The organism is Streptomyces sp. NPDC007875 (assembly GCF_042868035.1).
Classification (GTDB): Bacteria; Actinomycetota; Actinomycetes; order Streptomycetales; family Streptomycetaceae; genus Streptomyces; species Streptomyces antimycoticus.
The window spans coordinates 227,978-283,921 of the sequence record NZ_JBIADZ010000006.1; the positions used below are offsets into that span (position 1 = coordinate 227,978).

Below are 55,944 nucleotides of genomic sequence, written 5' to 3' on the forward strand. Positions count from 1 at the left end.
TCTCGTCACAGGTGCCCTCCACCAGCAGCCCGCCGGGCGCCAGCCGTGCGCACAGCCGCCGCCATACGGCGGCGACCTCGCCCTCCTCGTACTGCCGCAGCACATTGGCCGCCCGGATGAGCGCCGGGCGGGCCCCGCCGGGCAGCGGCACCTCGAAGCCGCCGTGCGCGAAGGTGAGCCCCTCGCGCTCGTACGGCCGCGCGGCGGCCACCCGTCCGGGGTCGATCTCGACCCCCACGACGCGGGCCCCGGCCCGTACGGTCCGTAGCCGGTCCAGCAGCTCGAGCGCGGTCCACGGGGCAGCCCCGTACCCCAGATCCACCGCCACCGGTGCCTCCCCGGCCCGCCGCAGCGCGGCCCCGTGCGCCGCCGCGATCCACCGGTCCATCCGGCGCAGCCGATTGGGATTGGTCGTCCCGCGGGTCGCCGAACCGATCGGACGGGACGGCGGGGGAACGCGGGCGGGCATGGCGCAGAGCCTATGCGGGGGCGGACGGGGCGTGGCCGACGGGTATCGGAACGTCACGCTTTGGCAAAGCGGAAATGGGAACCATGAGTTCCGGTGTTAACGCCGAAGGAGGGAGCCCGCCCCGTCAAGGAGGTAACGCTCGGTGAGCCAGCACGCGTCCCGGCTCGGCGGTCTGCGAGGCCGGTCCCATATACCGTTCGGCGCCCCGTCCCACCAGCGGCTTCGCCGCATTCCACGGCGGCCGCGGCGGATCGCGATGCTCAGTGTGCACACCTCGCCGCTGCATCAGCCCGGCACCGGCGACGCCGGGGGGATGAACGTCTACATCGTCGAGCTGGCCAAGCGTCTGGCCGCCATCGACATCGAGGTGGAGATCTTCACCCGGGCCACCACCGCCGCGCTGCCCCCATCCGTCGAGCTCGCCCCCGGTGTGCTCGTCCGGCATGTGGACGCGGGGCCCTACGAGGGGCTGGCGAAGGAGGATCTGCCGGCCCAGCTGTGCGCGTTCACCCACGGGGTCATGCGGGCGTGGGCCGGGCACCGGCCGGGCCATTACGATCTCGTCCACTCCCACTACTGGCTCTCCGGCCACGTCGGCTGGCTGGCCGCCGAGCGCTGGGGAGTGCCGCTGGTGCACGCCATGCACACCATGGCCAAGGTCAAGAACGCCGCGCTGGCGGCGGGCGACACCCCCGAGCCCGCGGCCCGCGTGATCGGCGAGCAGCAGATCGTCCGCGCCGCCGACCGGCTGATCGCCAACACCGGCGGGGAGGCCGACGAGCTGGTGCACCACTACGAGGCGGCGCGCGAGCTGGTCGCGGTCGTTCACCCCGGGGTGAACCTCGACCGCTTCCGGCCCGCCGACGGCCGGGCCGCCGCCCGGGCCCGGCTGGGGCTGCCGGCCGACGCGCTCATACCCCTGTTCGCCGGGCGCATACAGCCGCTCAAGGCCCCCGACATCCTGCTGCACGCGGTCGCCCACCTCCTGGAGGAGGACCCCTCGCTGCGCGAGCGCATGGTCGTGCCCGTGGTGGGCGGCCCCAGCGGCAGCGGCCTGGCCAAGCCCGAGGGGCTGCACAAGCTGGCGGCGCGGCTGGGGATCTGCGATGTGGTCCGGTTCCGGCCGCCCTGTGCGCAGGACGAGCTCGCGGACTGGTACCGGGCGGCGTCCGTGCTGGTCATGCCCTCGTACAGCGAGTCGTTCGGGCTGGTGGCCATCGAGGCCCAGGCATGCGGCACGCCGGTCGTGGCGGCCTCGGTGGGCGGTCTGCCGGTGGCCGTACGGGACGGGGTCAGCGGCACGCTGATCCAGGGCCACGACCCCGCCGACTACGCCCGCGCCCTGCGCCCCTTCGCGAGCGACCCGGGGAGGGCGGAACGCATGGGCGCGGCGGCGGCCCGGCACGCGGAGTCCTTCGGGTGGGACACGGCCGCCGCGGCGACGGCGGAGGTCTACGCGGAGGCGATGCGTGAGCGGCGTCGCCTACGATCGGCCCATGGCTGACCCCAAGGCTGATCCCCAGGCGGACACCGCCCCCGAGGCCGACCCCCGGGCCGTCATCGAGCGGACGCTGAACGACGCCGAGCTGGAGTGGGAGAGCCCGGAGGACGGCACCTACGTCGTCACGCTCCCGGGCACCCGCAAGCTGTCGACCACCTGCTCGCTGCGGGTCGGCCGGCACTCCCTCTCGGTCAACGCCTTCGTCGTCCGCCATCCCGATGAGAACCACGAGGCCGTCCACCGCTGGCTGCTGGAGCGCAACACCCGGCTCTACGGGGTGAGCTACGCGATCGACCAGCTCGGCGACATCTATCTGGTGGGCAAGCTGCCGCTCGCCGCGGTCATCCCGGAGGAAGTGGACCGGCTGCTCGGCACGGTGCTGGAGAACGCGGACGGCAGTTTCAACACCCTGCTGGAGATGGGGTTCGCCACCGCCATCCGCAAGGAGTACGCCTGGCGCACGGCGCGCGGCGAATCCACGCGCAATCTTGAGGCGTTCAGCAATCTGACCCGGGACGCGGCGAAGTGAACGTGGGCGGAATGCGTTCCGCCCGCGCTCGATGTACGGCCCTGACGCGCCTCCTTGCCATGCCTGACGCGCGTCCATCCTGACGCGACCCCTTCCGCGCACCCCTGCCCCATGGCATTCTCACGCCGTCTCTCACCTGAACTGCGTTCACATCCATGGAAGGCGGGGCTGGTTCATGGGCACGGAGATCAACAGAAGGCGGCTGCTCGGCGGCGCGATGGGCGTGGCGGCGGGCGCCACGTTCCTGGGGACGGGCGCACCGTTCCTGACCGCCACGGACGCGGCGGCCGCATCGCGGACCACCGCCGGACCGGGCGCCTCGGGCGCGGCGCCCACCTCCGGCGGGGCGCGTACGTCCCCCCTCTGGCGTGAGTTCCGCGCCCGGCCGTACACCCATCCGCAGATCCCGTACGTCGCCCGCGCCGGATTCCTCGGCGGGCGTACGCACTTCCCCCGCCTGCCCGTCGTCGCGAACGTCCGCGACTACGGCGCCCGGCCCGACGGCTCCACGGACGCCGCCCCCGCGATCAACCGCGCCATCGCCGCGGCCGGCCGCCGTGGCGGCGGCACGGTCCTGGTGCCGCCCGGGACCTATCGCGTGGACGACGTCATCCGCCTCGGCTACGACAACGTCGTGCTGCGCGGCGCGGGCAGCGGCCGCACCACCCTCCACGCGACCCGCAGCCTCACCGAGCTGATCGGCCCGTACGGCAGCCGCTACGGTGGGGACAAGTCGTCCTGGTCCTGGGCCGGCGGGCTCATCTGGATCTGCCCGGACGCACGCTGGAGCTCCCTGACCGACGCGATCCGGGCCCAGGCGTGGCCGTTCGAGGGCTGGACGGGCAACAAGCGCGACGAGTGGCACACCCTCACCGATCTCGCCGCCCCCGCCCGCCGCGGGGACTGGACGGTGACCGTCGAGGATCCGTCCGCCCTGCGCCGCGACGACCGCGTGCTGTTCCAGCTCGCCGACGACGACACCCACTCCCTCCTGCGCCATATGGCCGGTGACGTCGAGGGTGCCGCCGACTACGTCTGGGCCGACAAGACCAAGCTCACCTCGTACGTCCCCTACGAATGGCCGTGCCGCGTCGTCTCCGTCGACCGGTGGCGCCGCCGGGTGACCCTCGACCGTCCGCTGCCGCTGGATGCCAGGGCCGCCTGGAAGCCCCGGTTCACCACGCTCGTACGCCCGGTCACCGGCTCCGGGGTCGAGGGCATCACCCTCGACGTCGTCGAGACCCCGCAGTCGCAGCATCTGCTGGACAAGGGGTACAACGGCGTCGCGCTGCAGTGCGCGTGGGACTGCTGGGTGGACGACGTGACCGTCAACAACGTCGACAACGGCTTCCTGCTCGTCGCAGCCAAGGCGTGCACCCTGCGCCGCACCCGGGTGACGGGGCGCGGCAGCCATCATCCCTACTGCTGCCGCGAGGGCTCGCACGACAACCTGGTGGAGGACTTCGTGCTGGCTCAGCGCACCGTCCCGGCCCCGGCGGGGACGTCACTGCACGGCATCAACGTGGAGGGGCTGTCCAGCTACAACGTCTGGTCGCGCGGCCGGATGGAGATGGGCACCTTCGACACCCACCGCGGGATGCCCTTCGCCAACGTCCGTACCGAGATCACCGTGGACAACACGGGGGCGCACGGTGGCGACGCGAGCGCGGGCCCGCTTTACGGTGCGCGGTTCACCCACTGGAACGTCACGGTCAGCAATCAGCGGGCCGGGTGCGTCAAGGTCGACGACATCGCGCCGTACAGCGCGACGGTCGGGATCAGCGAGGTCCGGCAGTTCGGCCAGATCGACGTCCCGGACTTCACCGGTCCGCTGCACTCCCGTATCGAGTCCTATGGCCACCCTGAGGCCGTCCACCCCCGCAATCTGTACGAGGCACAGCGCGCGATCGGCTGACATCTCCCGGAAAACACGGTGAGAAACGCGGTGAAGAAATACGGTCCATGACGCCTCTTCATGGTGAACCGGCGCCGGCCGGGAACCATGAAGAGGAGACACAACGGTGCTCATGGACAATCCGTGGCTCACGGTGGCAACGGTCGTGACGGTGGGGGTGCTACGGCTGATGGGGGACGTCATCCGCTGGCTGGCGGCGCGCTCGGGCGAACGGCTCCGGGCGCGCACGCTGGCCGAGTTGGTGAGCAGAACGGCACCGGGCACGGTGCTCACCGACCGCCGCCCCGACGGCGCGGCGCTGACCATAAGGCGGCGGGCCGAGGAGCGGGACGGGGGCGATCGGGGTGAGTGACACGGTGGGGGAGACCGCGATCGGCGGCGAGTCCGAGGAGGAGTTCGACGCCTTCTACGCCCGCACCTACCCCTGGCTGGCCGCCCGCGCGGTGATGCTCAGCGGCAACCGGCAGAACGCCGAGGACGCCGTGCAGGAGGCGTACATCGAGGCGATGCGCCGCTGGCCCAAGGTCAGGGCCTACGCCTCACCCGAGGCATGGGTGACCACCACCATGCGGCGCAAGCTCTCGAAGGACGGGCGGCGCTGGTGGTTCCGCTGGAAGCCGGTCGAGATGGCCGAGACGACCGTCCCGGCCGCCACGACCGCCACCGTGGAGGAGACCGCCGAGGCACTGGCCGCGCTGCGCGCCCTCGGCACGCTGCCGCCGCGCCAGCGTCAGGTGGTCGTCATGCATTCGCTCGAGGGCATGAGCTATCGGGCGATCTCCGACGAGCTGGGGATCTCGGTCGGCAGCGTCGGCAGCAACCTCAACAAGGCCCGCGCCCGGCTGAGCCTGATGCTGGACATCTCCCCGGAGCTCGGCCGCCCGACCGAGCGCCTGCTGACCCGCACGCCTCAGGACCCGCTGACGGCGGCGCTGTACGGGGCCGCGGAGTGGCTGTCGGACGGTTTCCGGGGCGATGCCCGGAACGGCTTCCGGCCCGACGCCCCCGACGGCGTTCGGGAGGGCCGGTGATCGCCGCCGCCCGCGCCCTCCTCGCCCTCGCCCTGCTCGCCGTCTTCTACGCGCTGGTCGCGGCCATGGTGCTGCTCTGGGGCGCCTTTCTCGCGGCGGCCTTATGGACCGCCGCAGAGCCGGGGGTCCAGACGCCGCCCATGAGCGTCATCACCGCCTGCGCGGCGTTCGCCCCGATCGTCTTCGGCATGGTGTGGGCGGTGATCCGCACCGCCCGCCCCGCCGTATCGCGTGAGGACGCGGTGACGGTGACCCGGCGCGGGGCGCCGGAGTTATGGCGCACGGTCGAGGAGCTGGCCCTCGCCGTCGGCACCCGGCCGCCCGCCCGTATCCGGCTGACCGCCGAGGTCAACGCCTCCGTCACCGAGGACGCACCGCTCCTCGGGCTCGCCCCCGGCCGACGCGTCCTCTACCTCGGAATGCCCCTGCCGGCCTGTCTGCCACCCGCCGAACTGCGCGCCGTCCTCGCCCATGAGCTGGGCCACTTCTCCCGCCGCCACAGCCGTTTCGGCGCGGTCGCCCACCGGGGCGCGGCGGGGCTGGTCGCCGCCCGGCAGGCGATCCAGGAGGCGTCGGCCGCCAACCACCTGGTGCGGCTGTACGCGGGCTGGCCCCTGCTGCTGCTCGGCCTCTACACCCACGTCTTCCGGTGGCTCACCCGCCCGGTCCGGCGGCGGCAGGAGCTGGAGGCCGATCGCGAGGCCGCCCGGGTGGCCGGTCCGGGCGCCATGGCCGACGCGCTGCGTTCGACGGCGGCGCTGGAGGCGGCGTGGCAGGAGTTCCTGGCGGACTTCCTCGCCCCGATGCGCCGGGCGACGGGCCGGATCCCCGACGATCCGTTCCGCGCCTTCGCCCATATGGTCGAGGCCCCCGAAGTGCGGGAGCCGCTGGCCGCGTTACGCGCCCGGGCCGTAGAGCGGCCCGCCGACCCCGACGACGCGCATCCGGCGCTGGCCACCCGGCTGGAACGGCTGGCGCGCCTGCCCGCCCCGGAGCCCGGCGCCGAACACCTTTTCCCGGACGCCCTGTCCCCGGATCCCCTCGCCCCGGACCCCCTCTCCCTGCAGCCGCGGTACGCGGTCGCGCTGGGCCGCGTCATGCTGTCCGGCCCGGACGCGGGGAAGCGGGTGCCGTGGCGGGACTGGCTCACCGAGCTGGCCGAGTACCGCGCGACGCGCATCCTGACCCCGCTGGCCGAGGCGGTGCGCGGGGTCGAGGAGACCGAGGGGGTGGGACGCCAGAAGGCGGGGCCGGTCACGGTGCCGGAAGCGGAGCCGATCGGGGAGCCGGACGCGAGATGGGCCGGGCCGGAAGCGGGACCAGCCGCTCAGCCAGACGCGCTGACGATCCAGCGAGTGCTGCGGCTGCTGGACAGCGGCCGCCGTATGCCCCTCGCCCGCGCCCTCAACTCCCGTCTGCCGCACGGTGAGCGGACGCCCCACCCCGAGCAGACCGAACGCGACGATCCGCTCAGCTCCCTGGCCGACGCCCTGTCCGTGCTGATCGGAGCGCAGCTGGTCGCGCGGGGGACCGCGTACTGGGCCATGAACTGGACCGGCCCCAGCATCCTCGTACCGCCCGACGGCATCGCCCCCGAAACCATCCGCACCTGGGCCGACACCGCCGTGCGGCTGCCCGGCCAGACCCAGCGGCTCGGGCTGCACCTGGCCGCCCTGGGCGTGGACGAACGCGCACCCCTGCCCACCACCGCCTCCACCGGTCCGGCCGGGGCCGGAGGTACGGCGGACGGGCCGAGGCCAGGGGAGAAGGCGCGGCGGATCAGCATCGCGCCCGAGGTCACCGGCCCCGCGCGCCGGCGCATCATGGCCGTAGGGGCGCTGGCGCTCACCGTGCTGGTGGGGATGACCGGGGTGACGTTCGCGCTGTGGGCGCACAAGGACGAGCCGAGCTACCCGCGGATCCCGGTGACCCGGTGGAACGACCGCTACCAGCCGGGTGGCGGCACCGGTACGGATCCCGCTCCGTACCCGACCTACGGGACGCGGCCGACGTACCAGCTGCCAGTGCCCTCGCTGCCGCCCATCCACATCGAGCCCGTCATCCCCAGGTCTGCGCCGTAAGCGCGCCGGGCCGCGCCCCTAGCCACCGCCACCCTCGCCCACCCCAGCCCGGACGCCGCCCCCGGCACCCACCACCCCCTCAGCACCCACCTCAGCATTCACATCGCCCTCAGACCCCACGCCCTCAGGCCCCCTGCTCCCAGGCTGCTCCCGCATCGCACGCCCCAGCGCCGCGTACCCCCCGGCCGCCACGAGCCCCACCACGGCGCTGCTCGCCCACAGGGCGTCCGCCCCGAAGCGGTCCATGACCGCGCCACCCACCAGCGGCGCGGTGAGCGAGGCGAGGGACCACGACAGGCTGTACATCCCCTGGTAGCGGCCGCGCCCGTGAGTCGGGGAGAGCCGGGCCACGAGCCCCATCTGCGTGGGGGAGTTGATGATCTCACCGAGCGTCCAGACGGTGACGGCCACCGTGTACATCCCGACCGACCCGGCGAAGGCGGTCAGCCCGAAGCCCCCTCCGGTCAGCAGCGCGGAGGCCATCAGCAGCGGCGCCGGATCGCGATGTTCGAGGAACCGCGTCACCGGGATCTGTACGGCCACGATCAGCACGCCGTTGGTCGCGATCGCGATGCCGTAGTCCGTGCTGGACAGCCCCTGTGCCCCCATCGCCACGGGCAGCGCCACGAACGCCTGCTGGATGAGGGTCGCGACCAGATACGACAGCCCGACCACGGCCATGAACCGCCGGTCCCGCAGCACCGAGCCCAGCCCGACCTCCGGCTCAACCACTGCCCCGTCCCCGCCGCCGCTTCCGGCACTGCCACCCCGCTCCGGACGGGACTCCGGCACCTTGGCGAAGACGATGAACGCGCACAGCAGCGTCATCCCGGCGTCGCCCAGGAAGAGCGTGAGATAGCCGTGGCTCGCGATCAGCCCGGCCGCCGCCGCGGAGACGGCGAAGCCGAGGTTGATGGCCCAGTAGTTGAGCGCGAAGGCCCGCACCCGGTCCTCGGGGCGGACAATGTCGGCGATCATCGCTTGCACCGCGGGCCGCGAGGCGTTGCTGGTCATCCCCACCAGACAGGTCACGACGGCGATGGCGACCGGGTCCTGGACGAAGCCCAGCACGGCGACCGTGACCGCCGTCGACACCTGCGAGACCAGCAACGTGGGCCGCCGCCCCAGCCGGTCGGTCAGCACCCCGGCGACCACCGCCGACACCGCCCCGCCCAGCCCGTGCAGTGCCCCGACCAGCCCGGCGAACATCGCCGAATAGCCCCGGTCCACGGTCAGGTACATGGCAAGGAACGTGGCCACGAACCCGCCCAGCCGATTGACCAGCGTGGAGGTCCACAGCCACCAGAACTCCCGGGGCAACCCCGAGACGCTCTCCTTCGCGGCCTGTCTCAGTCGAGCGACGGACACCGGACGACTCCCCCCTTGTGCGCGGCACAAGCAACACCCGTAAGCGACACAAGCCGCATCTGTAAGTGGCACCACCAGCATCCGCAACTTACCGACGCCGCCTCCGCGCCGCCAGCGAATTGACGGGGTCCGTCAACCGACCCCCTCAGACCGGTCCAGTAGGCTCGGCAGCATGGCCGACGCACCGTACAAGCTGATCCTCCTCCGCCATGGCGAGAGCGAGTGGAACGCGAAGAACCTGTTCACCGGCTGGGTGGACGTCAATCTGAACGAGAAGGGCGAGAAGGAGGCTGTCCGCGGCGGTGAGCTGCTGAAGGACGCCGGCCTGCTCCCTGACGTGGTCCACACGTCCGTCCAGAAGCGCGCCATCCGCACCGCCCAGCTCGCCCTCGAGGCCGCCGACCGCCTCTGGATCCCGGTCCGCCGCTCCTGGCGCCTCAACGAGCGCCACTACGGCGCGCTGCAGGGCAAGGACAAGGCCCAGACCCTCGCCGAGTTCGGCGAGGAGCAGTTCATGCTGTGGCGCCGCTCGTACGACACCCCGCCGCCCCCGCTCGAGGACGGCGCCGAGTGGTCCCAGAGTGACGACCCGCGCTACGCGACCATCCCGCCGGAGCTGCGCCCGCGCACCGAGTGCCTCAAGGACGTCGTCCAGCGCATGCTGCCGTACTGGTACGACAGCATCGTCCCGGACCTGCTCACCGGCCGCACCGTCCTGGTCGCCGCCCACGGCAACTCCCTCCGCGCCCTGGTCAAGCACCTCGACGGCATCTCCGACGCCGACATCGCGGGCCTGAACATCCCCACCGGCATCCCGCTCTCCTACGACCTGGACACCGACTTCCGCCCCGTCAACCCGGGCGGCACCTACCTCGACCCGGAGGCCGCGAAGGCCGCCATCGAGGCGGTCAAGAACCAGGGCAAGAAGAAGTAGCGCGACGCGATCAAGCCCCCTACCTGCGGCCCCGGGCCGCGAGTAGGGGGCTTTTCGCTGCCCTGGGCCCACCTCAGGACCCTCACCAGCAAAAACACCGAGGCGGCCTACCATCCGAGCATCCTCAGGCGGGCGCTGCGGCCGAGCGCGTCAGCATGTCGGAACATGACTCCCAAGCTGGCGCGAGGGATTCTTCCCTGCGGAATGATCGAGGCATGGCGTCAAAGCCCAGCGTCTCCGAGCTCCGCCGCGCCAAGTTCGCTCGGCGGCTCCTGGCTCCCAACGTGACGGCTGTGGAGTTGCGCCAAATCGGCGGCGCCGACGCCATCATCAGCAACGCAGAGCACGCACGCACGAAGCGCCAGCGGTGAGTTGCACCCATCCCCACGCGTTCAAGGAGCCGCAGCATCGGCGCGGCGCTACAACTGCTCCACGTCAACGGCGGCGGGCGGCCAGCAAGAAGGTGACATCTATCGAAGCGATCGCGCCCCAGATCCAACACACCACCGTGACGTCCGTCGGGGCCAGGGCTGTCGCCAGTACGCCCAGCCCGATCGTGCCCACCACCACCTTGGCGTTGCGCTTCGTTGCGAGGGCGGCGCGTAGCGGCCCCGGTTCCGCGATCCGGTCCGCCAGATAGGCATCGAACGCTTCCGCGACTTGGTCGTCGATCTCGTCCCGTATCCGAGCATCCAGTGAGTCAGACATGGACAACCCCCTATGTCAGGCAAGCGGCACCCCAGCCCGTGCCTCTGGCCCGCCTGTCCGCACCGTTGTCCTCACGCTAGCCATTGCAGAGAAGTTCTGCAAATATTCTCTGCATAACTGCAGAGACCCTCTGCAGTAGGGTTGCCGCATGGCTGAGCGTCCTGAGACAAGGGTTCTCACCGGTCCAGACCTCAAGGCCTTCTACAAGGCGTTGTCCAACCCGGTGCGCCGAGACATCCTGAGCTACCTCGGCGAGCACGGCGAGGCGAACTCGACCAGCGTCGCCAAGGCACTCGGCGAGAGCACCGGCACTACCAGCTATCACCTGCGCAAGCTCGCCGATCTCAACCTGATCGCCGAGATCGAAGAGAAGTCCACCGGCCGTGAACGCTGGTGGAAGTCGCTTATGGCGGACATCTTCACGCCTCCAGGGCTCGTCATGACGGCCGACGAACGGGAGGCGGCGGTGAAGATCGGTGCGCTCAAGATGACGCAAGATCTGAGTCTCGTCGTGAGTGCGTACACGGGGTACGACAGCTCGGCAGGTTGGAACCAGATTCAGCGCTCTGGCCTGTGGATGACCAAGGATCAGGTGGCAGCATTTGTCGAGGAGTACCAGACACTGCTGCGCAAGTACGCGACCGATCCGGAGGATCCTCCTCCCGGCGCGCGCCGCATGGCTGTCCGTCTTGTTGTGTTGCCCGACCAAGAGCGCCCCCAGCTCACGCTGCCTACCGAAGCGGATCACGACTAGCGCCGTATGTGCTGAGAGCCGCTAGCCGTCATCGTCTCCCATCCGTGCCCGATCGGGCCGTCTCTGGGCCGTGAGCTGCTCGATCGGGCTGTCAGGCGGCAGGACCGGGAGGCCGCCGGCGTAGGCCCAGTGGGTGAGGGCGAGCGTGGTCTCGACCAGGTGGTCTTGCTGGCGGACGCGGGCAAGTTCCCCGGCACCGGCACGGCACGGGTGTGCGGGTGGCGGGACCTCGACGTCGTGGTGACCTGACGCACCGGTGGACGAGACGACCGTGCCTCGCTGCGGGTGGAAGTGGTCGAGATGTGAGACGCATGGACGGCGCGAGGCGGGTCGTACTGCCCTTGCCTCTGACCTGCCCGATGCGCTGAGCCCACCGTTCGGGTGATTGCTCGGGCGACGGGTATCACCGGATATCCGGCCCGTCGGACAAACCGACATACTGTGCGAATGACGGCACAGAAGGCAATTCCTCCCTTGATTCACCAGACATGGAAAGACGCCGACCTCCCTCCGGCATGGCAGAAGTGGGCCGAGTCCTGGCGGCTGAACCACCCCGGCTGGGGTTACCGGTTGTGGACGGACGCGGACAATCGCGCCTTTCTCCAGGAGCACTATCCGTGGTTCCTGCCGGTCTACGACGGCTATCCCGAACCGATCATGCGGGCCGACGCGATCCGCTATTTCCTGCTCGACCATTTCGGTGGCCTCTACGTGGATCTGGATTTCGAGTGCCTGAAGCCGGTCTCCGACCTCCTCGACGGGCGCGAACTCGTGCTCGGCTGCGAACCCGAGGCACACACCCGCTTGTTGCTGGCCCGGCAGCGCGGATTCACCCGCATCGTCGGCAACGCGTTCATCGCGTCACGGCCGGGCCACCCCTTCTGGGCGGCCCATGTGCACCGGCGACTGGTCGGCGCCCACAAGCTGCCGCACACGCTCGATGCGACCGGCCCGTTCTTCCTCACCAGAGCGGTCGACAGTGCCCCGGAGCCGGACTCGATCACGGTGGTCGGCCCGGAGGTTCTGTACCCGGAGGTGAGCCCGTACGCGACAGAGCTGTTCGGCCCGCAGGAGGCCGATTACGACCGTGCCCACGCCGTGCACCACTGGTCGGGCAGCTGGGCCTGCGACACCGCGACCGCGCCGAGGGTCTCGGCGGGCAGGCGGTTCCCGTTCTGGGCGAGCCAGGAGCGGCAACCGGTCGCCGACGGCCTGCTCAACCTGGAGGCGCAGCGCCGCCGTTGGGCCTCGGGCGCGCCGGCGCCGACCGTGTCCTGTCTGATGGTGACCAAGGACCGCTCGGCGACGGCACGCCGCGCGATCCGGTGCTTCACTGCTCAGACCTACCCGAACCTGGAGCTGGTGGTGCTGGAGGACGGCACCGATGACGCGCTCGAGCAGCACATCCGTGACCTGGACGACCCGCGGATCCGCCATCACCGGCTCCCCCCGGAGCGACGGACCTTGGGGGAACTGCGCAATGAGGCGGTGGACCGGGCCACCGGGCCGTACGTGTGCCAGTGGGACGACGACGACCTGTACGACCCGGAGCGGGTGGAGGCCCAGATGGCGGCGATTCTCGCGCTCGGTGCCGACGCGTGCTTCCTCGCCCGTGAGCGGCTGTGGTGGCCCGCCCGGCGCAAGCTCGCCATCTCCTGCGCGCGGGTCTGGGAAGGGTCGATGGTGTGCGCGAAGGACCGGCTCCCGCGCTATCCGGCCGAGCGCCGTGGCGAGGACACCCCGGTGGCCGAGGAAATGGTCCGAAGCTGCCGGGTCGTCTCGGTGGACGCGTCCGACCTGTACACCTACGTATGCCACGGGAACAACACCTTCGACGAGTCGCATTTCGCGGAGCACTTCGAGGTGGCGACCCACGTGTGGGCCGAACCCGGCGCCTACGCGGAGCAGTTGCTCGCCATGGCGGCCCGGCTGCCGCTCGAGCCGGGGGACATCGCGCACGCCGAGACCGCCGCGGGCGCCGCGAGCACATGCGAGCGGAAGCCGCAGCCGGTCCCCGAGCCGGCACCGGCGAGCGAGCGGCCCCCGGTGCTGGTGCTCACGCCCCTCAAGGACGCGGCCGCGTTCCTGCCCGGCTATCTGGACCGCCTGCGCACGCTGGACTACCCCCGTGAGGCGATCTCGCTGGGCCTGCTGGAGGGCGACAGCAGGGACTCGACCCCGGAACTGCTCCGGCAGGTCCTGCCCGGCATCGAGGCGGAGTTCCGGCGGGTGACCCTCGTCCACCATGACGTCGGCCTCCAGTTGGCCGGAGCCCGCTGGGAGCCGGGCATCCAGCGTCGGCGCCGGTCGGCTCTGGCCAAGGTGCGCAACCATCTCCTCGCGCGGGCCCTGGCCGACGAGGAGTGGGTGCTGTGGCTCGACGTCGATGTCACCGGCTACCCGGCGGACCTCGTCCAGCGTCTGCTCGGCGCGCGCAAGAACATCGTCGTCCCGCACTGCGCCACCGCACCCGGCGGGCCGACGTACGACCTCAACACCTTCGTCCGCAAGCCCGGAGCCGGCACGCTCAACTGGGCCCAGTGGGTGCGCGACGGCATCCTTCAGCCTCCCCGGGGTTTCGGCCGGACGTATCTCGACGAGTTGCGTGGACGCGGGCTCGTCCGCGTCGACTCGGTCGGCGGAACCGCGTTGCTGGTCCGTGCGGAGTTGCACCGCGACGGCCTCAATTTCCCCTCCTTCCCCTACCGGCAGTTCATCGAGACCGAGGGGCTGGCGGCGATGGCCCTGGACATGGGAACCGCCTGCTGGGCGCTGCCCGATCTGGAAGTGGTGCATCCGCCGCACCACGGCACACCGCAGCCGGAGCCCGTGATCCTGACCGCCGCACACAGTAGGTAGTCATTTTGACACATGGAGTGACAAAACTTACGGTGGCTTTACTGCCCATGCCGCGACGTACAGCGGCATTCCGGGGCAGATCCCCCGCACCCGAAGGAAAGGCGCCACCGTGAAATCCCGTGTCATGACCTCACTGGCCCTGCCTGCCGCGCTGGCCACGGCCGGACTGCTCAGCACCGCGGAGGCGGCCTACGCCGCCATCGCTCAGGACACGCAGACGGGGACGGCGACGTACGGGTACTCAGGGCAGCCGATGAGCGGCGACATCACCCTTACGCCCGGGACCAGTCACCCCTGCGAGCCCATAGGCAACGTCACGATCACCGACTACGGGCACTGCTGCCCGCCCGTGAACAACGTCACGATCACCGACTACGGGCACTGCTGCCCGCCCGTGAACAACGTGACCATCACCGACTACGGGCACTGCTGCCCGCCCGTGAACAACATGACGATCACCGACTACGGGCACTGCTGCAACGTCGGCAACGTCACCATCCCCGACTACGGGTGGTTCTGCAGGGTCGACGACGACGACCTCCGACCCGAGGGCGGGTTCGGCCGGCACCACGAGTCGGCAGCCGACGCCTACGACCCCCAGCGTGCGGAGCGCGCGCACAGCTAGCCCAGGATCCGCCGCTGTGCCCGGCCGTGGGCCCGCAGACGTGGCCCGGGGGGACGGCCGGCGCTCGGAACACCGGCTTCCGGTCCGCCCGATTCCCATCCCGTTCCCGTCCCGAACCGAAAGACCGCGCATGCCCCACAATCCCGACCCCGTGGTCTCGGTGGTCATCCCCTGCCATGACTACGCCCGCTATCTTCCCGAGGCCGTGTCCAGCATCCTTGCCCAGACCTTCCAGGACTGGGAGCTCCTCATCGTCGACGACGGCAGCACCGACAACACCGCCGAGGTGGCCCGGTCCCTGATCACCCGCCACCCCGACCGGCGCATCAGGCTCGTCCAGCGGGCGAACGGCGGCGTCTCGGCCGCCCGCAACACCGGGATCGAGGTGGCCACCGGCCGCTACGTCCTTCCGCTGGACGCCGACGACGTGATCGCTCCCACGATGCTCGAGAAGACCGTCGCGGTCCTGGACGGCAACCCCGGCATCGCGATCGCCTCCACTGATGTGTTCACCTTCACCGACGACGATCTGCCCCCGCAGACGATGTCCCTCCCCGCCTACAGCCGGGAACTGATGCTCCAGCGGCTGATCATGTTCTACTGCTCGCTGTACCGCCGAGAGGTGTGGCAGGCCGTGGGCGGCTACGACGAGAGCATGCGGGCCGGAGAGGACTGGGACTTCTGGGTCGGCTGCGTCGAGCACGGCTTCGATGCCCACCACCTCCATGAGCCGCTGTTCGGGGCGCGCAACAAGGACACCGGACTCCACGTGGAGGCCGCCGAGAACGACCTGGCCATCCGGGCGCGGATCGTGGCCAACCACCCGAGCCTGTTCAAGCCGATCACCCGCGGCTGGGCGCAGGCCGTGCTCGGCCAGGACGCGGAAGCCTGCCTGCGGGACGACCACGTGCCCGACGACATCCTCACCCGGGCCGCCGAGATGGATCACTTTCTCACCGCGGTGATGGCCCTGCAGCGCACGGCGCGGGTTCAGCACTACCACATCCAGCGGCTGGAGAAGGAGCTGGCGGCTCACCGCCACGCGGCCGGCTCTCCCGCCCAGGAGAAGGACCCGACCACATCGGCGGTTTCCACCGTCTAGCGTTGTGATCAGGCCCTCGACCTGCGCTTATGGCGCGGATCAGGGGGCCTTTCACGGCCTGGGCCCACGGTGGGTCCTCAGCGTCAAGGATCTTGAGGCATCAGGCGGTCGGCGGGCCGTCGGCGAGGCCGACGTGGGAGCCGACGTCGTCGCGGTGGGCGGCGTCGAGAACGGCGTTCAGCAGCCCTGGGAAGCGGGCGTTGAGGTCGTCGCTGCGTAGCGTGACGAAGCAGCGGGTGCCTTGCTGCCGGGTGCGGGTGACGCCTGCGTCTCGGAGCACGCGCAGGTGATGGCTGAGGGTGGACTTGGCCACGGGCGCACGCAGTTCGCCCCATCCGTGTTCGCGGTCGTCGGCGAGTACACGTATCAGGCCGACCCGGATGGGGTCGTTGAGCGCCCCCATCACGTCGATGAGGGTGATCTCGTCCGGAGTGGGATGTCGCGCCTGTTTCACGGAGACCATGTTACGTTATTCGATGTTCCATGAATGACGAACATTGAGGTGTCATGAACGCCAAGCCCCCCGCAGACCTCGCCGAACGCGTTGTCATCGTCACCGGCGCCGGATCCGGCATCGGCCGGGCCGCTGCGCGCGCCTTCGCCCAAGCCGGTGCCCGGGTACTGGGAGTCGGTCGCCGAATCGACGCTCTTGAGGAGACCGCCGCCGGACATCCCGCGATCGCCGCCCATTCGGCCGACCTGAGCGGCCCAGGAGCACCGGAGGAAGTGGTCAACGCCGCAGTTGACCGCTGGGGGCAGGTGGACGTGCTGGTCAACAACGCCGGAGCCACCAAGATCATGCCGCTGGCCGACACCACCGACGGGGGCATCACCGACCTGTTCGGCCTCAACGTCGTCGCCCCCAGCCTGCTGGCCCGTGAGGCGCTGCCGCACCTGCGCCGGAGCCGGGGCTCGATAGTCAACATCTCCAGCACCTATGGCCACCGGCCGCTGCCGGGCGGCGCCCACTACGCGGCGTCCAAGGCCGCCCTCGAACAGCTCACCCGCAGTTGGGCAGTGGAACTCGCCGCCGACGGCATCCGCGTCAATGCCCTCGCCCCCGGCCCGACGGAAAGCCAGGCCCTGGCCGCCGCCGGACTCCCCGCGGAGACCATCGAACAAATCAAGCACGAAGAAACCTCGCGCATCCCCCTCGGCCGCCGCGGCGACCCCGACGAGGTCGCCGCCTGGATCCTGCGCCTGGCCGATCCAGCCACTACCTGGCTCACCGGGCAGATCCTCACCGTCGACGGGGGCCTGGAACTGACCTGACGGCCCCGGGCTTCGTGGAGCATGCCCGCAGCGTGGCCACGGCGGCCAGGCGGCCAGACGAGGTGTGCGGCCCGCCCTCCGTACCTTGATCAGCCGCGATCTCCGCCACACCTGGGAAACCACCTTCACCGAGCCGGCTCCCAACGCGACGGCTGTCGCGTGAACCTCGCGGACGTGCTCGCCGTCGGAGGCGACCCCCGAATCTCCCGCGGTCAGGAGGGAGTGAACTCGTACTGCAGCTCGTAGAGGTGACCGGCCTTGGCCATCACCGTGGCCTCGATGGGGCGCTCGCCATCGCTGTAGACGACGCGTAGCGTCCGCAGAACCGGAAGGTTTCCCGGCAGGTCGAGCACCGCGTACTGCTCCTGGGTCGGTACGCGCGCGGAGACCTTGTCGACGCTGAGGCGGGGCGGGTAGCCCAGTTCCGCGAGGAGGGCCGGGGTGCCGCCCTTGATCTTGCGGCGGTCCATCATCGCCGTCCCGCGAGCCAGCTCCAGCGGGTAGTACGACTTCACCAGCTCCACCGGCTCATCGTCCATGAGCAGCACCTGCGCCCGCAGCAGCGCCGTGCCGTCCTCCGGGAGGCGCAGGGCCTCGGCGACGTCGGCGGGCGGGCGGACCTCGGTGACGTCGAGGAGCCGGCTGCTTCCGCGAGCCTGGTGGCCCGCGGCCTCGCTGATCCATCGGTACGGTTCCCCTGGCGCGGCCGGGGCCATGTACGAGGCGGGTCGCATGGTGCGCTGCCGGTGTTCGCGTACGGTGACGGCCGCCCCGGCACGGCCGACCGCCAGCCCTTCGTCCTTCAGCAGCTGCAGGGCTTTCTGCACGGTGGCGTTCGAGGCGGTGAACCGCTCCTTGAGCTGGGCGGTCGAGGGAAGCTTGGCGCCCGGAGGAAGGTCGCCGGACATGATCTCGTCCCGTAGGTCGGCGGCGATCCGTTCATGCAGCGACCGCTGGTCGACTGCGTCCTGTTCGGCCTTCGGCACGGTCATCCCATCCTGAGTTCGTAGCGCAGGCGCTGGCGTTGGGCGGGCATGGTGATCAGGTCGGCCTGAATGGCCCGGTCGGCCCCGTCGAGCACGACCCGCTCCAGGCACAGCACCGGCTCCTCCGCGCCGGTCCGCAGCAGCTCCCGCTCCTGTGCGCCCGGCATGCGCGCCGTCACGTCCTCGCGTACCCGCCGACCCACATGCCCCAGCTCGGCGAGCAGCGCCACCGCGCCCCCACGGATCTTCGCGGTCCCCGCGAGGCCGGTGCCTGCCGCGATCTGCGCCGGGTAGTAGGAGTCGCCCGCGGCTTCGATGCCACCGAGTTCGAGGTCGGCGACGAGGGCGTCGGCTACGTCAACAAGGACTAGGCGCAGAACGGCGGTTACGCCGAACTGGTCTCCGCTCCGGCTCGCACCCTGGCGCGCAAACCGGCGTCCTGGGACTGGGCGCATGCGGCGTGCCTGCCGCTGCCCGGGCTGACGGCCTACCAGGCCATCAAACGAATCAACGTCGGCGAGGGCGACACCCTCCTGGTCCACGCGGCCGCGGGTGGGGTCGGCTCGCTCGGTGTGCAGATCGCCCTCGCCCGCGGCGCCCGGGTCATCGGCACCGCCGACGAGCGCAATCACGACTTCCTGCGAGAGCTCGGCGTCACACCAGTCACCTACGGCGAGGGCCTGGCCGAGCGGGTGCGCCGGCTGGCGCCCGGGGGTATCGACGCGGCGTTCGACTGCTACGGCGGCGACGCGGTGGCCGTGTCGCAGAAGGTCGTGAAGGACCCGGCGCGGGTCGTCTCCGTGGCCGACCTCACCGTCGCCGACCAGGGCGGTCATCTGGTGTGGGCACGCTCGAACGCCGACGAGCTGACCGAGCTGGTCGATCTCGCCGAGTCCGGGAAGTTGTCCGTCACCGTGCACCGCGCCTTCCCGCTGGAGCAGGCGGCCGACGCCTGGCGGGCTCTCCAGGAGGAGGGCCGTACCCGCGGCCGGATCGTGCTGGACATCGACGCCAACTGACCTCAGCCCCCCACCTGCGGTTTCACCGCGGGAAGGGGGCCTCGGTGAACGGAGCTTCGAGCGCCGATGCGCGGACCGTCAGCGCAACGCCGCCTCGCCCGAGTAGACCGCACGCAAAGCGCGCTCGACCGTCTCCTCGTTTTCGCCGACCGGGGCCACGTAGTCCAGGACGCCGCGCGCCGCGGCCTCCCCGACGGTTCGGGTGATGACCCAGGTGGCGAGGTACTGGGAGGAGAGGCAGCCGCCCGCTGTCGCGATGTTTCCCTCGGCGTGGAACGGGACGTCCAGGACGGTGACGCCGCCGGCTTCGACGAAGGGGCGGCTCTTCATGTCCGTGCAGGCGGGCATGGAATCCAGCAGCCCGAGCCGGGAGAGCACCAGCGCGCCGGAGCACTGGGCGCCGATCAGCTGACGCGAGGGGTCGAGGGAGAGCCTGGAGATCAGTTCGTCGTCGGTGACGACCTCGCGGGCCTTTACTCCGCTGCCGATCAGGACGACGTCGGCTTCGGTCACGAACTCCATCGGGCGCTGGCCGGTGACCTCGACGCCGTTCATGGAGGTGACCACCGGCGTCGGTGTCGTGATGAAGGCTTCCAGGCCGTCCTTGCGGCATCGGTTGATCAGCGCGGAGGCGATGAAGCTGTCGAGCTCGTTGAATCCGTCAAAGGTGACCACGGCTACCTGCGGCATGGCATCTCCTCATGTGCGGTGCGGCGGCTGAGTGTCTCCCGAGCGCCGTGCCCGGGCCGCGGGCCAATTGGGGGTCGGTGGCTCATCGGGCCATAAGACCTCTTAAGGACTTACGCTGAAATCGTCCGCGGCGGCCGCACAACCGGGACGGGACGGTGAGCTACGCATGGCCAAGTACGAGCAGATCGCCGATGCCCTGCGGCAGAGTATCCGCGCAGGTCAGCTGCTGCCCGGGGAGCGGCTTCCGGCCGAGGACAAGCTTGCGGCGCGGTATCGGACCAGTGTGCCGACGCTGCAGCGGGCGCTGTCGGAGCTGGTGGCCGAGGGGCTGATCGACAGGCGGCACGGGGTGGGGACCTTCGTGCGCACCCCGCGCCGGCGGGTCATGCGGAGCAACGATCGGCACCAGTGGGAGAAGGACCGGGTGCGCCGGTCGACGGCGGAGCGCCTGCGGACCGGGTCCACCGAGCATGACACCGGGCTGGAGGTGACCGACCTCGCCTTCCACGCCGAGTACCGCGACGCGAAGGCCGACGAGGACCTGGCCTCCGTCTTCGGGGTCCCCATGGGCACGCGGCTGCTGGAGCGGATCTACCGCACCAACTGCCGCGAGGAGGACGCGCCGTTCGCCCTGGTGCACTCGTATCTGGTTCACGACGTGGTGGCCGAAAATCCGGATCTGCTCGACGCCGCCAACGAGCCCTGGCCCGGCGGCACCCAGAATCAGCTCTACACGATCGGCATCGAGCTGGACCGCATGGAGGAACGGATCACGGCCCGGCCGCCGACGGTGGAAGAGGCCGAAGCGCTCGGGCTGAAGAAAGGTGTGTCGGTGATCGTCCTGCGCAAGATCTGTACGGATGTCGAGGCCCGGGTCGTGGAGGTATCCGACGTGACGCTGTGCGGAGACCGTACGGAGCTCGTCTTCACCACGCCCCTGAAGAGGTGGTGATCATGCCCAGCACCATCACCGTCATCACCGCGGTCCACGCCCCGGGCGCCGAGCATCTGCCGGACGCCTACAAGTCGTTGCGCGAGCAGGAGCTGCCGAACGGCTGGGACTGGCAGTGGGTCATCCAGGAAGACGGCGAGACGGACGCCGTACGCCCCTACGTCCCCGACGACGCCCGCGTCAGCTTCGGCCAGGGCCGGGCCGGCCGGGCCGCGATGGCCCGCACGATGGGGCTCTCCCGCGCCGAGGGCGAGTACGTCAAGGTGCTGGACGCCGACGACATGCTCACCCCCGGCGCCCTCGCCCGCGACCTCCGCGCGCTCACGGACCACCCCGATCTCGGCTGGGCCACCTGCCGTGCCCTGGATCTGCTGCCCGACGGCTCCACCGTCGGCTTCGAGGGCGATCCGCCGCAGGGGCCCATCGCGCGCGGCGCCCTCCTCGAATTCTGGCGGGCGAACGACTACCGCGCCCAGGTCCACCCCGTCACCCTCTTCGTCCGCCGGGACCTGCTCCTCGCCCTCGGCGGTTGGATGGCCCTCCCCGCATCCGAGGACACCGGCCTCCTCATGGCCCTCAACGCGGTCAGCCGCGGCTGGTTCACCGCCGAGACCGGCCTGCTCTACCGCAAGTGGCCCGGCCAGGTCACCAGCCAGTCCGCCCACACCGACGAGGCCGAGCGCGCGGCCCGCTTCGCGGTGGTCGAGGCCCGGGCCCGCGTCCTGGCCGCCATGGACGGCTGGCGCTACGACGCACACTGAATGCCCGCTCGGGCCGCCACCGATGAGTTTGCGCGGCCGCCCCGGTCTGAGAGGAGGAAGAGCTCACCGGCCCAGGAAGAGCTCACCGACCGCTTCCCACGGAGGGGCATCATGAGGAAGATCACCGCCAGCCTGTTCATCTCGCTCGACGGAGTCGTGGAAGCACCCGATCAGTGGCACTTCCCCTATTTCAACGACGAGATGGGCGCCGCCGTCGACGCGTCCTTCGCCACGGCCGACACCCTCCTCCTGGGCCGTAAGACCTACGACAGCTTCGCCGGAGCGTGGCCGGGCCGTGAGGCGGAGGGCGGCGAGGACGCCGGTTTCGCCAAGAAGCTCGGCGACGCCCGCAAGATCGTCGCCTCGCGCCAGGACCTGACGTTCACCTGGCGGAACTCCGAACTGCTCAAGGGAGAGCTGGCCGACGCCGTCACCGCGCTGAAGCGCGAACCGGGCGGGGACATCGTCCTGAGCGGCTCCGTCTCCGTCGTCCGGCAGCTCCTGGGGCACGGCCTGCTGGACGAGTTGCACCTGCTGGTGCACCCGATCGCCGTCCGCAAGGGCATGCGGCTGTTCGACGAGGCCGACACCACGCTCCCGCTGAGACTGATCTCGTCCGCGACGTTCAGCACCGGTGTGCTGCACCTGGTCTACGCCCTGGCCGAGCCGACGGGCGACGCGACCTACGACGACGCCAAGGCCCACCTCCCCCGAGACGACCAGTAGCACCGTCCGCCTCATGAGTTGCCCGTGGCTGCGTTGGCGGTGGCGGACCCCCGGCGGCGAAGGACGGGATCCGGTCTCAAAGGACTGGGAATCGGCCGCATGTGTCTGCGGTCAGTACTGACCATGGCCTTAGCCGGTGACGATTGACTTGAGACGGCACTGACCGGCGAGGGGGCCAAATGGGCAAACAGGTTAAGTGCGGATCAACTAGTACCAAGAGCGGTAGGCCATGCCAGAATCCCGCGATGATTGGCTACTCCCGCTGCCAGTTGCATCGAGGTGAATGGAACAAGCCGCAGAGGAAGAAGCCCAAGAAGCGTCGCTGAGTCGCCCCCTGTGGTGCGCCGGGCGGTGGCGTAAGTCGGCCGCAGTGGCAGCCGCCGGCGCGATCGCTGGTGTCCTTGTCGGAGGCAACCGGTAGAGTCCCTCCGCGCATCGACCGGGCGGCTCAACGGGGCTCTACCAACAAGGTGAAGTTGCCACAAAGTGGCCAAGCTCGGACTCGTTCGAGTGTGCATTGAGTCACCAAATAATGTGAGCTATGTCACGTCGACGGTCGACGCGTCCCCAATGAGCTGGTTTCTTTCCGGTTTTTCCGGTGACCTTCTGTAGCTGATGCACGATCGACTGTCGCGTAGCCCGAGGGGCACAGGGCAAGATGGGGTCCGTCGCGACGCTCGCTTGTGATGGGAGTCACGTTTCGTACGTCGCGGTAACAAGCACTCGGATACGACGAAGGCCCCACCCGTCGCCTGGCCAAGGTCTAGGTGAGGCCTTCGACTCAGCACACCGGCTGCAGCGTGGCCCCGACCGTTAGGTCGGGGCCTTCGCGTCAAGCGGTCCAGTGGTCTCGCACGATCTTGTAGATCGTGTAGACCGGACCCAGCCAGCGGGCCATCCGATACGACTGGTCCCGCCTGCTGCAGCGGCAATGCCCCTTTGGCTTGTTGTGCTTCTTCGCCATCGGGTTCCGCCCCTTCCTGGGGCCCACGGCCGTCGTGGACTCCGCGGAGATTCACCAGGGATGCTGGACCCCCGGGGCGGATTGATAAGCGGCACCCTACCGGGCGCTGCGCCATCTGTGACTTCGTCAACTTTCAACGAGAGACGTCTGTTGGCGGCACACCGTGCCACCTTCGGTGACCCGAGCGGTTGTGTGCCGAGGGCGACTAGGTGCAGAAACGTTACTAGCTGGAGTGCCTCTGACGGATCGTAGGGAACGGAGTGCCGGTTCCCTTGATGCGTCACTCTCGAATGTGACGTATACGACTCGACGTGGTGCGAACCGAGAGGACGAGCTTGCTGTCGGGGCTCGACAATCAATGAGTGAGAGGTCATTGACGAAGAGTGGCGATCGTTGATCGCTGACTCTGCTGACGGGCGTGCCCCGAGGTGATTGACCACCTCGGAGCGTGAAGGGGTGCAGCAGTCTCTGCTACCGGTCCTCTGCGGCCGATCAGGGCAAGGTCTCCGCGTCCACCCGCGAAAAGACCAGGTCGCTTTCCTCGGCGACCGGGCCCCGCCAGCGCATCGGCACCTCCGGCGGGCGCCGGAGCGCGTCCGGGTAGCCGGCCGCCGCGTAGTCGTTGGTCAGGCGGTAGACGTGGAAGCCGTGGCTCTTCAGGGCTGTCAGCAGCTCGTCGACGGAGTCGCCGAGGTCGGCCATGCGCTGCGGGGTGACCTCGACGGTCAGTTCGGCGTCGGGGCGCAGCTTGTCCAGCAGGGGGAGGAGGCCGCGGACCACAGCGCCTTCCGCGCCCTCCACGTCGATCTTGATCACCCTGGCCCGGGTGATGTCCTCTTCGGTGAGGAGGCGGGGCAGGGGCTGGGCCGCGATCTCGAAGGTGGACTCGGCCGGGCCGTCGTAGGGGACGACGCTGTTCGCGCCCATGTTGCGGGAGCTGGCGAGGATGAACGTCAGCAGCTCGTCGCGGTCGGATACGGCCGTGTTGATCGCGCGGATGTTGGCGCATCCGTTGCGCCGCGCGTGCCGCAGGAGGATGCGGTGGAAGGTCGGCGAGGCTTCGATCGCCACCACCTTGCCGCGTGCCCCGACGAGGCGTGAGGCCAGGATGCTGTAGTAGCCGATGTTGGCCCCGACGTCCACGAAGACGTCCCCGGGCTTGAGGCGCCGCTGGAGCCACCGCGTCATATGCGGCTCCCAGACGCCGAAGAGGTACAGGTAGCGCTGGATGAGGTCCTGTGTGTCGACGGCGAAGGTGGCGCCGAAGCGCGTACGGGCCAGGCGGTGCAGGGGGCGGTCCCGCAGTGCGGCGTTGAGGTGGTTCTCGACCAGGGCCCGCTTTCCGGCGCTCCAGGGCGCATGGCGGACGTACTCGCGGCCGAGGTCCAGAGCGGCCTGGTCGAGCCTGCGGCTCACGGGGCCTCCAGGGGGTGAAGGGTCGTTCTCGTTCGTTGCGCCGACGCCGGCACCGTTGTCCCGGTACCGGTGCGGAGTCTCCCCCTGACATGGAAGCGCCCGACCGCTGGCGACGGGGGATGCACCAGCGGTCGGGCTGTACCTAAGAGTAACGCGGCTCCTCGCGTGTGGGAGCCGACTCCTCCCTCCGATGAGGAGTTGTGACCGCGATCACGCAACGTTCTCGCAACGTGGTCACCGACCACAGGGAGGCTCGTACGACAGCCGCGGCAGGTACTCGTCCCATTTCTCCGGTGTCAGCACGCCCCGGGTCATCGAGCAGATACGACGATCCGCCTCGCCCACGTCCAGGCTCCACAGCCGGACCGTGTCGGCGCCGCTGGACACCCCGAGCATTCGGTTCCCGCGGCTGAACGACAGGAAATTGCCCGTCTTGGCGTTGGGGCTCAGCGACTGGCCGATGGGTGTGGCCTTGGACGGGACGGTGACGTCCCAGAGGCGGGCCGTGTTGTCGTTGCCGCCGCTCGCCAGGGTGCTGCCGTCCCGGCTGAACGACAGCGACACGATCGCGTCGGTGTGGCCGGTGAGGGGGGAGCGCAGCCGGGTCGCCCTGCTGGGATCGGTGACGTTCCAGAGCCGGACCGTGTTGTCGTCGCTGCCGCTGGCCAGCGTGCGGCCGTCCGGGCTGTAGGCGAGTGCGTTGACGGGGCCGAGGTGCCCCGTGACGCGCGGGCCTCGTCGGACGGCGTGACGCGGGTCGGTCACCTTCCACAGCCGGATGGTGTTGTCCGCGCTGCCGCTGGCCAGCGTATGGCCATCCGGGCTGAAGACGAGGGCGTTGACATAGCCCTTGTGGCCGGTGAGCGGCGCGCCGAGCCGGCGGACCCGGGACAGGTCGCTGACGTTCCACAACTGGATGGTGTCGTCGTTGTACGCGGTCGCCATGACGCGCCCGTCCGGGCTGAAGGCCAGCGCACCCGCGAACCGGGTCCGCAGGGGGACGGGCGGCTTGTAGGCGACGGGGTGGGCCGGGTCGGTGACGTTCCACAGCCGCACCTCGCGGTTGCCGGACATCATCGCGAGGGTGTGGCCGTCGGGGGAGAAGGTCAGTTCACGGATCGCGCCCTCGCCGGGGCTGAACGGCTTGCCCAGTGGCACCGGCCGGCTGGGCTCCTCCACGTTCCACAGCCGGACCTTCTCGTCGCGCCCGGCCGTGGCGAGCACCTGCCCGTCCGGGCGGAACGCTCCGCTGCGACCGACCATGTCCGACGTCGGCAGCGACCACAGACGGACCGTGTTGTCGCCGGTCCCGGTGGCGAGGGTGCGGCCGTCGGGGCTGAATCCCAGGGCGTACATCTCGCCGCTGCTGCCCGCGAGCGGCTCGCCGACCTGCGACGGGTACTCCGGATCACTGACGTTCCACAGGCTCGCCGTGCTGTCCTGGCTGGCGGCGGCGAGCATGGATCCGTCCGGACTGAAGGACACCGACCATATGGGGCCGGTGTGGCCGGTGAGCGGCGAGCCCAGCGGCTCCGCGCGACGCGGATCGCCGACGTTCCACAGCCGGATGGTGTTGTCCGCGCTGCCGCTGGCGAGAGTGCGGCCGTCGGGGCTGAAGGCCACGGAGTGCACCAGGTCCCTATGGCCGGTCAGCACCGTCTCGATCCGTTTCGGACGGCGTGGATCGGCCATGTTCCACAGCCTGATCGTGCCGTTGTCGCCACCGGCCGCCAGGGTCCGGCCGTCGGGGCTGAACGCCACGGAGCGTACGGCGGCGGTGTGGCCGGTCAGCGCGCCGAGCGGCCTCGGCCGGCCCGGGCGGCTCATGTCCCATAGGCGAACGACGCGATCTTCCGTGGCCGTGGCCAGCGTGCGTCCGTCCGGGCTGAAGGCGAGCAGATAGATCGTGCCGTCGTGGCGGGACAGGGGCGCGCCGAGCGGGCGCGGGTGGCGGGGGTCCCGCACGTCCCACAGCCGGACCGTGCCGTCGTCGCCGGCGCTGGCGAGGGTGCGGCCGTCCGGGCTGAAGACCGCGCTGCTCACCCAGCTCGTATGGCCGGTGAGGGGTTTGCCGAGCGGTTTGGGGCGGGTCCGGTCGCTCACGTCCCACAGCCGTACGGTCCGGTCGTAGCTGGCGGTGGCCAGCAGCCGCCCGTTCGGGCTGAACGTGGTGAGGTAGACGGCGCCGGTGTGGCCATGGAGCGGGGTGGCCAGCGGCGCGTTCACCACCGAGAGCAACCGGTTCTTCGTTGCCTCGTCGTCCGGTCGCAAGCGGTGTGCCACCAGGGCGAGTTGGGCGGACAGCGACGGATCCGTGTACTGGAAGCGATCGGCTTCGGTGACCACCTGCTCGAACACCGCGTCGTCCCGCTGCTGCCACGCGACCACCGCCGTACCGGCGGCCAGGACCGCCAGGACCACCAGAGCCGACACCGCACCACGGCTGAGCCACACCGTGCGCCTGCGCAGCCGGACGGACGCGGCCAGGAATTCCACCGCGCTGCGGGTCAGATAGGTGCCACCGGCGGTCTTCGCCCAGGTGTGGGCCTGCTCCAGGCGGGAGCCCCGGTAGAGCAGGGACGCGTCGCGGTTCGAGCCCTCCCAGGCCCTGCCGTCCTCCTCCAGCCGCTGGCGCACCAGATGGTCGTTCCGGTCCTCGTCGATCCAGTCGCGCAGCCGTGGCCAGGCGTGGAGCAGCGCCTCATGAGTGATCTCCACGGTCTCCGCGTCGAGTGTCACCAGGCGGGCGCGGACCAGCGCTTCGAGTGATTCCTCCGTTTTGCCCGGGTCCGTCGACTCCTTCGCCAGCTGGTGCCGCGTCCCCCGCCTGCGGGTGGCCTGGGTGTCCTCGCCCAGCCGGACCAGCCGCAGGAGAAGCAGCCGCGCGGCCGTGCGCGCCTCGGTGTCGAGGTCGGACCAGGCCCGTTCGGCGGTGGCCGCCACCGCGCCCTGGATGCCGCCGGCCGCGCGGTAGCCGGCCAGCGTCAGCCGTCCCGCCTTCCGCCGCTGCCAGGTGGCGAGCAGGGCGTGGGAGAGGAGCGGCAGCACGCCCGCGTCATGCGTGCCACGGGGGCTGTCGGCGCTGACTTCACGGACGATCAGCTCCGCCAGCCCCGGTTCGAGTTCCAGCCCCACGGCCTTGGCCGGGCCGGTCACCGCTTCGCGCAATTCCGCGGTGGTCAGCGGCCCGAGCACCATGTGCCGGTGCTGCAGCGCGTCGGCCAGTTCGGGATAGGCCAGGCACAGCTCGTAGAAGTCGGCGCGGATGCCGAGGACGACGAGCACGGGGGGCGGCTCGCCCGGGCCGTCGGGCGTGCAGACGGCGTGGAGGAGCTGGATGAACGCGCGCCGGTCCGCCTCGTCGGAGCCGAGGGTGAACGCCTCCTCGAACTGATCCACGATCACCACCGGACGGGCGGCGGCGGACGTCTCGCGTTCCGCCCACGCCGTGACGGCCTCACGCACCGCGCGCGCGAACCCGGGGGTGCCGGGCTCCCGTGCCTCAGTGCCGGGCTCCCGTGCCTCCGGCTCCGCCGACGCGGGGACGACGTCCGCGAGTTCGGGGATCCGGCGGGCCAGTTCGGCGAGCGGATCGGCGCCCGGCACGAGCTGCAGCACCCGCCTCTCGCGCAACGCGGGCACCAGCCCGGCGTTGAGCAGGGAGGATTTCCCCGCCCCGGAGGCGCCCACGAGCACGACCAGGCCGCCCGTCTCCTCCGCCGCGCAGAGCTGGGTGACGAGGGCGTCCGTGCTCCGCTCGCGGCCGAAAAACCACCGGGCGTCCTGCTGGCGGTACGAGGCCAGCCCCCGGTACGGGCATACGCCACCGGAGACGGCCGGGGTTTCGGCCGGGGGCCGTTCCTCTTCTTCCGCGGACGGGTCGGGGCGCTCGCCCACCGGGTCGGCCACCGCCCGCTCCCACAGGCGCTGCCAGTGGGCCATGTCGTACAGGCCCTTGGAGACCGGCACGGGCCGCGAGCGGCGGGCGTCGGGTATCAGGACGAGCAGGACGGCCGCGAGGGCGACGAACTGGGCGGGTACGTTCTTGGCCCGTCGCCAGTCGCTGATCCGCTGGGCGGAGACCCGTACGGGACGCCCTCGCTCGTCGGCCCGCTGGAGTCGGACGACCGCCTCTGACACGCTCTTGAGGGGAGGGTTGCCGGCCTCCCGGTACAGCAGCGCGAGGCGTTCCGCGAAGGCTGTGCGTGCCCCCGAGTCGGAACTCAAGGTCTCCACTCCTTACTTCCCCCGCGCTCTGAACATCCGGACCGGAAAACTCACTTTATACGGCTGACCAGCGGTGAAGCCGGTAGTGCGATGCCGGAACCTCCTCGGTGGGAGGCACAACTGGCAGGATCATGGCGCAGTAGCGCACCCCACCACGAGCCGCCCAGCAAGGCCATCAGCTCAGCGCACGGAGAGACAACCCATGACACCGCAAGTTCTCGGTCAGCTTTCGTCGACGTCACGCGTGTCGCCGGAGCCACGAGCGGGCGGTCGCGGGCTCGTCGTGTGAGCGAGAGAGATCCGTGGAGCCGGTCCCATCCGGACGGCTGTCGCATCGACCACGGATCCGGCCTCCGCACCTGATCCGCACCGGCACGGCGCGGATCGCACCGCCCCATGGTTCGGCACCGGTCCCCACGAGGGGAGGGACCGGCGCCGAACGTGGGAGCGGGTCAGGTCATCTGGGCGCGGCGGGCCAGTCGCCGGGGCCGCCGCCGTGCCATTCGATCAGCTCGGGGTTGTCGAGGGGCGCGTTCTCTTCCAGCACACCCGCACGGTGCAGGAGCCGCCGGAGCTCGTCCGCGCTCACCACCACGCCGACGTCCTGGCCGTCGATCAGCACACGACGGCGGCCGTCGAGCGGTTCGTCCACCACCACGCGAGCCGGGGCCGGGGTCTTGTCCTCCATAGCACCAGGCTCGCCGCATCCGGCGCCGCCCGCACCTCGGGCGGGACGCGTCGATGAGGCCGAACGGCGGAGCGACGTGCCGACGAGACCGACGGCAGAGGGTCTGGCCCACGAGACCGACGGCAGAGGGCCTGGAATCGGTCGCCCGGTCCCAGGCCCTGTGTCACGCGGGTCGTGCCGATCCTGCCGCTCGTGCGGTCATGCCCGTCAGCCGCAGCAGCCGCCGCACTGGCACGGACCGCCGGACTGGCAGCCGCAGCCGCAGCCCGATCCGCAGCCGCATGCGCCGACAGGGTTGCCGACGGGTTGGGTCGGAGGGGTTTCGGGCTTGGAGAGGTCCGCCATGCGTCGCCTCCTCGGGAGGGGTCACGTCACCTGCTCTTCATGGTGCCGACGACCCGGCGGCCGCGCGCAGGGGCGCGCCGACGGCGCTTGGATGCACGCCGTCGCAGACGCTCACGCCCCTTCGACGTCTCCCTGCGGGGAGATCTCGTCGGCGTGCTCACCGGTGACCAGGTAGACCACGCGCTTGGCGACGGAGACCGCGTGGTCGGCGAACCGCTCGTAGTAGCGGCCCAGCAGCGTGACGTCCACGGCGGTCTCTATGCCGTGCTTCCAGCGGTCGTCCATCAGGTGCTGGAAGAGGGTGCGGTGCAGCAGGTCCATCGCGTCGTCGTCCTGCTCCAGCTGGAGCGCGAGGTCGACGTCCTTGGTGATGATGACCTCGGCGGCCTTCGCCATCAGCCGCTGCGCGAGCTGGCCCATCTCCAGGATCGTGGCGTGCAGATCGTGCGGCACGGCCGAGCCAGGGAAACGGAGCCGCGCCAGCTTGGCGACATGCTGCGCGAGGTCGCCGGAGCGCTCCAGATCGGCGCTCATCCGCAGGCTGGTCACCACGATCCGCAGATCGGTGGCGACCGGCTGCTGCCGGGCCAGCAGGGTTATCGCCCGTCCCTCGAGATCCCGCTGCAGATCATCGACCTTCTCATCGGCGGCGATGACGCTCTCGGCGAGCTTGAGGTCCGCGTCGAGAATGGCAGTGGTGGCACGGCCGATGGCCGAACCGACGAGCCGGGCCATGTCGACCAGGCCGTCCCCGATCGAATCAAGCTCCTCGTGGTACGCGTCCCGCATCACTGACCTCTTTCACTGACTCTCGGTGACGATCTCTGACAGGTTTGGCAGATCTCCGTGGTTTTTGCCCTCGAGGGCCCCACACTTCCACGCTCCGGCCGGAACGCGTCCGCTTCCGGCATCCGGCGTTAATCACACCCAACTCCCAGGTGAACTCTCGGCAACGTGGCCCCGGCCGCACCGTGTGACACCCGCCCGGCGAAACGTCCGGAGTGAACCGATACCGACGCCCCGGTGAACTCTCGGCAACGTCTGGCCAAGGGGATCGTCGCGGGGCTGTGGAGTGGTCTCGCCGCCCGCATAACCTGGACGCATGAACGTGAACGCGGCGATCGCCGCAGTGGCGGCGCTCGCCGGGTTGTGCACCGGCGTCATCGCCATGCTGGCGTTCCGCTGGAGCGAGCGTGAACAGGCGAAGCCTACGCGCTCCTCACTGCATACCGACGCCGTGCTGCCGCCCGGCGTCGACACCGTCCTGTCGGTGCTGCGCTCCTCGGCCGTCGTCCTCGACGAGGCGGACGCCGTCGTCAAGGCGAGCTCGGCCGCGTACGCGCTGGGCCTGGTGCGCGGCGGCAAGCTGGCCGTGGAGCCCATGCTGGCGATGGCCCGCGACACCCGTCGGGACGGCGAGATCCGCCAGATCGAGCTGGATCTGCCGCGCCGCGGCACCGGCCGGGGCGGGGACGCGCTCGCGGTGTCCGCCAGAGTGGCCCCGCTGGGCTCCCGGCTGGTCCTGCTGCTCGTGGAGGACCTCACCGAGGCCCGCCGGATCGAGGCCGTGCGACGTGACTTCGTCGCCAACGTCAGCCATGAGCTCAAGACCCCGGTCGGCGCGCTGTCCCTGCTGTCCGAGGCCGTGATGGACGCGTCCGACGACCCGGAGGCGGTCAACCGCTTCGCCGGGCGGATGCAGGTCGAGGCGACCCGGCTGACCAGCCTCGTCCAGGAGCTCATCGACCTCTCCCGGGTGCAGAACGACGACCCGCTGGAGGACGCCGAGCCGGTCCGGGTGGACGAGCTCGTCGCCGAGGCCATCGACCGGTGCCGCCACCAGGCGGGCACCAAGCAGATCACGATGGCCACGGGCGGCACCGCCGATCTGCACGTATGGGGCAACCGCGGCCAGCTGGCCGCCGCGCTCGGCAATCTCGTCGAGAACGCGGTCAACTACAGCCCGGCCCGTACCCGCGTCGGCATCGCCGCCCGCCGCATCCCCGCCACCGGCGGGGACCTGATCGAGGTCGCCGTGACCGACCAGGGCATAGGCATCTCCGAGAAGGACCGCGAGCGGATCTTCGAGCGCTTCTACCGGGTCGATCCGGCCCGCTCGCGGCAGACCGGCGGGACCGGGCTCGGTCTCGCCATCGTCAAACATGTGGCCGCCTCGCACGGCGGGGAGGTCACCGTGTGGAGCGCCGAAGGACAGGGCTCCACCTTCACCCTGAGACTCCCGGAAGCCGGTGCGGCACGGGACCGGGACCGCTCGCGGAGGCGGCCGAGCGAGTCGAGCGAGTCGTACGACACCGGAGCAGACCTCGATGGCGAGGACCACGGCCGGCCGTACGAGACCTTCACCAATGAACCACTCTCTGCCCCGGAGGTCCTTCCGTGACCCGAGTTCTGGTCGTCGAGGACGAGGAATCGTTCAGCGACGCGCTGTCGTACATGCTTCGCAAGGAGGGATTCGAGGTCGCCATCGCGACGACGGGGCCCGAGGGCCTCGACGAGTTCGAGCGCAACGGCGCCGACCTGGTGCTGCTCGACCTGATGCTGCCGGGCCTGCCCGGTACGGAGGTCTGCCGCCAACTGCGCGGCCGGTCCAATGTCCCGGTGATCATGGTGACCGCCAAGGACAGCGAGATCGACAAGGTGGTCGGGCTGGAGATAGGCGCCGACGACTATGTGACCAAGCCCTTCTCCTCACGTGAGCTGGTCGCCCGGATCAGAGCCGTACTGCGCCGCCGCGGCGAGCCGGAGGAGATCACCCCCGCCGCCCTGGAGGCCGGGCCGGTCCGGATGGACGTGGACCGGCATGTGGTCACGGTCGGCGGCGGCAAGGTGGACCTCCCGCTGAAGGAGTTCGACCTGCTGGAGATGTTGCTGCGCAACGCGGGGCGGGTGCTGACCCGGATGCAGCTGATCGACCGCGTCTGGGGCGCCGACTATGTGGGCGACACCAAGACGCTCGACGTCCACGTCAAGCGACTCCGGGCCAAGATCGAGCCCGACCCCGGGGCGCCGCGGTACCTGGTGACGGTGCGGGGTCTGGGCTACAAGTTCGAGCCGTAAACCGGACCCGGGCCCCGAGCCGCCGGATGGAGTCCGGACGGAGTCCGGCACAGCGTCCCGAAGCCCGTGAGGCCCGCCAGGGCCGAGCGGTGCGAGGGGCGCACGCGGAAGGGGGCTCGAGCCCGACCCCGGGGCGCCGCGGTACCTGGTGACGGTGCGGGGTCTGGGCTACAAGTTCGAGCCGTAAACCGACCCATGCGCGAGGGCGGCCCGGGAGCGCTCCAGGGCCGCCCTCGCGCATGTCCGGGGCCGGCCCCGGTGACCGGTCTCAGTGATCGTCGCCGTTCGGGTTCGGCTCGCCCGTCGCGATGCCGTTCGGGGCGCCGCTGCTCTGCTCGGAGCCCGGCTGGCCGCTCGCCGTGTCGCCCGGCTTGTTGGTCGCCGAGCCGGACGGGGTGCCGCTGGGCTTGCCACTGGGCGTACCGCTCGGCGTCGCCGAGCCCGACGGCTTGGCGGTCGGCAGCTCGGACGGGCCCCAGCCCTTGAAGTAGCTCGTCGCCGGGACCACGAACGCGGTGACCGGGATATTGCCGGTCGAGCTGAGGTCGAAGACCACCCGCTCCGCGTTGCCGTCCTGGGCGGCCTCGCGCCCGTCGCTGATGACGGCGGAGGCATTGCCCTCGCCGCCGAAGGCCACCGAGCCGCCGGCCGGGACGACGACCGGGCCGCTCTTGCCCTTGGCCGGGCTGAGCTTCACCCGCGCACCGGTGCCGGGGAGGGTGATGGCCTTGACGGTCTGGTCCCCCTTGCCGTTGTTGAAGAGCCGGCCGGTGACGACGGCCGGGCCCTTCGCCTTGCGGTCCGGCTGGGTCACCAACGTGGCGTTCTGGATCTTGATATCGCCGACAGCGGTCGCGGCGTTGTCGGGCTTGACCTTCAGCGTCTGTGCGTCGTTCCCGGCTCCGCAGGCGGAGAGCGGGGCGACCGAGACCACGATGGCGGCTGCGGCGAGGGCGCCGCGTCGAAGGCTGCTGCTCACGGCGGCGGCATCTCCTAGGACGAGGTAGACGAGGTAAAGATTGGATCAGCGCGCTTAGATTACCGATCCGCCCTCTTCGGCCCGCACCCGACCCGCCCCAAGGCGCTCGGCCCCGGGCGGCGCACCCGTCTGCGCCCGGTTCCGGCGTGCGATACGAGGTCCGTACGGCGCCGTCCTGAAGTCCCGAATATCGGCTCGGCCGTTCACGCGGGAGATTATCGGTAAGGAATCCATGCATGTCCGCGAATTGATCACAGACTTGATGCGCTCTGTGTGATCAAGTCTGTGATCAATTCGTGAATCGGGGCCGGATCGCTCGCTCCTGATCCGAACGGAGTAGCGGAAGTCCATCGACTGGACTCCGGCAAAACGGGACGTACGGCCACTCGTCCGGGCTTCTTCGGGTGCGTAACGGGCGGGTTTCCGCGTGCCCGGACAGCGGCTCCCACCTGCGAATACCCGGTTCCGCACGCCCCGTGCAGCACGTTCCGGCCGCACTTGTCAAGCCCCGAGATATGCCCTGACCTGCGAAAACGCCATTCAGAAGAAGGCGTTCCCGTGTTACCCTGGATAGCCACGGAAGGGGTACCTGTCACATGACGTTCAAGGTTGGCGACACCGTGGTCTATCCCCATCACGGGGCCGCGCTGATCGAGGCCATCGAAACTCGCCAGATCAAAGGCGTGGACAAGACCTACTTGGTGCTGAAGGTCGCTCAGGGTGACCTGACGGTTCGTGTGCCGGCGGACAATGCGGAGTTCGTCGGTGTGCGTGATGTGGTCGGCCAGGACGGGCTGGATCGGGTCTTCGAGGTGCTGCGTGCACCGTATGCGGAAGAACCGACGAACTGGTCCCGTCGCTACAAGGCAAATCTCGAGAAGCTCGCCTCCGGCGATGTGATCAAGGTGGCCGAGGTCGTGCGTGATCTGTGGCGCCGGGAGCGTGAGCGCGGACTCTCCGCCGGTGAGAAGCGCATGCTCGCCAAGGCCCGCCAGATCCTGGTGAGCGAGCTCGCTCTCGCCGAGAGCACCAATGAGGACAAGGCCGAGGCTCTGCTCGACGAGGTTCTCGCGTCCTGAATATCAATGCCGTGGTGCCCGAGTGACTCAGACCTCTTATTCCCGCTAAGTCGTCTGTCGCCGGGCGCTGCGGCATGCGTACGCACCGGACGCTGTGATCTCCACGCGGTGATCTCTTGGATCTCCATGCGGTGATCTCTTGCGAGCCCCCGGTCGTCGCACCTCTGTGCCGGTGCGCTCAGCCGCGCCACAGTGCACGGTACAAGGTGTGCCGGGCCCGGGCAGCTGACTCGACCGGTCGTCACGGAAGGGGCCGGTCGGGCCATCGCGCCCGGCACGCTGTGGCCATACCCATTTCGGCTGAGGAAGCAAACCTGAACGCCAACTCAATGTCCGCAACCCCGGATCACGGCGGCTCCGGCGCGTCCGGCCGACCCGCCCGCACCGCCGCCGTGATCCCCGCCGCGGGCCGCGGCGTGCGGCTGGGCCCGGGCGCCCCCAAGGCGCTGCGCCCGCTGAGCGGCACGCCCATGCTCGTCCACGCCGTACGGGCGATGGCCGGATCCCGCTCCGTTTCCCTCGTCGTCGTGGTCGCCCCGCCGGACGGCGCCGACGAGGTGCGGCGGCTGCTGGACGCGTATCCGCTGAGCGGCAGCCTCACCGACACCACCGAGGTGGTGGTCGTGCCCGGCGGCGAGACCCGCCAGGAGTCGGTGCGCAAGGGACTGGCCGCCGTTCCCGAGACCTTCACCACCGTGCTGGTGCACGACGCGGCGCGGCCGCTGGTGCCCGTGGACACGGTGGACGCGGTCGCCGCCGCCGTGCGGGACGGGTCGCCCGCCGTCGTCCCGGCGCTGCCGCTGGCCGACACCGTCAAGCAGGTCGAGCCGCGCACCGGGGAGCGGGCCGGTGAGCCCGAGCCGGTCGTCGGCACCCCCGAGCGCGCCCTGCTGCGCGCCGTCCAGACCCCGCAGGGCTTCGACCGCGCCACGCTCGTGGCCGCCCACGAGAAGATCGCCCTGGAGGGCGAGGGCGCGACGGACGACGCGGGCATGGTGGAGCGGCTCGGCGTCGAGGTCGTGGTCGTCCCCGGCCATGAGGAGGCGTTCAAGGTGACCCGGCCGCTGGATCTGGTGCTGGCCGAGGCGGTTCTGGCCCGCAGGAGGGCGAACGATGGCTTCTGACGCGGTGGCGCTCCCCCTGGTGGGCATCGGCACGGATGTGCACGCCTTCGAGAAGGGCCGTGAGCTGTGGTGCGCGGGTCTGCTGTGGGACGGCGATGAGTACGGAGAGTACGGACTGGCCGGCCACTCCGACGGCGATGTGGCCGCGCACGCCGCCTGCGACGCGCTGTTCTCCGCCGCCGGGCTCGGCGATCTCGGCGCCCACTTCGGCACCGACCGCCCCGAGTGGTCCGGCGCCGCGGGCACCACGCTGCTCGCCGAGGCGGCCCGGATCGTGCGGGACGCGGGCTTCGAGATCGGCAATGTGGCGATCCAGGTGATCGGCGTGCGCCCCAAGATCGGCAAACGGCGCGAAGAGGCGACCAAGGCGCTGACGGCGGCGGTGGGCGCCCCCGTCTCGGTGTCCGGTACGACCACGGACGGCCTGGGCCTGACCGGCCGCGCCGAGGGCCTCGCGGCGATTGCCACGGCGCTGGTGGTCCGGCGGTAACGGCGGTTGCCGCCCGCGCGTCCCACGCCCCGGTTTCGTCCCGAGTGTCACGCTTCTGTGTCCCCGCCGGGGAAGGCGCACAGGGCACCGTTCACTTCCCACTACCCTTGATGCGTGACTATTCGCCTGTACGACACCAGCGCCCGGCAGATCCGTGACTTCATCCCGCTCAGGCCGGGCTGTGTCTCGATCTACCTGTGCGGCGCGACCGTGCAGGCGGCCCCGCACATCGGGCACATCAGGTCGGGGCTGAACTTCGACATCATGCGCCGCTGGTTCGCGCACCGCGGCTATGACGTGACGTTCATCCGCAATGTCACCGACATCGACGACAAGATCATCGCGAAGTCGGCGGAGCAGAAGCGGCCGTGGTGGGCGATCGGCTACGAGAACGAGCGCGCCTTCAACCAGGCGTACGACATCCTCGGCTGCCTGCCCGTGACCTATGAGCCGCGGGCGACCGGTCATGTCCCCGAGATGATCGAGATGATGCGGGAGCTGATCGACCGGGGTCATGCCTATGCCGCCGAGGGCAATGTCTACTTCGATGTGCGCTCGTTCCCCGAGTATCTGAAGCTCTCCAACCAGGATCTGGACGGACTGCGCCAGCCCTCCGGCGAGGGCGAGATCGGCAAGCGCGACCCGCGCGATTTCGCCATGTGGAAGGCGGCGAAGCCGGGGGAGCCGAGCTGGGAGACCCCCTGGGGGCGCGGCCGTCCCGGCTGGCACCTGGAGTGCTCGGCGATGGCGCACAAGTACCTCGGGCGCGCCTTCGACATCCACGGCGGCGGCGTCGACCTGATCTTCCCCCACCATGAGAACGAGATCGCGCAGGCCAAGGCGTTCGGCGACGACTTCGCCGCCTACTGGGCGCACAACGCCTGGGTGACCATGAGCGGCGAGAAGATGAGCAAGTCGCTCGGCAACTCGGTGCTGGTCTCCGAGATGGTCAAGCGCTGGCGTCCGATCGTGCTCCGCTACTACCTGGGCACCCCGCACTACCGGTCGATGATCGAGTACAGCGAGGAGGCCCTGCGCGAGGCGGAGTCGGCGTTCGCGCGGATCGAGGGCTTCGTCCAGCGCGTGGTGGAGAAGGCCGGGACCGTCGAGCCCGCGGCCGAGGTGCCGCCCGCCTTCGCGGAGGCGATGGACGACGACCTCGGGGTGCCGCAGGCGCTCGCCGTCGTCCACACCACCGTCCGCCAGGGGAACTCCGCACTGACCGCCGACGACAAGGAGGCGGCGGTGGCCCGGCTCGCCGAGGTGCGGGCCATGCTGGGTGTGCTGGGCCTCGATCCGCTCGATGAGCACTGGGCGGGCGGTGCGGACCGCGGTGAGGATCTGCACGGCGTGGTCGACTCGCTCGTCCGGCTGGTCCTGGAGCAGCGGCAGGCCGCGCGGACCCGTAAGGACTACGCGACGGCGGACGCGATCCGCGATCAGCTCCAGCAGTCGGGTCTGGTGATCGAGGACACCCCGTCCGGACCGCGCTGGGAGCTGAGCCAGCGCTGAGGCCCTGACCTCCTGTGTTGTGCCGCCCGGCGCCCCGGGCGGCACACTTGTGACCATACAAATGACCGCACAGACGCCTTTGACCTCACAGACGGGTGACGTTCGGCGTCCGAGCCGCTTGCTGAGCAGCGCTGAGCAGTGAAGAGACAGGTGACCATTCATGGCCGGCAACAGCCAGCGCAGGAACCGCCGTACCAGCAACAAGAAGGGTGCGACGGTCGGCAGCGGAGGCAAGCGGCGCCGCTCCCTCGAGGGCAAGGGGCCCACCCCGCCCGCCGAGATGCGTAAGGGACATGCCAAGCAGCGGATCGCCAACGCGCGGACCCGCCAGGCAGCCAAGCGCCCCGTCGCGCGCCGCGGCGGCAAGGGCTCGAGCGAGCTGGTGGTGGGCCGTAACCCGGTGGTCGAGGCGCTGCGCGAGGGCGTTCCGGCGAACACCCTGTATGTGCAGCAGTTCATCGACAGCGACGACCGGGTGCGCGAGGCGCTGAAGCTGGCCGCCGACCGCGGCGGCATCCACCTCATGGAGGCGCCCAAGCCCGAGCTCGACCGGATGACGAACGGCCTGAACCACCAGGGTGTGGTGCTCCAGGTCCCGCCCTACGAGTACGCCCACCCCGAGGACCTGAGCACGGCAGCCTTCGACGAGGGCGAGGACCCGCTGATCGTCGCCCTCGACGGCGTCACCGACCCGCGCAACCTGGGCGCGGTGGTCCGCTCGGTGTCCGCCTTCGGCGGCCATGGTGTGGTCGTACCCGAGCGGCGCGCGGCCGGGATGACCGCGGGCGCCTGGAAGACCTCCGCGGGCACCGCCGCCCGCACCCCGGTCGCCCGCGCGACCAACCTCACCCGGACGCTGGAGGCTTACCAGAAGGCGGGCCTGACGGTGGTCGGGCTGGCCGCGGACGGCGAGGTCGAACTGCAGGACGTCGAGGCGCTGGACGGCCCGCTCGTGATCGTCGTCGGCAGTGAGGGGAAGGGGCTCTCGCGGCTGGTGGGCGAGACCTGCGATCTGCGGGTGCGGATTCCGATGCCGGGCGGCGCGGAGTCGCTCAACGCGGGCGTGGCGGCGGGCGTCGTCCTGTACGAGGCGGCGCGGCGCCGGGCGTAGGCGGGCCTTTGGTGCCCGGGCCCCTGAGCGGGGGTGCCGGCTGCTTGAGCCGGCGGACCCCCTGGCAGGGGGTGCCGTCGGCCTGATCCGGTTGTGATGCGGGCCCGGTGCTGTCGTGATCCGGGCCGGGGACGGCCGTGATGCGCGCCCGGTCCGGCCGTGATGCGTGTCCGGTCCGGCCGTGGAGCGGGCCTGGCCCGGCCGTGATGCCCGCCCGGCCCGTGATGCGCGCCCGGTTCGGCCGTGGGCCGGGGTGTGGGTGCCCTGGCCCGGGCGGGTCCCGCGGCCGATGATCTTGACGGGCCTCGGACAGATCGGGACGTCCCCGGCAGTGTCTTTCCCGTCCGTCACTCGGTTAGTTGGGCGTGGAGACCAGAAAAGCCCGCATGCCTTCGCCCCTGGCGGGAAGCGCGCGGGGATTCGACGACGAGCCACAGCTGACCATGGCCAAGGTGCCATGCGATCCCGCGCAGGTCGCCGTCAACGCCCCGAGCTTCCGGGTGCAGCTCAGCGCCCCGGTCGTCAGCAGCGCGCTGACGAACACGGCCCGGCTCACCCGCGTCCCGGCCCCGGGCCGGCGTCGGCCGCCCGTGGTGTGGAGCGGCCGCACCCGCCCCGGCGGGGACATGGCGGCGACCCGGCTGCTGCAGGCCGTGCGGTACTCCGCGGAGGGGTTGACCGACAGTCGGTCCGACGGCCTCTCGGACCGTCTGTCCGATGGCCTCTCCGATGGTCTGGGCCGCTCCCGGTCCGGGGAGGGCACCGAGGACGTGGGCGCCACGCAGGTGCTGCCGCGGATCGCGTTCGACGACGACACCCCCACGGTCATCGGCCCGCGCAGCTCCCGTACGGAGAACGCGCCCCGGTCGTCCGGCGGGCGGCGCCGTCCGGGCGCGGACGGCCCGGCCGAGGCGGGCGGGGTGAGCGCGGTGGCCCGGGCGGCCGGGGCGGAGCGGCGCGGCGCGTCCTCCGGACGACCGGGCGCCATCGACGGCGACGGGCCCGAGCCGCGGAGCGCCACGGTGCCGCGCCCGCGCCGCCACTCCGAGTCCGTACGCCACGCGTACTACCCCGGGCGCCGGATGAACCTCGGCGTCGTCCTGCTCCCGCTGCGCATCTTCCTCGGCTTCATCTCCGTCTACGCGGGGATGGGCAAGCTCTCCGATCCCGTCTACTTCGACGGCGGCGAGCGCGGGTCGATGGTCACCTGGCTGCGCACGCTGCACCCATGGCCGATCGCGGAGCCGCTGCGCGACCTGGCGCTGGAGCATCCGGTGGGCGCCGGGCTGACCGTGGCGTTCCTGCAGATCGTGGTCGGGGTGCTCACCGTGCTGGGGCTGTGGCAGCGGCTGGCCGCCTCGTTCGGCGCGCTGCTGTCCGCCGCGCTGATCCTCACCGTGAGCTGGCGTACGGTGCCGGTCTACGACGCGCCCGACATCATCTACCTCGCCGCCTGGAGCCCGCTGGTCATCGCGGGCGCGCCGGTCTATTCGGCGGACGCCCGCCTCGCCGGCGAGGCATGGCGGCGGCTCGGCCCCCGGGCCGAGCTGTGGGAGCTGCGGCGCCGGGTGCTGCGCCGTGGCGGTGTGCTGGCGATGGTGGTCGCCGGACTGACGCTGCTGATGGGGTCGATGCTGGGCACCGCCGTACGGTCTTCGGAGGTCGTGAAGGCGCCGGAGCCGAGCGATATGCCGACGAACAACCTGCCCGGCTCGCCGCTGCCCAGCAAGTCCGTGGAGAGCCCGCGCGGCGGGCAGCGCGGGCCGATGGGCACGGGCAGCGGATCGGCCGGTGCGCCGTCGCCGCGCGAGAGGCTGCCGCACCGCTCCAAGCCGTCCGCGTCGGCGTCGACGTCCTCCTCCGGCTCCGGGGTACCGAGCGCGACGGGCCCGGCGTCCGGCACGTCCGACCGTCCCAGCAACGGATCGCGGTCGCGCCCGGGCCTGGGGACCACCCCCCGCTCTCCGCGCCACCCCCTCGCCCCGACGGCGGGCCCGTCGTCGCTGGGCGGCGCCGGGGGAGGGACGTCCGCGGGCGGCCCGGAGGGCGGCCCGCCGGAGGACAACACGTCCAGCTACGGCGACCCGGCCACCGACGAGGCCGCCTTGGGCGGCCTCCTCGGCTGAGCCGGAGCCAATGGGGCACCGCCCCGGGCGGACGGACGAGGAGTCCGAGGCGGACGAGGGACCAACGAGGGACCAGCGGGCGGGTGGCGGCCGGTGCGCTCAGCACCGCGTCGCCTGCGGGCGGACAACGGACGCGTGAGCGGACGACGAGCCCGTGGGCCAAGCCCGTGGGCCAAGCCCGTGGGGCGAGTCCGCAGGCGGGCGGCGACCTGTGCCCGGGCTCAGCAACCCGCCTCGCCTGTGAGCGGACAGCGAGTCCGCGGGCGGACGAGGGATCAACGGGCGGCTGACGCCCGTTGACGCGCTCAACACCGCCTCGCCCGCGGGCGAGGCGGTGAGCCGCGCCCAGCACCGCCCGAGCCCCCGAGCAGCGAGCACCGGAGACCCCGAGCACCGGAGACCCCGAGCAGCAGGCCCCCAAGCGTCTGAGCGCCCGAGCACGGGACCGCCGGAGCACCGAAGCACTCAAGCCCCCGACGCCGGGAGCCCCCCAACGCCGGGAGCCCCCCAGCACCCGCGCACAGCCGCTCAGCCGTGTGGCACCGGTGCGGTGTCGAAGGAGCCGTGGCCGTGTGGTGCTGGGCCCGAGGCGAGTTCCTTGGCGGCCTCGGTCAGATCCTTGGCGGTGTCGATGGCCCGCCAGTACGCGCCCTGGGGCAGTGGGAAGCCCGCCAGCCGCCGCTCGCGCGCCAGGCGCGGGAACGTGGTGCGTTCATGGTCGCCCCGGTCGGGCAGCAGCGCGGTGAAGGCGGCGGAGAAGACGTAGACGCCCGCGTTGATGAGATACGGCGAGGGCGGCGACTCGATGAAGTCCAGGACATGCCCGAATTCATTGGTCTCCACCGCCCCCCACGGAATCCGCGGCCGGGCGAGGGCAAGCGTGGCGGTGGCCCCGCGTTCGTCGTGGAAGTCCGCCATGTCACGGAGGGAGAAGCGGGTCCAGATGTCGCCGTTGGTGGCGTACCAGGGCTGGTCGGGCTCGGGGAGCCTGGCGGCGGCGAACTTCAGGCCGCCGCCGCGCCCCAGCGGCTCCTTCTCGACGACGGTCCGCACCCGCAGCGGCAGGTCCGCCGTCTCGAGCCAGTCCTGGAGGACGGCGGCGAGGTGGCCGCAGGAGACCACGGCGTCGGTGACGCCCTCGGCGGCCAGCCAGGCCAGCTGATGGCCGATGATCGGGGTCCCGGTGCCCGGGATCTCGACCATCGGCTTGGGGCGGTCGTCGGTGTACGGACGCAGCCGTGAGCCCTGGCCTCCGGCCAGGACGACGGCTTGTGTGGGGCGCGCGGTCTGGTGGGGATGCCCGGGTCTGCGCTCGTCGTCATCGCTCATGAACCGCACCATATGCGGTGGGAGGACCGCCGCAGGCGGAGCCGGAACGGGAACGGCGGCAGGAGCGGGAGGAGCACGGGCGGTACGGGCCGCGGCGGGACGGGTGGCGCGGTCAGCGGTACGCCTGGGTGATACCGGAGGCGAACGAGGTGTCGCAGACGGGCCGGGCGTACGCCTGGGCGCGGCTCACGCCGCCGTACTTGGCGACCGCGGCGCGGCCGAGCGCACGGGCGATGGAGGCGCAGTGCTGGGCGAGCGAGGGCCGTTCGGCCGTCGCGACCTGGAGGTGGGTGAGCGCCACGGAGGGGTTCTTCTCCTGGAGCTCGGCGAGCAGCCGGTCGCGCAGCAGCTCATGCGGGGCCCGGTGGGTGGCGTGGGTGGACGCCCGGTCGGAGGAGGCGGTGAGGATCTGGGACTCGGCGCTCGGCGAGGCCCAGGGGACGCGGGTGACCGCGAGGGTGCCGGAGAGGACGAGCACGACGGGGAGGACGAGAGCGAGTGTTCTGCCGATGCGGCGGGCTGCGGTGTTCACGGGGTAGTTCCTCGCGGGTGGGTGGTACGGGACTGCGGTACGCGGTGATCGTAGCGAGGAGCGACGATTTGGCGACATTCAGTCACCAGGCTGGGTGATGGAAAACCATCCTTGGCGATCGGTGGGTTGACGCTTGCTGGCGAAATGAGCGAAATGTCGGGGAATTTATCGACAACGCAACAACGCAACAACGGCCCCCGCACAACGCGACGGCGCCGCCCGTCCGCCGGGAGCGGACGAACGGCGCCGTCGGAACGACTGACAGGTCAGCGGGCTCAGTCGCTGAGCCGCTCCCCGGTGGAGGTCGAGAAGACGTGCATCTCACCCGGCCGCGGCACGACGTGCAACTGCGCGCCCTTCTCCGGCACCTGGCGCCCGTTCACGCGGACGACCAGGTCCTTGTCCTCGCCGCCGACCTCGGCGGCGCCGTAGACATAGCCGTCGGCGCCGAGCTCCTCGACGACGTTGACGGTGACGGCGAGACCGGCCGGGGCGTCGTCGGACGCCTTGGTGAGGGCCTTGGCGGCGCCGCCGTTCTGCTCGACCACGTCGAAGTGCTCGGGCCGGACGCCCACGGTGACCGTGCGGTCGCCCTTGTCGGCCGCGGCGCTCAGCGCCTCACGCGAGACCGGGACGACGCTGTTGCCGAACTTCACACCGCCGTCGGTGATCGGCACCTCGACGAGGTTCATCGCCGGCGAGCCGATGAAGCCCGCGACGAAGAGGTTGGCGGGGCGGTCGTACATGTTGCGGGGCGAGTCGACCTGCTGCAGCAGGCCGTCCTTCAGCACCGCCACCCGGTCACCCATGGTCATGGCCTCGACCTGGTCGTGCGTGACGTACACCGTGGTGATCCCGAGCCGCCGCTGCAGGCTGGCGATCTGCGTACGCGTCTGCACACGGAGCTTGGCGTCCAGGTTGGACAGCGGCTCGTCCATGAGGAACACCTGCGGCTCCCGGACGATCGCCCGCCCCATCGCCACACGCTGCCGCTGACCACCGGACAGCGCCTTCGGCTTGCGCTCCAGGTACTCGGTGAGGTCGAGGATCTTCGCCGCGTCCTCGACCTTCTGCCGGATCTCGGTCTTGTTGACGCCGGCGATCTTGAGCGCGAAGCCCATGTTCTGGGCGACGGACATATGCGGGTACAGCGCGTAGTTCTGGAACACCATGGCGATGTCCCGGTCCTTCGGCGGCAGGTGGGTGACGTCCCGGTCGCCGATCCGGATGGTCCCGCCGTTGACGTCCTCCAGCCCCGCCAGCATCCGCAGGGAGGTGGACTTCCCGCAGCCGGAGGGGCCGACGAGTACGAGGAACTCGCCGTCCTCGATGGCGATGTCGAGCTGATCGACAGCGGGCTTCTCGGTGCCCGGGTACACCCGGGTTGCCTTGTCGTACGTGACCGTGGCCATGGTGATCTGTCCCTTCACCGGCAGGAACGTGCCGGACGATCCGAGTAAAGGAGGGGTCTAGTCCACCGGAGGTGGATTGGCGTGACGCTATACCGCAGAGGGCGGTCATGTCTCTAGGCAGGACCCGGGAATTTCGAACGGATCATGCCCCGGGGACGGGTACACTGCAGGGGATGCCGACTTAGCTCAGCTGGTAGAGCACCGCTCTTGTAAAGCGAAGGTCGTCGGTTCGAACCCGACAGTCGGCTCTGAGCCCGAGCAGGGAAGAAGCCCCGGACGGTCTGTCCTCCGGGGCGCTTGGCATCCACGGCTGAATGACGAAGCCCGCCATCGACGATGGCGGGCTTTCGTGACGGTGCGGTGCGTCGGCCCGGCAACGCGGGCGCCTCGTGGGGCAGGTCGGTGGAGGCCGGGCGGTGGAGTCCGTCCGGTGGAGGGCGCGGCCGGGCGGGCGGCGGCATGTCCCGGAGGGTTCCGTTTGGGCGTTCGGGCAACTCGCGCTGTGTGCGGTGAACGCGGGGTGAACTTTCCTCGGGCCCGGGTTCTTCACCTCCGGTGTTGCAGCATGTTCCGCTCTTGTGAAGTCTTCGCGGCCCGTCGCATTGCAGCTTCCTGCACCGGATGTTGCCTTCCGAGATTGAGTACGTTGATATGGTCTCGACGGATCGGATAACCCGTGCGTTCTTGGCGACGGGTTCTCGACGGCCACCGGTTGGTGGTCGCCGGACAGGGGGCAAAATGCATGAGCGGGAGTTCCGCGCTTTCGTATCCATCGCTGAGATAGGGCGTATGGATCAAGCGGCCAAGGCGCTCGGCTATTCACAACCGGCCATCAGCTACCAAATCAAGTGCCTGGAGCAGATGCTGGGCACCAAGCTTTTCACCCGCGACTCCACCGGTGCGCAGCTCACCAGAGAAGGTCGCATGATTCTTCCGTCCGCACGTGCGGTGCTCGCGCTGATCGACAGCATGAAGGGCGTCTGCGCGGCGGCCTGACGCGCGCTGCAATCGCCACTTCGGTCCGGATTGTGGCGGCCGTCACCCAGGAATGGGGAACTCCTCATGTGGATGATCGCCACATGGGTTTGGAGTGGTATGACCCGCTGGTTCGCGGCTTGTCGGGGTCATTCTCGATTCCCTGTGTTGGCTGGCAGTAACAGGACAGAAACAACCCGGGACGATCGCTGAAAGCCTCCTCATCGATACGTACAGTGATGATCGCGACGGTGGGGGCGGGGGAGTCCGGGGGTTGCACTACAGCTAGCTGACAACTTCGGGGGTTCGCGCGGAGGGGCCAAGGGGGGGCGTTAAGGGGGCGGCCCACCTGCTCTTTCCGGCCCAACTCGGATGCATTGACTGGCGTAGGAGTGGGAACTACTGTCGGCCGCGCATCGATGATTGAAGTGTTCCGCCTTTCAACCTTTATCGACGGGACATACCTGGCCATTCAGGGGGATGGTCACTCACTTCAACCTCCCAGCTGCATCCCGGACCTACCGGTCCGAGGTCCGCTGGTGATCGTTGTGTCATAACGGGGGTAATAAGCGTGGCAGGTTTGGCGATGGCGCCTGTTTCCGCGAGAGCGGGGGAACAGGCGGCGATAAGCGCGGCTTCGGGAGCCGGCGGCCCCGAACCGGGGCGTGACGGTGTGGTGCAGGCACTGCTCCAGGCCCGTAAATTGATCGAATCGACGGTGAATCTGCACCGTCGCACCGTGGCCCGGCACGCCGTGGTGACGATGAAGGGGAATGACGCGGCCGTCGCGAACGCCGTGGAGGCGCTCGTCGACCGGGCCCGGCACGGCATCAGCATCGCGCTCCCCGCCGGCGGCGACCGGGCCGAGGTCATGGTGTCGGCGCTGCGCCGGCTGAACGGGCCAGACCATGAGCGCATTCCGGTGCGGCTGCTGTGCACGCCCGGTTCGCTCACCGACCCAGCGATCCGGGCCGCCATGGAAAGCGATGTGAACACGCAGGTCAAGGTCGTCGACGCGGTCATGGAGATGCTGATCGTGGACGGCGGCGTGGCCATGGTCCGGTCCTCCGCGGAGCGCGGGGGAGGGGATGTGGTGTCGGTCATCGAGGACATGGCGTCCGTCCGGGCCCTGGACCTGCTGTTCGCCGGTGCGTGGTCGGGCGCGGTGCGCCCCGCGGAGCACCGCTGGATCAGCGAGCGGCTCCGTACCGAGTCCGCGCGGCGCATCCTGGAGCGGCTCTGCAAGGGCTACACCGACGATGTCGCGGCCCGTGAGGTCGAGGTCTCGTTGCGCACCTACCGGCGCCATGTCGCGGAGATCATGCGGGCGTTAGGGGCCAATTCCCGCTTCCAGGCGGGGGTGCGGGCGGTCGAGCTGGGTCTGCTGTCGACGGCCGACTGCTGACCCGTGGAGCGGCGCGGTGCGGGGCGGGCCGCGCCGATGAGCGGACACGAGTGGGTGTTCCGCGGTTGATTCGCGATGAAGAACTCACACGGGGGGTGAGTGGGGTGCCATCCGGGATGCCCGAGAGCGCTTCGGGCAGCAGCCGTCGAGAGGTCGACCTCGTTCCGGTCGAGGCCGCCGATGAATTCGAACGGGAGCTGCTGGAAGTCAGCGCGCTCCTGGCGTCCACGGTGGACAGACGCCGCAACCAGCTGCACCGCGACTCCCTGGTGGACGTCATCGACGCCCATGAGGACGCCGTCGAGACGGCGGCGCGGCTGGTCACCCATGCCACTACGCGCGTCGATGTGGTGCTCGCCGCGGAGCCCGCGTACTCCGAGGCGGTCCACGACGCCCTGACCGCGCTGCTGTCCGGGGCGGCGCGCAAGACCTCCCAGGTGCGGCTGCTGTGCACGCCCTCGACGCTCGACTGGCGGTTCGTTTCCGCGCATGCCGCCGAACCGCGGGTACGGACCCGGGTGGCCCGGATCCCCGCGCTGGTCGCCGTGATCGCCGACAATGAACACGCGCTGGTGTGCGCCGCGTCGGTGGCCGGCCGCCGGGCCTCGGTGGTCCGCGCCCCTGGTGTCATCCAGCCGCTGGTCGCGCTGTTCGACGGGGTGTGGCGCAACGCGGTCGAGGTCTCCGACCGCATCGAATTCGGCGACAAGACGCGGGCGGATATCGCACAGCAGATACTCGAGCGGCTGCGGGCCGGGGTGACCGACGAGGTCGCGGCCCGGGAACTCGCCATGTCCGTACGCACCTACCGAAGATATGTCGCGGAGATCATGGCGTTACTCGGGGCGAATTCACGATTTCAGGCCGGGGTGCGCGCCGCGGAACTCGGTCTGCTCATCTCGCAATCCCCCGGCGAGCGACGGTGACACGCCATCGCATTTTTTTCAGCGGCCCACGGCAGCTTCATGACGGGCCGTTGCCCGGTGCGTCGGGGCGCGGCTAGAACTGGCCGCAAGGAATGCGGGGCGGGTCACCAGGGCGACGGGGGATCGGCCGACGATGACGAGGAGGTGCGTGGAGAAGATGGCCGTCGGCATCGACAGCAAGTGGTTCCGCAGATACGGGACCGAGGCGGCGCCGCGCAGGCGGCTGGTCTGCCTGCCGCACGCGGGGGGATCCGCCGGGTTCTTCCACGGCTGGGGGACCGCCTTCGACTACGGCGTGGAAGTGCTCGCCACGCGCTATCCGGGCCGGCAGGAGCGGCTCGTCGAGCCGGGCATCGACCGCATCGAGGACCTGGCGGACGAGGTCACCGCGGCCCTGCTGCCGTTCGCGGACGTGCCGTTGACCCTCTTCGGCCACAGCATGGGCGCGTCCGTGGGCTACGAGGTCGCGCTGCGGCTGGAGAGCCGGTACGGCATCCGCCTCCAGGCGCTCTTCGTCTCCAGCCGGAAGGCGCCGCACAAGCTGACGCCCCAGACCACCTACCTGGACGGTGACGAGGCGCTGCTGGAGGAGGTGCGGGGGCTCGGCGGCACCGACGGCGCGCTGCTGGACGACCCTGATCTGCGCGAGGTGGTGCTGCCCGCGCTTCGGGCGGACTTCAAGGCGGTCGGGACGTACGGTCCCCGTACCGCGGCGCCGGTCGGCTGCCCGGTGGTGGCCCATGTCGGGGACGGCGACCCGCACATCTCCGCGGAGGACATGGCCGCCTGGGGCGAGGTGGCACCGGCGGGCTTCGACCTGCGGGTGCTGCCGGGGCACCACTTCTACCTGGTGGAGCAGCGCGACGCCGTCGTCCGCGCGCTTGCCGAGCATCTGGGCTGAGCTCATGGCCCACTCGACGATGACCTCACCGCCGCTGATGAGCGGAGTGGGCGTGCTCGACAAGGCGTCGCTGCTGCTGGGCGTGTTGGAGGGCGGCCCGGCCACGCTGGCCCGGCTGGTCTCCGACACCGGTCTGAAACGGCCCACCGCGCACCGGCTGGTGCTGGCCCTGGAGCGGCTGGGACTGGTCGCCCGCGACGGGCACGGGCACTTCGCCCTCGGCCCCCGGCTGGGCGACATGGTCGTCGAGGCCCGCCAGGACCGGCTGAAGGCCCAGGCGGGCCCGGTGCTGGCGCAGGTGAGCGCCCGGACCGGGACGAGCGCCCGGCTCCACCGGCGTCGCGGCCGGATGCGGATCTGTGTGGCCTCCTCCGAGGCGCTGGGCGGTGAGCCGATGCCGGTGGGCACCGCGTTTCCCATGAAGTCCGGGGCGGTGGCCCAGGTGCTGCTCGCGTGGGAGGAGCCGGAGGCGCTGTACGAGGCGCTGCGCGGGGCCCGGTTCACCGCGGCCATGCTCTCCGGCGTACGGCGGCGGGGCTGGGCGCAGAGCGTCGGGGGCTGGGAGCCGGACACGGCGACCGTCTCGGCGCCGGTGCGTTCTCCGGACGGGCGGGTGATCGCGGCGCTGTCGCTCTCCGGGCCGATCAGCCGGGTGGGCCGCAATCCGGGGCATCAGTTCGGCTGTGAGGCGATCGACGCGGCGGTGCGGATCGCCGAGTTGTCAGGTTGCTGACGCCTCGCGGACGGCGGGGCGGGGTGGGACGAGGGCGGGGGTGGTCGGGCCGAACGACACCGAGGCCGTGGGGAGGCAGCTGTGCGGCAGGTGGAGTTCGGAATCCTCGGACCGGTGGAGGTGCGCGTGGACGGGCGGCTGCTGCCCGTCGACGGCGCCAAACAGCGGACCGTGTTGGCCGCCCTGCTGCTCTCCGGCGGCCGGGTGGTCTCGGACGACCGGCTCAGCGAGCTGCTGTGGGGGCGCAACCCGCCGGTCACGATGACCGCGCAGCTCTACACCCATATCTCGCGGCTGCGCAAACGCTGTGCCCCCTGGCTCCATTTAGCCCGCCGGGGCCCGGGATACACCATGGACCACAGCGGGGCCCGGTTCGACTGGGAGGAGTTCCAGCGCCTGGCCGAGCAGGGGCGCGGAGAACTCGCCGAGGGCCGGTACGCGGACGCCGCCGAGCGGCTGCAGACCGCCCTGGCGCTGTGGCGTGGGCCCGCCCTGTCGGATGTGACCGGCTTCCTGGAGGAGACGGAGCTGCCGCGTCTGGAGGAGGCCCGGATCAGTGCGGTGGAGCACCGTATCGAGGCGGAGCTGGCGCTGGGCCGGCACGCCCGGTCCGTACCCGAACTGACCCGGCTGGTGGCCGAGCATCCGCTCCGGGAGGCGCTGCGCGGCCAGTTGATGACCGCCCTGTACCGGTGTGACCGGCGGGCGGACGCACTGGCGGTCTACGAGCGCGGACGGCGGGTGTTGCGCGACGAGCTCGGGATGGACCCCGGCGCCGGACTGCGCCATGTCCACCACGGCGTGCTGCGCGGCGATCTGCCCGGTCCGGCTGCCCCGGAGCCGGTCCGGGTGCGGCTGCACAAGGCGGGGCGGGCGGGCGTCCCCGGACCCCAGTCGATGGCCGGGGACATCTGGGCCGGCCTGGTGCCCGCCATGCTGCCGACCGACATCGGCGATCTGAGCGGGCGCGCCGAGCAGCTCGCGGTCGTTGTGGACGGGCTGCGGGCCCCCGGGCGCGGTGGGGCGACGGTGCTGACCGGCGCTCCGGGGACGGGCACCTCGGCGCTGGCGGTGCACGCCGCGCACCGGTGCCGTGAGGACTTCCCGCACGGGCAGCTGTACGCCGATCTGCGGGAGGAGGACGGCGGGCCCAAGGATCCGCTGGATGTGCTCGGCTGGTTTCTGCGGGCGCTGGGCGCCGGCCATCACGATCTGCCCGCCGCACTGGATGAACGGGCGCAGCTCTACCGCAGCCGGCTGGACGGCCGCCGGGCGCTGGTGGTGCTGGACAACGCGGTCGAGGACCGGCAGGTGCGCCCGCTGCTGGTGAACGGCGACGGCTGCCGCACCCTGATCACCGGCCACTCCTCGCTCACCTCGGTGGAAGGGGTGCGCCTGGTGCGGCTGGATCCGCTGGACCCCGCGGAGGGGCGGCTGCTGCTGGCGGCGCTCGCGGGGCCCGGGAGGGTGGCGGCGGAGCCGGAGGCGGCCGACCGGATCGTGGCGCGGTGCGACGGGCTTCCGCTGGCGCTGCGGATCTGCGCGGCGCGGCTGGCGGCCTATCCGCAGTGGCGGCTGGCGCATCTGGCGGACCGGCTGGCGCCCGCGGACCGGCGGCTGGGCGAGCTGTCCCTGGGCAGCCTCGATGTGCGGGCGACCCTGGGCCGCTGTCACGCCCGGCTGGCGCCGACGGCCCGGTACGCGTTCCGGGTGCTGGCGCACCGGGAGGAGGGCTCCGCGTTCACGGCGCGTCAGGCGGCCGTGGAGCTGCGGTGGCCGGAGGGGCGGACCGAGGACGTGCTGGAGTCGATCTCGGAGGTCCGCCTGCTGGACATCATCGCCGACGGGGATCAACTGCGGTACCGCTACCGCCCGTTGGTGCGGCTGTTCGCCCGTGAGCAGCGGGGCCGGGGCCCGGGGCCGCAGCCACCGGCGGACGGCACGGGCTGATCCGGCCGGGCCTACGGGGCTTTACCGGGCCGGGCCCCCGGTCCTGGTGGTCGCCGGGCCCCGTCCGGTGTGCGCGGCCGATCCGGCGCGGACGCCTCAGGGCGTGTCCGCCATGGTGCTGTGAACGGCGTTGATGAGCATGGCCACCAGGCTGGCCCAGCGGGCGCCGGCGTCGCTCATCAGTGACTGCCGGGACCCGATGTACTCGGCGTACTCCGTGCGGTGCGGGTCGAGCGCCAGCTCCCTCACGACCGCGGCGTACTCCGCCGGATCGCTGAGGTCCCGGCGTTCCAGGTGCCGCAGCCAGGCCGTGAAATCGAGTTCCACTCCGGCCGGAATCTCAGTGGTCGATACGTTTTCCACTGCACCTCCCTGGTTCGTGCGGACCGGTATCCATGTCCGCGGGACCAGCATGGAATGCCCGCCTATGGCCGACCTATTCCTACGGAGGTCCGCGGCTATAGGCCGGTGATAGACGGTTCGGTGGGCCGTACGGCGTCCGGCTATACGCGCGGGAAACGGGCCTGCAGATTCCAGATGGCGGGGTTGTCCGCGAGTCCGTCGTGCAGATCCACCAGATCCGCGATCAGATCGTGCAGGAAGTCCCGGGCCTCGCGGCGCAGCGCGGTATGGGAGAAATTCAGCGGTGGCTCGGTGGCCGGTGCCCAGTCGGCGGTGATGTCCACCCATCCGAAGCGCCGCTCGAAGCGCAGCCGGTCGCTGGATTCGGTGAAGTCGAGTTCCGCGTGGACGGGGGTGGCCGAGCGGCTGCCGCGCGGATCGCGGTCGAGCAGTTCGACGATGTCGCACAGCGCCCAGGCGAAGTCCAGCACCGGCAACCATCCCCAGGCGGTGGACAGTTCGCGGCCGGTCGCGGTATCCGTCAGGTGGACATCGCCGCAGAACAGGTCGTGGCGCAGGGTCTGGACCGGTGCGCTCCGGTAGTCCGTCTGCGGCGGGTCCGGGAAGCGGTGGGAGAGGGAGTAGCCGAGCTCGATCACCGACCGATGGTGTCATGGTGTTCCGCCGGCCCGCGGCCGGGGCGGGTCTTGCGCTGGCACCTTCCTGTTAGCGCCATTGTGGAAGATCAACGGACTCGGATAGAAATCCAGTCAGTTGGCGAAACAGCCCGTGTCCAGTACGTGGACAGCGGGAGATCCGACTCCGGCGGTGGTCATCCCCCGAACGACCGCCGGTGTCTCCCTTCGGCGTGCCCGTGGTGCTCCGCGCACCCGTCGCGGCTTGCCGGGGGAGGAGATCAGGGGCCCGGACGCACCGTGCGAACCGATCACGGAACCGAGCCCCTGATCAGGGGATGGCGGCGGACGAGAACGTTTCGCTGGCAGCTTCCTGTACCGGCTGTTGCGCGGTTCCGGCCGCGCGGATAGTTCTGGAGGAAGCGCCGATAAATAACCGCCGTCGAGCGGGAATCCGGGTAGCGGGCAGGTCTGCCGACCGGGTTGTGGCAGCTTTATGCAGTGGGCATTGCGCGGTATGGCGGGGTGCCATAGAAAGATCCGAGTCCGAAATGGAAACGGCCTGCGGGTCGGCCTTGTTCGAAAGTGGGGGATCCACCATGAGTTCGGTGCACGAGGAGCGGGTGCAGAAGATCAAGGAGATCGTCTGCGACGTTCTGGAGATCGAAGAGGACGAGGTTACGGAGACCAGCCTCTTCAAGGAGGACCACTCGGCTGACTCGCTGCGTTCCATCGAAATTCTCGCGAACCTCGAGAAGGAATTCCACGTCACCATCGACCAGTCGGAACTTCCCCGGATGGTGCACCTCAAGGGCGTCTACGAGGTAGTCGCCGAGTCCGCCGGCTGGTAAAGCGGCGTTTTCGTAATCGCGGACACGGCCGGAACAGCGGACGAGGGGGACGGGATGGCGGAGTCGGGGCATGCGAGCCCGCGAAGAGTGGTGATCACCGGTCTCGGTGTGGTCTCCAGTATCGGTATGGGCGTCGAGGAGTTCCGGCGCGGACTGCGCGCCGGAAGCAGCGGGGCCAAGCCGATCACGGTGTTCGACGTCGAGGGGTTCGACCACGCGAACGGCTGTGAGGTGGAGGATTTCGACCCCGAGCGATGGGTACGCCACCTCGCGGTCGAGCAGCTCGGCCGGGCGACGCAGTACTCGGTCGCCGCGGCCCGGATGGCGATCGAGGACGCGGGGGTCTCCATCGCGGACTGGCGGTCGCTGCCGGGTCTGATCTCCATCGGGACCACCGACGGTGAATCGAGGGACCTGGACCACCTGGTCGAGGCCGAGATCACCCATGGTTCCGAGCACATGCCGCCCGAACTCGCCCGCCGCGTTCCGGCCGGCCGTCTGTCGGCGGCCATCGCGCAGGAGCTGCAGCTGTCCGATGTGGAGGCGGTGACGATTCCGACCGCCTGCGCGGCCGGCAACTACGCCCTGGGCTACGGCTATGACGCCGTCCGCTCCGGGGACGCGGAGTACGCACTGTGCGGCGGCGCCGACGCGATGTGCCGCAAGACGTTCTCCGGTTTCTACCGGCTGGGCACCATCGCGCCGGACCGGTGCCGGCCGTTCGACGTCGACCGCAAGGGCATCCTCACCGGTGAGGGCGCCGGGGTGCTGGTCCTGGAGAGCCTGGAGTCCGCGCTGGCCCGTGGCGCCCGGATCTACGCCGAGGTGCTCGGGTACGGCCTGAACTGCGACGCCTACCACCAGGTGGCGCCGAACCAGGACAGCGTCGGCCGGTGCATGCAACTCGCCCTGGAGAACGCCGGGGTCAAGGCCGACCAGGTGGACCTCATCTCCGCCCACGGCACCGGCACCAAGGCCAACGACGTCACCGAGGCCCGCGCCATCCGCGAGGTCTTCGGCAGCCGTCCGCCCAGGACCATCTCGATGAAGTCGATGATCGGCCACACCATGGGCGCCGCCAGCGCGCTGTCGGCCATCGGCTGCGCCCTGGCGATCACCGAGAAGTTCATTCCGCCGACCATCAACCACACGACCACCGACCCCGAGTGCGATGTGGACTGCGTGCCCAATGTGGCGATCGAGGCGGAGCTGAAGGTCGTGCAGAACAACGGCCTGGCCTTCGGCGGCAACAACGCGGTGGTGCTGCTCGGCCGGTACGACGGGGTGCCGGCATGAGCTGGGCGGTGACCGGCATGGGGGCCGTGGCCGGGGTGGGCGGCGATGTCGACGAGCTCTTCCACAACCTGTGCGCGGGCCGCTCCGGAGTCGCCGAGCTGCGCGGCTTCGACCACGCCCGGCACACGGCCCACCACGCGTACGAGGTGGACAACCGCCCCGCACCCGGGGTGGACGTCACCCGGCGGGCGACCGGCCTGCTGCTGGACGCGGTCGGCCAGGCGGTCCGCGACGCGGGCCTGGACGAGAGCGATCTGAGCGGGGTGCCGGTCCTGGTCGGCACCGGACTGCGCGAACTGCGCTCGGTGGAGCTGTGGCGCACCCAGGGCGCCGAATTCCCCGCCGCGGAGCTGCACTTCGGCACCGCGCTGCGCGAGGCGTTCCAGGCCGACGACACCCACACCCTGTCCAACGCGTGCTCGGCCGGGCTGTACGCCCTGGCGCTGGGCGTGGACCTGCTGGCGCAGGGAGCGGACACGGTGGTCGTGGCCGGGGTCGATGTGCTCACCGAGACCATGTACGGCCTGCTGGAGCGGGTGCAGCCGGTGCCCCCGACCCGGGTGCGGCCCTTCGACCGCGACCGCGACGGCGTCCTGATGGGCGAGGGCGCGGCGGCGGTCGTGCTCAGCCGGGTCCCCGGTGGCCGTCCGGTGCACGGCCTGGTCCGGGACGTCGCGGTCAACTGCGACGCCTTCCATGTGACGGCGCCGGACCCGGCCGGTATCGCGGAGGCGATCAGGGAGGCGCACACCCGGGGCGGGGTGAAGCCCGCGGACATCGACCTGTTGATGGTGCACGGCACCGGGACGCTGCTCAACGACGAGGCGGAGGCGACCGCGCTCGCGGACGTCTTCGGCCCGGACCGGGACAAGCCCCTGGTGACCGCCACCAAGTCGATGACCGGGCACACCTCGGGCGCCTCCGGGCTGCTCAACCTGGTGGTCACCCTGCGCTGCCTCGCCGAGGGGCGGGTGCCGCCGACCGTGGGCCTGGACAACCCGGTGGACGAGGCGGACGGATTCCGCTTCGTCACCGGCGAGGCCGCCCACCGGCCGCTGACCGTGGCGCAGTTGAACGCATTCGGCTTCGGCGGGATCAACGCCGTCGCGATCCTGGAGGCGGCTCGATGACCGTGGTGGTGAGCGGGGTCGGTGTGGTGCTGCCCCGCGCGAGGTCGGCACCGGAGCTGATGGCACCGGTGGCCGAGGCCCCGCCGGTCGAACCCAAAGACCTGGT

53 protein-coding genes and 1 tRNA gene (2 of these 54 only partly in view) are annotated in these 55,944 nt (G+C 70.8%); 37 read left to right on the plus strand and 17 right to left on the minus strand.

Annotated elements, in window-relative coordinates; translation table 11 throughout:
* Positions 1–469, minus strand: the 5' portion of a protein-coding gene (locus tag ACFYOY_RS15660; RefSeq protein ID WP_351881835.1) for a class I SAM-dependent methyltransferase. Its footprint begins 344 nt before the window's first position; 469 of the gene's 813 nt are visible here — the first part of the coding sequence; its start codon is at positions 467–469; the stop codon falls past the left edge of the window.
* 142 nt (positions 470–611) lie between these two features.
* On the opposite strand from ACFYOY_RS15660, the gene mshA reads away from it, so the two are divergent.
* The 6 genes from mshA to ACFYOY_RS15690 all read left to right on the plus strand — a co-directional run bounded on the left by mshA (position 612) and on the right by ACFYOY_RS15690 (position 7,526).
* Positions 612–1,973, plus strand: a complete 1,362-nt coding sequence (gene mshA, locus ACFYOY_RS15665; protein ID WP_388587482.1) for a D-inositol-3-phosphate glycosyltransferase — start codon at positions 612–614, stop codon at positions 1,971–1,973.
* Positions 1,966–2,499 (plus strand): YbjN domain-containing protein, encoded by a 534-nt coding sequence (locus tag ACFYOY_RS15670; protein WP_351881831.1) that lies wholly within the window; start codon positions 1,966–1,968, stop codon positions 2,497–2,499. Before mshA ends, ACFYOY_RS15670 begins: the two co-directional genes overlap by 8 nt.
* Before the next feature lie 175 nt (positions 2,500–2,674).
* Positions 2,675–4,414 carry a glycoside hydrolase family 55 protein gene (locus ACFYOY_RS15675; protein ID WP_388587485.1) on the plus strand — a complete coding sequence of 580 codons (1,740 nt, stop codon included), beginning with the start codon at positions 2,675–2,677 and terminating at the stop codon, positions 4,412–4,414.
* Between the two features lie 112 nt (positions 4,415–4,526).
* Positions 4,527–4,766 (plus strand): hypothetical protein, encoded by a 240-nt coding sequence (locus ACFYOY_RS15680; protein WP_351881827.1) that lies wholly within the window; start codon positions 4,527–4,529, stop codon positions 4,764–4,766.
* The gene (locus ACFYOY_RS15685; RefSeq protein ID WP_351881825.1) at positions 4,759–5,445 is read left to right on the plus strand and encodes a sigma-70 family RNA polymerase sigma factor; all 687 of its coding nucleotides are present in this window, start codon (positions 4,759–4,761) and stop codon (positions 5,443–5,445) included. Before ACFYOY_RS15680 ends, ACFYOY_RS15685 begins: the two co-directional genes overlap by 8 nt.
* Complete coding sequence (locus ACFYOY_RS15690; RefSeq protein ID WP_351881823.1) at positions 5,442–7,526, plus strand: M48 family metallopeptidase; 2,085 nt, start codon at positions 5,442–5,444, stop codon at positions 7,524–7,526. Before ACFYOY_RS15685 ends, ACFYOY_RS15690 begins: the two co-directional genes overlap by 4 nt.
* An 18-nt stretch (positions 7,527–7,544) precedes the next feature.
* Here the strand turns inward: ACFYOY_RS15690 and ACFYOY_RS15695 are convergent, their stop codons facing one another.
* Positions 7,545–8,894 carry an MFS transporter gene (locus tag ACFYOY_RS15695; RefSeq protein ID WP_351881821.1) on the minus strand — a complete coding sequence of 450 codons (1,350 nt, stop codon included), beginning with the start codon at positions 8,892–8,894 and terminating at the stop codon, positions 7,545–7,547.
* Positions 8,895–9,066: 172 nt separating this feature from the next.
* Between ACFYOY_RS15695 and ACFYOY_RS15700 the strand changes: the two genes are divergently transcribed.
* Both ACFYOY_RS15700 and ACFYOY_RS15705 read left to right on the plus strand, forming a co-directional pair.
* Positions 9,067–9,828: a phosphoglyceromutase gene (locus tag ACFYOY_RS15700; protein WP_351881819.1), complete on the plus strand. Its 762-nt coding sequence runs from the start codon at positions 9,067–9,069 to the stop codon at positions 9,826–9,828.
* 215 nt (positions 9,829–10,043) lie between these two features.
* Positions 10,044–10,199 carry a hypothetical protein gene (locus ACFYOY_RS15705; protein WP_388587490.1) on the plus strand — a complete coding sequence of 52 codons (156 nt, stop codon included), beginning with the start codon at positions 10,044–10,046 and terminating at the stop codon, positions 10,197–10,199.
* A 64-nt stretch (positions 10,200–10,263) separates the two neighbouring features.
* Here the strand turns inward: ACFYOY_RS15705 and ACFYOY_RS15710 are convergent, their stop codons facing one another.
* Positions 10,264–10,536, minus strand: a complete 273-nt coding sequence (locus tag ACFYOY_RS15710; protein ID WP_351881817.1) for a hypothetical protein — start codon at positions 10,534–10,536, stop codon at positions 10,264–10,266.
* Positions 10,537–10,684: 148 nt separating this feature from the next.
* On the opposite strand from ACFYOY_RS15710, the gene ACFYOY_RS15715 reads away from it, so the two are divergent.
* The 4 genes from ACFYOY_RS15715 to ACFYOY_RS15730 all read left to right on the plus strand — a co-directional run bounded on the left by ACFYOY_RS15715 (position 10,685) and on the right by ACFYOY_RS15730 (position 15,876).
* Positions 10,685–11,290: a helix-turn-helix domain-containing protein gene (locus tag ACFYOY_RS15715; protein ID WP_351881815.1), complete on the plus strand. Its 606-nt coding sequence runs from the start codon at positions 10,685–10,687 to the stop codon at positions 11,288–11,290.
* A gap of 474 nt (positions 11,291–11,764) precedes the next feature.
* Entirely contained in the window at positions 11,765–14,149 is a 2,385-nt protein-coding gene (locus tag ACFYOY_RS15720; RefSeq protein WP_388587494.1) for a glycosyltransferase, read from the plus strand.
* A 109-nt stretch (positions 14,150–14,258) separates the two neighbouring features.
* Positions 14,259–14,774 (plus strand): hypothetical protein, encoded by a 516-nt coding sequence (locus ACFYOY_RS15725; RefSeq protein ID WP_388587497.1) that lies wholly within the window; start codon positions 14,259–14,261, stop codon positions 14,772–14,774.
* Positions 14,775–14,904: 130 nt separating this feature from the next.
* Positions 14,905–15,876 carry a glycosyltransferase family A protein gene (locus tag ACFYOY_RS15730; RefSeq protein ID WP_351881809.1) on the plus strand — a complete coding sequence of 324 codons (972 nt, stop codon included), beginning with the start codon at positions 14,905–14,907 and terminating at the stop codon, positions 15,874–15,876.
* A gap of 100 nt (positions 15,877–15,976) precedes the next feature.
* On the opposite strand, the gene ACFYOY_RS15735 is transcribed toward ACFYOY_RS15730, so the two are convergent.
* Positions 15,977–16,339: an ArsR/SmtB family transcription factor gene (locus ACFYOY_RS15735; RefSeq protein ID WP_388587500.1), complete on the minus strand. Its 363-nt coding sequence runs from the start codon at positions 16,337–16,339 to the stop codon at positions 15,977–15,979.
* Between the two features lie 44 nt (positions 16,340–16,383).
* On the opposite strand from ACFYOY_RS15735, the gene ACFYOY_RS15740 reads away from it, so the two are divergent.
* Positions 16,384–17,148: an SDR family oxidoreductase gene (locus ACFYOY_RS15740; RefSeq protein WP_351881805.1), complete on the plus strand. Its 765-nt coding sequence runs from the start codon at positions 16,384–16,386 to the stop codon at positions 17,146–17,148.
* A gap of 212 nt (positions 17,149–17,360) precedes the next feature.
* Here ACFYOY_RS15740 and ACFYOY_RS15745 read toward each other — a convergent pair whose 3' ends face one another.
* Positions 17,361–18,140: a GntR family transcriptional regulator gene (locus tag ACFYOY_RS15745; protein WP_388587503.1), complete on the minus strand. Its 780-nt coding sequence runs from the start codon at positions 18,138–18,140 to the stop codon at positions 17,361–17,363.
* A complete protein-coding gene (locus ACFYOY_RS15750; protein WP_388587505.1) occupies positions 18,137–18,589 on the minus strand; it encodes a UTRA domain-containing protein in 453 nt (150 codons plus the stop codon). The genes ACFYOY_RS15745 and ACFYOY_RS15750 overlap by 4 nt, the downstream gene beginning before the upstream one ends.
* A gap of 78 nt (positions 18,590–18,667) precedes the next feature.
* Here ACFYOY_RS15750 and ACFYOY_RS15755 point away from each other — a divergent pair, with 78 nt between their 5' ends.
* A complete protein-coding gene (locus ACFYOY_RS15755; RefSeq protein WP_388587634.1) occupies positions 18,668–19,153 on the plus strand; it encodes a zinc-binding dehydrogenase in 486 nt (161 codons plus the stop codon).
* 78 nt (positions 19,154–19,231) lie between these two features.
* Here ACFYOY_RS15755 and ACFYOY_RS15760 read toward each other — a convergent pair whose 3' ends face one another.
* A complete protein-coding gene (locus tag ACFYOY_RS15760) occupies positions 19,232–19,843 on the minus strand; it encodes a DJ-1/PfpI family protein (RefSeq protein ID WP_351881803.1) in 612 nt (203 codons plus the stop codon).
* A 166-nt stretch (positions 19,844–20,009) separates the two neighbouring features.
* Here ACFYOY_RS15760 and ACFYOY_RS15765 point away from each other — a divergent pair, with 166 nt between their 5' ends.
* The 4 genes from ACFYOY_RS15765 to ACFYOY_RS15780 all read left to right on the plus strand — a co-directional run bounded on the left by ACFYOY_RS15765 (position 20,010) and on the right by ACFYOY_RS15780 (position 22,608).
* Complete coding sequence (locus tag ACFYOY_RS15765; RefSeq protein ID WP_388587509.1) at positions 20,010–20,795, plus strand: GntR family transcriptional regulator; 786 nt, start codon at positions 20,010–20,012, stop codon at positions 20,793–20,795.
* Positions 20,796–20,797: 2 nt separating this feature from the next.
* Positions 20,798–21,556, plus strand: coding sequence for a glycosyltransferase (locus ACFYOY_RS15770; protein WP_351881799.1), 759 nt, complete (start codon positions 20,798–20,800; stop codon positions 21,554–21,556).
* 111 nt (positions 21,557–21,667) lie between these two features.
* Positions 21,668–22,282: a dihydrofolate reductase family protein gene (locus ACFYOY_RS15775; RefSeq protein WP_388587513.1), complete on the plus strand. Its 615-nt coding sequence runs from the start codon at positions 21,668–21,670 to the stop codon at positions 22,280–22,282.
* 179 nt (positions 22,283–22,461) lie between these two features.
* Complete coding sequence (locus ACFYOY_RS15780; protein ID WP_351881795.1) at positions 22,462–22,608, plus strand: HGGxSTG domain-containing protein; 147 nt, start codon at positions 22,462–22,464, stop codon at positions 22,606–22,608.
* 1,130 nt (positions 22,609–23,738) lie between these two features.
* Here ACFYOY_RS15780 and ACFYOY_RS15785 read toward each other — a convergent pair.
* The 4 genes from ACFYOY_RS15785 to phoU all read right to left on the minus strand — a co-directional run bounded on the left by ACFYOY_RS15785 (position 23,739) and on the right by phoU (position 30,711).
* A complete protein-coding gene (locus ACFYOY_RS15785) occupies positions 23,739–24,662 on the minus strand; it encodes an FkbM family methyltransferase (protein ID WP_351881793.1) in 924 nt (307 codons plus the stop codon).
* A 234-nt stretch (positions 24,663–24,896) separates the two neighbouring features.
* Positions 24,897–28,898, minus strand: a complete 4,002-nt coding sequence (locus tag ACFYOY_RS15790) for an AAA family ATPase (RefSeq protein WP_351881791.1) — start codon at positions 28,896–28,898, stop codon at positions 24,897–24,899.
* Between the two features lie 448 nt (positions 28,899–29,346).
* The gene (locus ACFYOY_RS15795; protein ID WP_351881789.1) at positions 29,347–29,577 is read right to left on the minus strand and encodes a hypothetical protein; all 231 of its coding nucleotides are present in this window, start codon (positions 29,575–29,577) and stop codon (positions 29,347–29,349) included.
* Between the two features lie 456 nt (positions 29,578–30,033).
* A complete protein-coding gene (gene phoU / locus ACFYOY_RS15800) occupies positions 30,034–30,711 on the minus strand; it encodes a phosphate signaling complex protein PhoU (protein WP_351881786.1) in 678 nt (225 codons plus the stop codon).
* A 313-nt stretch (positions 30,712–31,024) separates the two neighbouring features.
* Here phoU and ACFYOY_RS15805 point away from each other — a divergent pair, with 313 nt between their 5' ends.
* The gene (locus ACFYOY_RS15805; protein ID WP_351881783.1) at positions 31,025–32,323 is read left to right on the plus strand and encodes an ATP-binding protein; all 1,299 of its coding nucleotides are present in this window, start codon (positions 31,025–31,027) and stop codon (positions 32,321–32,323) included.
* Positions 32,320–33,000: a response regulator transcription factor gene (locus ACFYOY_RS15810; protein WP_014061580.1), complete on the plus strand. Its 681-nt coding sequence runs from the start codon at positions 32,320–32,322 to the stop codon at positions 32,998–33,000. Before ACFYOY_RS15805 ends, ACFYOY_RS15810 begins: the two co-directional genes overlap by 4 nt.
* 268 nt (positions 33,001–33,268) lie before the next feature.
* Here ACFYOY_RS15810 and ACFYOY_RS15815 read toward each other — a convergent pair whose 3' ends face one another.
* The gene (locus ACFYOY_RS15815) at positions 33,269–33,979 is read right to left on the minus strand and encodes a DUF461 domain-containing protein (RefSeq protein WP_351881779.1); all 711 of its coding nucleotides are present in this window, start codon (positions 33,977–33,979) and stop codon (positions 33,269–33,271) included.
* A gap of 596 nt (positions 33,980–34,575) precedes the next feature.
* Here ACFYOY_RS15815 and ACFYOY_RS15820 point away from each other — a divergent pair.
* The 6 genes from ACFYOY_RS15820 to ACFYOY_RS15845 all read left to right on the plus strand — a co-directional run bounded on the left by ACFYOY_RS15820 (position 34,576) and on the right by ACFYOY_RS15845 (position 41,421).
* Positions 34,576–35,058, plus strand: coding sequence for a CarD family transcriptional regulator (locus ACFYOY_RS15820; RefSeq protein WP_009716930.1), 483 nt, complete (start codon positions 34,576–34,578; stop codon positions 35,056–35,058).
* Between the two features lie 329 nt (positions 35,059–35,387).
* Positions 35,388–36,182 (plus strand): 2-C-methyl-D-erythritol 4-phosphate cytidylyltransferase, encoded by a 795-nt coding sequence (ispD, locus tag ACFYOY_RS15825; protein WP_351881775.1) that lies wholly within the window; start codon positions 35,388–35,390, stop codon positions 36,180–36,182.
* Positions 36,172–36,672, plus strand: coding sequence for a 2-C-methyl-D-erythritol 2,4-cyclodiphosphate synthase (gene ispF / locus ACFYOY_RS15830; RefSeq protein WP_014061577.1), 501 nt, complete (start codon positions 36,172–36,174; stop codon positions 36,670–36,672). The genes ispD and ispF overlap by 11 nt, the downstream gene beginning before the upstream one ends.
* 114 nt (positions 36,673–36,786) lie before the next feature.
* Positions 36,787–38,184, plus strand: a complete 1,398-nt coding sequence (gene cysS, locus ACFYOY_RS15835) for a cysteine--tRNA ligase (protein ID WP_351881771.1) — start codon at positions 36,787–36,789, stop codon at positions 38,182–38,184.
* Between the two features lie 160 nt (positions 38,185–38,344).
* Positions 38,345–39,295: a 23S rRNA (guanosine(2251)-2'-O)-methyltransferase RlmB gene (gene rlmB, locus ACFYOY_RS15840; protein ID WP_351881768.1), complete on the plus strand. Its 951-nt coding sequence runs from the start codon at positions 38,345–38,347 to the stop codon at positions 39,293–39,295.
* A gap of 386 nt (positions 39,296–39,681) precedes the next feature.
* Entirely contained in the window at positions 39,682–41,421 is a 1,740-nt protein-coding gene (locus ACFYOY_RS15845) for a DoxX family protein (RefSeq protein WP_351881765.1), read from the plus strand.
* A gap of 528 nt (positions 41,422–41,949) precedes the next feature.
* Here ACFYOY_RS15845 and ACFYOY_RS15850 read toward each other — a convergent pair.
* From ACFYOY_RS15850 to ACFYOY_RS15860, 3 genes are all read right to left on the minus strand, one after another.
* Positions 41,950–42,750: a nucleotidyltransferase family protein gene (locus ACFYOY_RS15850; protein WP_351881762.1), complete on the minus strand. Its 801-nt coding sequence runs from the start codon at positions 42,748–42,750 to the stop codon at positions 41,950–41,952.
* A 112-nt stretch (positions 42,751–42,862) separates the two neighbouring features.
* Positions 42,863–43,282 carry a hypothetical protein gene (locus tag ACFYOY_RS15855; protein ID WP_351881759.1) on the minus strand — a complete coding sequence of 140 codons (420 nt, stop codon included), beginning with the start codon at positions 43,280–43,282 and terminating at the stop codon, positions 42,863–42,865.
* A gap of 275 nt (positions 43,283–43,557) precedes the next feature.
* A complete protein-coding gene (locus ACFYOY_RS15860; protein WP_119994499.1) occupies positions 43,558–44,694 on the minus strand; it encodes an ABC transporter ATP-binding protein in 1,137 nt (378 codons plus the stop codon).
* Between the two features lie 175 nt (positions 44,695–44,869).
* Here ACFYOY_RS15860 and ACFYOY_RS15865 point away from each other — a divergent pair.
* The 7 genes from ACFYOY_RS15865 (at position 44,870) to ACFYOY_RS15895 (ending at position 51,584) form a co-directional block, all read left to right on the plus strand.
* Positions 44,870–44,942 (plus strand) — tRNA-Thr (locus tag ACFYOY_RS15865).
* Positions 44,943–45,432: 490 nt separating this feature from the next.
* Positions 45,433–45,690 carry a LysR family transcriptional regulator gene (locus tag ACFYOY_RS15870; protein ID WP_014061570.1) on the plus strand — a complete coding sequence of 86 codons (258 nt, stop codon included), beginning with the start codon at positions 45,433–45,435 and terminating at the stop codon, positions 45,688–45,690.
* Between the two features lie 652 nt (positions 45,691–46,342).
* Positions 46,343–47,074: a DNA-binding response regulator gene (locus ACFYOY_RS15875; protein WP_388587524.1), complete on the plus strand. Its 732-nt coding sequence runs from the start codon at positions 46,343–46,345 to the stop codon at positions 47,072–47,074.
* A gap of 116 nt (positions 47,075–47,190) precedes the next feature.
* The gene (locus ACFYOY_RS15880; protein ID WP_351881755.1) at positions 47,191–48,000 is read left to right on the plus strand and encodes a LuxR family transcriptional regulator; all 810 of its coding nucleotides are present in this window, start codon (positions 47,191–47,193) and stop codon (positions 47,998–48,000) included.
* Between the two features lie 157 nt (positions 48,001–48,157).
* Positions 48,158–48,901, plus strand: coding sequence for an alpha/beta fold hydrolase (locus tag ACFYOY_RS15885; protein WP_351882256.1), 744 nt, complete (start codon positions 48,158–48,160; stop codon positions 48,899–48,901).
* A gap of 4 nt (positions 48,902–48,905) precedes the next feature.
* A complete protein-coding gene (locus ACFYOY_RS15890) occupies positions 48,906–49,634 on the plus strand; it encodes an IclR family transcriptional regulator C-terminal domain-containing protein (protein WP_351881752.1) in 729 nt (242 codons plus the stop codon).
* A gap of 81 nt (positions 49,635–49,715) precedes the next feature.
* Positions 49,716–51,584, plus strand: coding sequence for a BTAD domain-containing putative transcriptional regulator (locus ACFYOY_RS15895; RefSeq protein ID WP_351881749.1), 1,869 nt, complete (start codon positions 49,716–49,718; stop codon positions 51,582–51,584).
* A gap of 96 nt (positions 51,585–51,680) precedes the next feature.
* Here ACFYOY_RS15895 and ACFYOY_RS15900 read toward each other — a convergent pair whose 3' ends face one another.
* Both ACFYOY_RS15900 and ACFYOY_RS15905 read right to left on the minus strand, forming a co-directional pair.
* Positions 51,681–51,947, minus strand: a complete 267-nt coding sequence (locus tag ACFYOY_RS15900; protein WP_351881746.1) for a hypothetical protein — start codon at positions 51,945–51,947, stop codon at positions 51,681–51,683.
* 140 nt (positions 51,948–52,087) lie between these two features.
* On the minus strand, positions 52,088–52,585 hold the full coding sequence (locus ACFYOY_RS15905) for a hypothetical protein (protein WP_388587528.1): 498 nt from the start codon (positions 52,583–52,585) through the stop codon (positions 52,088–52,090).
* A gap of 575 nt (positions 52,586–53,160) precedes the next feature.
* Here ACFYOY_RS15905 and ACFYOY_RS15910 point away from each other — a divergent pair.
* The 4 genes in view from ACFYOY_RS15910 to ACFYOY_RS15925 are tightly spaced (at most 54 nt apart) and all read left to right on the plus strand, a layout consistent with a single transcriptional unit that may run on beyond the window.
* Positions 53,161–53,412, plus strand: a complete 252-nt coding sequence (locus ACFYOY_RS15910) for an acyl carrier protein (RefSeq protein WP_014061562.1) — start codon at positions 53,161–53,163, stop codon at positions 53,410–53,412.
* Positions 53,413–53,466: 54 nt separating this feature from the next.
* Positions 53,467–54,708 (plus strand): beta-ketoacyl-[acyl-carrier-protein] synthase family protein, encoded by a 1,242-nt coding sequence (locus ACFYOY_RS15915; RefSeq protein WP_351881740.1) that lies wholly within the window; start codon positions 53,467–53,469, stop codon positions 54,706–54,708.
* Entirely contained in the window at positions 54,705–55,838 is a 1,134-nt protein-coding gene (locus tag ACFYOY_RS15920) for a beta-ketoacyl synthase N-terminal-like domain-containing protein (protein ID WP_351881737.1), read from the plus strand. The genes ACFYOY_RS15915 and ACFYOY_RS15920 overlap by 4 nt, the downstream gene beginning before the upstream one ends.
* Positions 55,835–55,944, plus strand: partial view of a beta-ketoacyl synthase N-terminal-like domain-containing protein gene (locus ACFYOY_RS15925; protein ID WP_388587532.1) — the start only. 835 nt of this gene lie beyond the right edge of the window; the window shows 110 of its 945 coding nt (coding positions 1–110); the start codon lies at positions 55,835–55,837; its stop codon lies off the right edge, out of view. Before ACFYOY_RS15920 ends, ACFYOY_RS15925 begins: the two co-directional genes overlap by 4 nt.

What these genes read in the sequence shown, in the direction of transcription:
- ACFYOY_RS15890 (WP_351881752.1), top strand. Translation starts at nt 48,906, where the DNA reads ATGGCCCACTCGACGATGACCTCACCGCCGCTGATGAGCGGAGTGGGC.
- ACFYOY_RS15670 (WP_351881831.1), top strand. Translation starts at nt 1,966, where the DNA reads ATGGCTGACCCCAAGGCTGATCCCCAGGCGGACACCGCCCCCGAGGCC.
- ACFYOY_RS15750 (WP_388587505.1), bottom strand. Translation starts at nt 18,589, where the DNA reads ATGCGCCCAGTCCCAGGACGCCGGTTTGCGCGCCAGGGTGCGAGCCGG.
- ACFYOY_RS15775 (WP_388587513.1), top strand. Translation starts at nt 21,668, where the DNA reads ATGAGGAAGATCACCGCCAGCCTGTTCATCTCGCTCGACGGAGTCGTG.
- ACFYOY_RS15910 (WP_014061562.1), top strand. Translation starts at nt 53,161, where the DNA reads ATGAGTTCGGTGCACGAGGAGCGGGTGCAGAAGATCAAGGAGATCGTC.
- ACFYOY_RS15880 (WP_351881755.1), top strand. Translation starts at nt 47,191, where the DNA reads ATGCCCGAGAGCGCTTCGGGCAGCAGCCGTCGAGAGGTCGACCTCGTT.
- ACFYOY_RS15850 (WP_351881762.1), bottom strand. Translation starts at nt 42,750, where the DNA reads ATGAGCGATGACGACGAGCGCAGACCCGGGCATCCCCACCAGACCGCG.
- ACFYOY_RS15675 (WP_388587485.1), top strand. Translation starts at nt 2,675, where the DNA reads ATGGGCACGGAGATCAACAGAAGGCGGCTGCTCGGCGGCGCGATGGGC.
- ACFYOY_RS15845 (WP_351881765.1), top strand. Translation starts at nt 39,682, where the DNA reads ATGCCTTCGCCCCTGGCGGGAAGCGCGCGGGGATTCGACGACGAGCCA.
- ACFYOY_RS15870 (WP_014061570.1), top strand. Translation starts at nt 45,433, where the DNA reads ATGCATGAGCGGGAGTTCCGCGCTTTCGTATCCATCGCTGAGATAGGG.
- ACFYOY_RS15730 (WP_351881809.1), top strand. Translation starts at nt 14,905, where the DNA reads ATGCCCCACAATCCCGACCCCGTGGTCTCGGTGGTCATCCCCTGCCAT.
- ACFYOY_RS15680 (WP_351881827.1), top strand. Translation starts at nt 4,527, where the DNA reads ATGGACAATCCGTGGCTCACGGTGGCAACGGTCGTGACGGTGGGGGTG.
- ACFYOY_RS15735 (WP_388587500.1), bottom strand. Translation starts at nt 16,339, where the DNA reads ATGGTCTCCGTGAAACAGGCGCGACATCCCACTCCGGACGAGATCACC.
- ACFYOY_RS15715 (WP_351881815.1), top strand. Translation starts at nt 10,685, where the DNA reads ATGGCTGAGCGTCCTGAGACAAGGGTTCTCACCGGTCCAGACCTCAAG.
- ACFYOY_RS15760 (WP_351881803.1), bottom strand. Translation starts at nt 19,843, where the DNA reads ATGCCGCAGGTAGCCGTGGTCACCTTTGACGGATTCAACGAGCTCGAC.
- ACFYOY_RS15700 (WP_351881819.1), top strand. Translation starts at nt 9,067, where the DNA reads ATGGCCGACGCACCGTACAAGCTGATCCTCCTCCGCCATGGCGAGAGC.
- ACFYOY_RS15915 (WP_351881740.1), top strand. Translation starts at nt 53,467, where the DNA reads ATGGCGGAGTCGGGGCATGCGAGCCCGCGAAGAGTGGTGATCACCGGT.
- ACFYOY_RS15710 (WP_351881817.1), bottom strand. Translation starts at nt 10,536, where the DNA reads ATGTCTGACTCACTGGATGCTCGGATACGGGACGAGATCGACGACCAA.
- ACFYOY_RS15705 (WP_388587490.1), top strand. Translation starts at nt 10,044, where the DNA reads ATGGCGTCAAAGCCCAGCGTCTCCGAGCTCCGCCGCGCCAAGTTCGCT.
- ACFYOY_RS15740 (WP_351881805.1), top strand. Translation starts at nt 16,384, where the DNA reads ATGAACGCCAAGCCCCCCGCAGACCTCGCCGAACGCGTTGTCATCGTC.
- ACFYOY_RS15885 (WP_351882256.1), top strand. Translation starts at nt 48,158, where the DNA reads ATGGCCGTCGGCATCGACAGCAAGTGGTTCCGCAGATACGGGACCGAG.
- ACFYOY_RS15820 (WP_009716930.1), top strand. Translation starts at nt 34,576, where the DNA reads ATGACGTTCAAGGTTGGCGACACCGTGGTCTATCCCCATCACGGGGCC.
- phoU (WP_351881786.1), bottom strand. Translation starts at nt 30,711, where the DNA reads ATGCGGGACGCGTACCACGAGGAGCTTGATTCGATCGGGGACGGCCTG.
- ACFYOY_RS15920 (WP_351881737.1), top strand. Translation starts at nt 54,705, where the DNA reads ATGAGCTGGGCGGTGACCGGCATGGGGGCCGTGGCCGGGGTGGGCGGC.
- ACFYOY_RS15780 (WP_351881795.1), top strand. Translation starts at nt 22,462, where the DNA reads ATGGGCAAACAGGTTAAGTGCGGATCAACTAGTACCAAGAGCGGTAGG.
- ACFYOY_RS15795 (WP_351881789.1), bottom strand. Translation starts at nt 29,577, where the DNA reads ATGGAGGACAAGACCCCGGCCCCGGCTCGCGTGGTGGTGGACGAACCG.
- ACFYOY_RS15805 (WP_351881783.1), top strand. Translation starts at nt 31,025, where the DNA reads ATGAACGTGAACGCGGCGATCGCCGCAGTGGCGGCGCTCGCCGGGTTG.
- rlmB (WP_351881768.1), top strand. Translation starts at nt 38,345, where the DNA reads ATGGCCGGCAACAGCCAGCGCAGGAACCGCCGTACCAGCAACAAGAAG.
- ispD (WP_351881775.1), top strand. Translation starts at nt 35,388, where the DNA reads ATGTCCGCAACCCCGGATCACGGCGGCTCCGGCGCGTCCGGCCGACCC.
- ACFYOY_RS15770 (WP_351881799.1), top strand. Translation starts at nt 20,798, where the DNA reads ATGCCCAGCACCATCACCGTCATCACCGCGGTCCACGCCCCGGGCGCC.
- ACFYOY_RS15765 (WP_388587509.1), top strand. Translation starts at nt 20,010, where the DNA reads ATGGCCAAGTACGAGCAGATCGCCGATGCCCTGCGGCAGAGTATCCGC.
- ispF (WP_014061577.1), top strand. Translation starts at nt 36,172, where the DNA reads ATGGCTTCTGACGCGGTGGCGCTCCCCCTGGTGGGCATCGGCACGGAT.
- ACFYOY_RS15745 (WP_388587503.1), bottom strand. Translation starts at nt 18,140, where the DNA reads ATGACCGTGCCGAAGGCCGAACAGGACGCAGTCGACCAGCGGTCGCTG.
- ACFYOY_RS15860 (WP_119994499.1), bottom strand. Translation starts at nt 44,694, where the DNA reads ATGGCCACGGTCACGTACGACAAGGCAACCCGGGTGTACCCGGGCACC.